Here is a 55,404-nt window from a genome sequence, read left to right as displayed (position 1 = left end):
AACGCGGTGGCCTCCCGGCGCCGGGCCGGCCGCCGGCGCCTGCTGTTCGGCCTGGCCGCCTCGGTCGTGTTCGCCGTGGCCGGCCCCGGGATCGCCATGTACGCCTCTCACCCGGGCGGCTCCGGCGACCCCGAGGTGCAGGTCATGGCGGCGACCGACGCGCACTCGGGCGTGTGGGCGCAGGTCACCACCAAGGACGACGAGCACGGCAGCGACCTGGTGCTGGAGATCAAGGACGGTGCCGGGCCCCGTTCCTGCCGTCTCGTCGCCATCGGCCGCGACGGCTCGGAACAGGTGGTGACCAGCTGGACCGTACGCGGCCACGACTCCGGCATGACCACCGTCGCGGGCGGCTCCTCGATGCACACGGACCAGGTCGTCCGGTACGAGGTCCGCACCGCGGCCGGCGAGCGGCTGGTCAGCCTCGACGCCGGCTAGGGGATGTTGCGGGATCTACTTCAGCAGCCGTGACATCCTCCGGTCCGCCAGTGGTCTGCCGCCCGTCTGGCAGGTGGGGCAGTACTGGAGCGACGAGTCGCTGAAGGAGACCTCGCGGATGGTGTCGCCGCAGACCGGGCAGGGCTCGCCGGTGCGGCCGTGGACCCTGAGGCCGCTCTTCTTCTCCGCCTTCAGCCGGCCGGCGGCCAGGCCCCGGGAGCGTTCGACCGCCTCGGTGAGGGTGGTGCGCAGGGCCGCGTGGAGGGTGCGGACCTCCTCCGGGGTGAGGGAGGCGGCCACCTTGAACGGGGACATCCGGGCCGCGTGCAGGATCTCGTCGCTGTAGGCGTTGCCCACGCCCGCGATCAGGCCCTGGTCGCGCAGGGCTCCCTTCAGCCGGCGCCGCTCGCCCTCGAGCAGTGCGGCGAGCCGGCCGGCGTCGAAGTCGTCGGCGAGCGGGTCCGGGCCCAGGCGGGCGATCCCGGGGACCTCCCGCGGATCGTGGACGACGTACACCGCGAGGCGCTTCTGTGTGCCCGCCTCGGTGAGGTCGAAGCCCTCGCCGGTCTCCAGGGCCACCCGCAGGGCGAGGGGACCCTTGCCGGGGCGGGGCAGGCCGTCGGGCAGCCGGTCCCTCCACTGCAGCCAGCCCGCGCGGGCCAGATGGGTGACCAGGCGCGGGCCGTCCCGCGTCACGATGTCGAGGAACTTGCCGTGCCGGTGCACGGCGGTGACCGCATGGCCCTCCAGGGCGGCCGGAGGGGGGTCGTACGTCTTCAGGACACTGACGGCCACGGGCAGCACCCGCACCACCTCGTGGCCGACCAGGTGCTCGGCCAGGAAGTCCTTCAGCGCCTCGACCTCGGGCAGTTCCGGCATACGTCCAGAGTGCCATCCCGGACCGGCACGGTCAGGTCCGCTCCGGCACCACGAACTCGCACCACACGCACTTGCCGCCGCCCCGCGCCTCCACCCCCCAGACGTCGGTGAGCCGGTCTACCAGGACCAGCCCCCGGCCGGACACGCCGGACACATCCACGTCCCGGCGGCGGGGCAGGGCGCTGGAGGAGTCCTCGACCTCGACGCGCAACCGGCGGTCCACGCCGCACAGGAACCTCAGGGTGACGACCGCGGAGCCCTCGGTGTGCAGCAGCACGTTGGTGATCAGCTCGTCGGCGACCAGCTCGATCTCGTCGGCGCGTTCGGTGGCGCCCCAGGCACGGACCGTGGCGCGGATCATGTGCCGGGCGAGCCGCAACGCCTCGGGGTCGCCGGGGGCCACGTGCTGCTGGAGCCGGCCGCCGGTGCGCGCGGCGTCCCAGCCGCGGCGGCGCAGCAGGAGCAGGGCCACGTCGTCGTCGCCACCGCGTTCCTCGGCCACGTCGATGAGCCGGTCGGCGAGGTCGCGCACGTCGTCCGGGCCCGACTCGATGAGCGCGGCCAGGGTGCGCAGCCCGTCGTCGAGGTCGGCGCCGGGCTGTTCGACGAGCCCGTCGGTGCACAGCACCAGTGTCTGGCCCGGATCGAGCTCGACGGTGGACACCGGGTACTCCAGACGGCCGAACTCGGCGGACAGGCCCAGCGGCAGGCCGCCCTCGACGGAGATCCGGCGGCACGACGCGTCGGTGTGCCGGATCAGCGGGTCTATGTGGCCGGCCCGGACCACCTGGACCACACCGGTGGTCAGGTCGGCCTCCGCGTACAGGCAGGTGGCGGAGCGGTCGGTGTCGAGTTCGTGCAGGAACACGGAGGACCGGGCCATCACGGTGGCCGGGGTGTGCCCCTCGGCGGCGTACGCGCGCAGCACGATGCGCAGCTGGCCCATGACGGCCGCCGCGTGCGTGTCGTGCCCCTGGACGTCGCCGATGACCGCGCCGACCCGGCCTCCGGGCAGCGGTATCAGGTCGTACCAGTCGCCGCCGATGTCCCGGCCGAGCGACGCCGAACGGTAGCGGACCGCCACGTCCGCCCCGGGCACGCTGGGGATGGTCCGGGGCAGCATCGCCTGCTGCAGGCCCTGGGCGAGGTCCTTCTCCTCCTCGTAGAGCATCGCCCGCTGCAGGCTCTGGGCGATGCTGCTGCCGAGGGCGACGAGGACGGTGCGCTCCTCGTCGGAGAAGCCGCGCCGGTCGTTGTAGAGCAGGCCCATGGCGCCGATCGGGCGGGCCTGGGCGATCAGGGGCAGATAGGCGGCGGAGGTGATCCTCAGGTCGGTGATGTGCGGCCAGAGGATCGGGTAGCCCTCGGCGAACTCCTCCGGTGACTCGATGAAACGCGGGAGGAGGGTCCGTACGACCTCGCTCATGGGGTACGGCTCGTCGATCCGGGTGATCCGGGTGCCGGGCACGATCCCGTCCTCCGGTCCCTCGGCGACCATCCGGATCCGGCCCGCCTCCACCAGCCCCATGACCACGCTCGTAGCGCCGAGGTGCCGGACGCCGTGGCTGTCCTTGAGGACGTCGATGACGTCCTGGACGCTGCGGGCGTGCGAGAGGGCCGCGGTGGTCACCTGCACCACGCCCGTCTGCCGCCGGACCGCCTCGTCCTGGGCGGCGCGCAGGCTGCGGGCCGCGCTCTCCTGGAGCTCCTGCGTCGCGTCCCGCACGATGCCGATGACCCGGCGCGGGCGGCCGGTCTCGTCGCGCCGGATGTAGCCCTGCGTGTGCGTCCAGCGGCGGGTGCCGTCACGGCAGCGGAGGCGGAAGTACGCGCCGTAGTTCTCGCTGCCGTCCTTGATGGCCTGGGACACCACGGCGTCCAGGCGGCTGGCCTCCGGCGGGGGCACCCGGACGGCGAGGGACTCGGGACGGCCGTCGTACTCCTCCGGGAGGAGGTCGAAGACCTCGTACGCCTGCGCGTCCATGTGGAACAGACCGGTGTCCAGGTCCCAGTCGAAGGTGCCCATGCGGTTGAGCGCCAGTACGGGATCCGGACGGGCGGTCCGTTCGTCCGGGAGCGACAGGGCGCCCGCGCCCCGATCTGCCATGGGGCCACCTTGCCAGGAATCGCCGGAATCTTCGAGTGGTGTCGCGCGGTCGGCTGCCGGAGAGGGGTTACCCGGCCGGAGGCATGCGGTACACGGAGTGACAGCATCCGAGGCGTCACGGGGCAGGGAGAGCACACGGCTGTGAACTGGTTCACCGCACCCGACTACTGGATGGGCCGGCTGGTCTTCCAGCGGGCCCTCGCCGCCCTGTACCTCGTCGCGTTCCTCGGGGCGGCCGTCCAGTTCCGGGCCCTGCTGGGCGAACGCGGCATGCTGCCCATCCCCCGGTTCGTCGAGCGGGTGCCGTTCCGGCGCGCGCCGAGCCTGTTCCAGCTGCGCTACTCGGACCGTCTGTTCGCCGGCTGCGCCTGGACGGGCTGTGCCGTCTCAGCGGCGCTGCTGGCGGGCGCGGACTCCTGGCTGCCGCTGTGGGCGGGGATGCTGCTGTGGCTTCTCCCGTGGGTGCTGTACCTGTCGATCGTCAACGTGGGCCAGACCTGGTACGCGTTCGGCTGGGAGTCGCTGCTGCTGGAGGCCGGTTTCCTCGCCGTGTTCCTCGGCAACGACGAGGTCGCCCCGCCGGTCGTGGTGCTGTTCCTGCTGCGCTGGGTGCTGTTCCGGGTGGAGTTCGGCGCCGGTCTGATCAAGATGCGCGGGGACGCGTGCTGGCGGAAGCTGACCTGCCTGGACTACCACCACGAGACCCAGCCGATGCCGGGCCCGCTGAGCTGGTTCTTCCACCACCTGCCTGCGCCGCTGCACCGGGTGGAGGTGGCCGCCAACCACTTCACCCAGCTCGTGGTCCCGGTGCTGCTGTTCGCCCCGCAGCCGGTCGCCACGGCCGCCGCCGCCCTGATGATCGTCACCCAGCTGTGGCTGGTCCTCTCCGGCAACTTCGCCTGGCTGAACTGGATCACCATCGTGGCGGCCCTGCCGGTGGTCCGCTTCCCCGCGCACGCCCCGGCCCTGCCCCCGGCGCCCCTGTGGTACGAGGTGGTGGTCCTCACCGTCGCCGCGCTGCTGCTGTTCCTGAGCTACCACCCGGTGGTGAACATGGTCTCCCGCAGCCAGGTGATGAACCGCTCCTTCGACCCGCTCCACCTGGTCAACACCTACGGCGCCTTCGGCAGCGTCAGCCGGATCCGGTACGAGGTGGTGGTGGAGGGCACGCTCGACGACGTACCGCGCGAGGACTCCGACTGGCGGGAGTACGAGTTCAAGGGCAAACCCGGTGACCCCCGGCGCTGGCCACGGCAGTTCGCGCCCTACCATCTGCGCCTCGACTGGCTGATGTGGTTCGCCGCGCTGTCGCCCGGCTACGCCGGCGCGTGGTTCGGCGGCCTGGTGGAACGCCTGCTGGAGAACGACCCGGACACCCTCAGGCTGCTGCGCCGCTCCCCCTTCCCGGCCGACGAGCCCCCGCGCCACGTCCGCGCCCGCCTCTTCCGCTACCGCTACACGACCTGGCGGGAGCTGCGGGAGACGGGCGCGTGCTGGGAGCGGACCCCGGTGCGGGAGTACCTGCCGCCGACGCGGCTGGCGGCATCCGGTGCCCGGCACACGACACCCGGACCATGAGTTCGTCGGCACCGGGGACGTCCTGGTGGAGCGACGCGGGTGGACGGGTGCCCCTCAGAGGCGGTACACGCGTGCCGCGGTCCGCTCGAACACCGCGCCCCGCTCCTCGTCGCCCAGTTCGCCCAGGAGCAGCCCCGCGGTCTCGGCGACCCGCGCGTACGAGGCGGCGAGGGTGCACACCGGCCAGTCCGAGCCGAACATCAGACGGTCGGGGCCGAACGCGGACAGGGCCTCGTCCGTGTACGGGCGAAGGTCCGCGATGGTCCAGGAGGCGAAGTCGGCCTCGGTGACCAGGCCGGAGAGTTTGGCGACGGTGTTGGGGAGCGCGGCGAGCGCCCTGAGGGCCGTCGCCCAGGGCACGCGGTCGCCGGAGGCGATGGGCGGCTTGCCCAGGTGGTCCAGTACGAAGGTGAGCCCGGGGAGGGACTCGGCCGCCTTGACGCAGGCCGGGAGCTGGTGGGCCTGGACGATCAGGTCGTACACCAGGCCGGCGTCGGCGACGGCCAGCAGACCGCGGCGCACGTCGGGGCGCAGCAGCCATTCCGGGTCGGGTTCCGACTGGACCTGGTGGCGGATGCCCTTCAGGTACCGGCCGCCGGGCAGTGCTCGCAGACGGGCCAGTTCCTCGGCCACGTCGGGACGGGTCAGGTCGGTCCAGCCGACGACGCCCGCGATCAACTCGTGCGTCTCGGCCAGCGCGAGGAATTCCGGGGTCTCCTCCGGGACGGTGATCGTCTGGACCAGGACGGTGCGGTCGACGCCCGCCGCCCGGGCCTGCGGTTCCAGGTCGGCCATGTGGAAGTCGCGGCGCAGCGGCCGGAGTGCGGGGCCGGTGATCCATTCCTGGTCGCGGACCGAGAGGTCCCACACATGGTGGTGGGCGTCCACCGTCATGGCAGCTCCCACACGACGGGCAGGCCGGCGTCCGCGCCGTCCCCCGAGTAGTCGTGCACGACGTCCAGCAGTTCGGCCATCCGGGCCTGCCAGGCGACGTTGACCGGCAGTTTCTCCAGTTCGGCGAGCAGGCGCGCGTAGTCCTCGCACTCCAGGACGTGGAAGAGTTCGGTGCCGCTGCGCCAGATCGTCCAGGAGGTGGCGCCGGCGGCGCGGATGGCGTTCGTGAGTTCGGCCGGCACCTCGCGGTGGGCGGCCTCGTACTCGGTGATGCGGTCGGCGCGGACCTTGGTGTGCAGGGCGACTCTCATGAGGGCTCCTCGGTGGGCGGCAGACCGGTGGGCAGCAGACCGGTGTCCCGTAGTTCCCGCCAGAAGGCGGCAGGGATCTGCGCGTCGAACTGCTCGGCGCAGTCGCGGGCCTCGTGCGCCGAGCGGGCGCCGACCAGGACGCTTCCGACGGCCGGGTGCGCGGCGCAGAAGGCGAGGGCGGCGGCCCGCAGGGTGGTGCCGTGCCGGTCCGCGACGGACTGCAGGCGCCGGGCGCGGTCCAGCAACTCCCCCGGGACGCGTGTGTAGTTGTACGTCGCGTCCGGTCGCGGATCCGCCAGCAGACCGGAGTTGAAGGCTCCGCCGACGACCACCGACACGCCTCGTTCGGCGGCGGCGGGCAGCAGTTCGGCGGCGGCGCTCTGGTCGAGGAGCGTGTACCGGCCCGCGCAGAGCACCACGTCGACGTCCGTCTCGCGGACGAACCGGGTGAGCATCTCGGCCTGGTTCATGCCGGCGCCGATCGCGCCGACCACGCCCTCGGAGCGGAGCTTCTCCAGCGCGGGGTAGCCCTCCCGGAAGGCCTGCTCGGCGTGGTCGTCGGGGTCGTGGAGGTACACGACGTCGACGCGGTCCAGGCCGAGCCGTTCCAGACTGGCCTCCAGGGTGCGCCGTACGCCGTCCGCGCTGAAGTCCCAGACGCGGCGGTGGGTGGCGGGGACGGCGAAGCCGTGCGCGAGGTCGTCGCCGCCCGCGTCCGTGGGCTCGAGGCGGCGGCCGACCTTCGTGGAGACCGTGTACTCGGCGCGCGGGTAGTCCCGCAGGACGTCGCCGAGGCGGCGTTCGGACAGGCCGAGGCCGTAGTGCGGGGCGGTGTCGAAGTAGCGGACGCCGTGCTGCCAGGCCGTGTGCACCGCGTCGTGCGCCTGCTCGTCGTCGATCCGGGTGTACAAGTTGCCGATCCCGGCGGCGCCGAAGGCCAGCGGGCTGACCCGGACTCCGCTGCGGCCGAGCGTTCTCACTGGCCCACCGGCCTGAGGCGCAGGCCCTGCATGCCGCCGTCGACGGCGAGGGAGGTACCGGTGGTGGCGCCGGACAGGGGGCTCGCCAGGTACGCGATGGCGCCCGCCACCTCGGCGGCCGACACCAGGCGGCCGGTGGGCTGGCGGGCCTCCAGGGCGGCCCGTTCGGTGGCCGGGTCGGGGGCGGCGTCGAGCAGGCGGCCGACCCATGGGGTGTCCGCGGTGCCGGGGTTGACGCAGTTGACGCGGATTCCCTCGCGGACGTGGTCGGCGGCCATCGCCAGGGTGAGGGAGTACACGGCGCCCTTGGTCGCGCTGTACAGGGCGCGTTGCGGCAGGCCGGCGGTGGCCGCGATGGAGCAGGTGTTGACGATCGCCGCGTGCCGGGAGCGCCTGAGGTACGGCAGGGCGGCGCGGGCGGTACGGACCATGCCGAGGACGTTGACGTCGAAGACACGGCGCCACTCCTCGTCGTCGTTGTCCTCGACGGTGCCCTGGGCGCCGATGCCGGCGTTGTTGACCAGGACGTCGATGACGCCGTGGCCGCCGAGGTCCTCGGCCGCCGCCGCGACGGCCGCGCGTACGGAGGCGTCGTCGGTGACGTCGGCGCGGAAGGCGAGCAGCGGCTTGTCGACCGACGAGGGGTCCAGGTCGAGCACCGCCACCCGGGCGCCGCGCTCGGAGAGGAGTTCGGCGGTGGCCCGTCCGATTCCGGAAGCACCGCCGGTCACCAGGGCCGTCAGGCCCTCGAAGTCGCTCATGCCGCCTTGCCTTTCCGCGTCTCGGGGTCGGCGGCCCAGAAGCCGCCGCCGGGGAACGTGAACCGCGCGATGGACTCGGGCCGCATGGTGGCGGAGAAGCCCGGCGCGGTGGGTGCCGTGTAGTGACCGTCGCGGATCACCACCGGGGCGAGGAAGTGTTCGTGCAGGTGGTCGACGTACTCGATGACCCGGTCCTCGGTGGTGCCGGAGAGGGCCAGGTAGTCGAACATCGACAGGTGCTGGACGAGTTCGCACAGGCCGACGCCGCCCGCGTGCGGACAGACGGGGACCCCGAACTTGGCCGCGAGCAGCAGGATGGCGAGGTTCTCGTTGACGCCGCCGACCCGGGCCGCGTCGATCTGCAGGATGTCGAGGGAGCCGGCCTGGAGCAGCTGCTTGAAGACGATCCGGTTCTGCACGTGCTCGCCGGTGGCGACCTTGACCGGGGCCACGGCGGCGCGGATCGCGGCGTGGCCGAGGACGTCGTCCGGGCTGGTGGGCTCCTCGATCCAGTACGGGTCGAAGTCGGCGAGGGCCTTGGTCCAGCGGATCGCCTCCGCCACGTCCCAGCGCTGGTTGGCGTCGATCGCGAGGCGGACGCCAGGTCCGACGACCGAGCGGGCGACCCGGCAGCGGCGGACGTCGTCCTCCAGGTCCGCGCCCACCTTGAGCTTGATCTGGGTGAAGCCGTCCGCGACCGCCTGGGCGGCGAGCCGGGTGAGCTTGTCGTCGTCGTAGCCGAGCCAGCCGGCGGAGGTGGTGTACGCCGGGTAGCCGCGCTCCAGGAGACGGGACCGGCGTTCGGCGGCGCCCTCGCGGCCCCGGCGCAGCAGGTCCAGGGCCTCCTCGGGGGTGAGGGCGTCGGTGATGTACCGGAAGTCGATCTGCGCGACGAGCCACTCCGGTTCGGCGTCGGCGAGCAGCTGCCACAGCGGCCGGCCGACACGTTTGGCGGCGAGGTCCCAGACGGCGTTGATCACCGCCCCGATGGCCATGTGCATCACGCCCTTCTCCGGCCCGAGCCAGCGCAGCTGACTGTCGCCGATCAGGTCCCTGAAGAGGGATCCGGGGTCGTCGCACATCTCCTGGACCGGGCGCCCGAGGACATGGTCCCGCAGCGCGTCGATCGCGGCGACCTGGACATCGTTGCCCCGCCCGATGGTGAAGGTGAACCCGTGTCCCTCGTGCCCGTCGGCCGCGTCGGTGCGCAGCACCACATAGGCCGCCGAGTAGTCCGGGTCGGGGTTCATCGCGTCGGAGCCGTCCAGCTGGCGCGAGGTGGGGAAGCGGATGTCGTAGGTGTCGACCGCGATGACGCGGGCGGGGCTCGGGGACACAGCAGACCTTTCCGTCAGGGGTGATGCGGACGCGTGAGTCAGTCCTGCGCCCGGCCCGTCGTCACGCGGGCGATCATGAGGGCGACGAGGATGATCCCGCCGTAGATGGCCTGGATCCAGAAGGACGGCACCTGGGCGAGGGTGAGCAGGTTCTGTACGACGCCCAGCAACAGCACACCGGTCAGCGCGCCGAACATGGTGCCCTTGCCGCCGTCCAGACTGATCCCGCCGATCACCGCGGCGGCGAACACGGTGAAGATCATGTTGTTGCCCTGGTTGGCGCTGATCGCGCCGACGTAGCCGGTCTGCATGATCCCGCCGACCGAGGCGAGGACCCCGGCGACGACGAACACGCCCAGCATCACGCGCTCCACCCGGATGCCTGCCGCGCGGGCCGCCTCCGCGTTGCCGCCGATGGCGTACAGGGCGCGGCCGACGCGGTGGTACTTCAGCAGGAACCCGGTGACCGCGAAGGCCGCGGCGGCCACCCACACCGACAGCGGGACGGTGAGGAAGGTGGTGGTGGCCAGGGAGTAGAAGCTGTCCGGCATGCCGAAGAGCGTCTTGCCCTTGGTCGCGCCGACCAGCAGGCCGCGCAGCACGATCAGCATCGCCAGCGTCACGATGAACGCGTTGAGTTTGAACTTGACGACGAGGACGCCGTTGAAGGCGCCGACCGCCGCGCCGACGACGAGCACCGCCAGCAGGGCGAGCGGGGCCGGGAGTTCGGTGCCCCAGCCGGACTGCGCGGACGGCAGCACGAGGAGCGCGCCCACGGCCGGCGCGATACCGACGACCGACTCCAGGGACAGGTCGAACTTGCCGGTGATCAGTACCAGGGACTCGGCGAGCACCACCATGGCCAGGGCGGCGGAGGCGCCGAGGATCGAGATCAGGTTGCGCTCGGTGAGGAACGAGTCGTTGACCACCGCGCCGAGCACCATGAGCAGCAACAGGGCGGGAACGAGGGCGAGTTCGCGGGCCCGGCGGAGCAGGACGGCCTTGGTGGCCCGCGGGTCGGGGGCCCTCAGGGGGGCGAGCGGCGGAGCTGCCTTGGTTTCAGCCATGGTCCACTCCTTCGATGGAGGCGATCAGCTCGTGGTCGCGCCAGCCGGCCGGGTGCTCGGCGACGACGCGGCCGTGGAAGAGGACGAGGACGCGGTCACAGCGGCGCAGGTCGTCGAGTTCGTCGGAGACGACGAGGACGGCGGTGCCGTCGTCCCGGGCGCCGTCCACCCGGGCCAGCAGGGACTCCTTGGACTTCACGTCGACGCCCGCGGTGGGGTTGATCAGGACGAGCAGCCGGGGGTCGCGGGCGAGGGCGCGGGCCATGACGACCTTCTGGGCGTTGCCGCCGGACAGGTCGGAGACCGGCTGGTCGGGGCCCTCGGCGTGGATGTCGAGGCGTTCGATGAGGTCGGTGGCGAACCCGCGTTTGCGGTCGGGGGCGACGAAGCCGTAGCGGCCGAGCCGGTCCAGTACGCCGAGGGTGGTGTTGTCGCCGATGGTCATGCCGGCCACCAGTCCCTGGTCGTGCCGGTCGCGGGGCACGCAGCCGACGCCCGCCTTCAGCGTGGCCCGTACGTCGCCGAAGGGCAGCTCCCGGTCCTCCAGCCGTGCGGTCCCGGCCGTCGGAGAGCGCAGTCCGGCGAGGGTTTCGGCGAGTTCGGTCTTGCCGCTGCCGCTGGAGCCGGCGAGCCCGACGACCTCCCCGCTGCGGACGGTGAGGTCGACGGCGTCGTACGCCTCGGAGGCGAGCCCGCGCACGTCGAGCACAACGGGCCCCTCGGCGGCCGCGGTGGCGTGCGGGGTCCGGCGGTCCTCCACCGACTCCCCCGCCATCGCCTCCACCAGCGCCGCCCTGGGCAGTTCGGCGACGGGCGCGGTGACGATCCAGCGGGCGTCGCGCAGCACCGTGACGGTCTGGCAGACCTCGTACACCTCCTGCAGGTGGTGGGAGATGAACAGGAAGGTGACACCGGAGTCCTGCAGGGCGCGCATGCGGGCGAACAGCCGCTCGATCTCGCGGTTGTCGAGCTGGGCGGTGGGTTCGTCGAGGACGATGAACCGGGCGCCGAAGCTCAGCGCGCGGGCGATCTCCACCATCTGGCGGTCCTCGACCTTGAGGTCGGCGGTGCGGACGTCGGGGTCGACGCGTACGTCCCAGGTGTCGAGGAGCTGTGCCGCCTCGGCCCTGAGTCTGCGCCAGCTGATGAACCGGCGGGTGAGCGGCTGCCGGTTGATGAAGAGGTTCTCGGCGACCGTCAGCTCCGGTACGACCGTGGGCTTCTGGTAGACACAGGCGACCTTGCGGCGCCAGGCGTCCCGGTCGGCGAGCGGGGGCGCCGGCTCGCCGTCGAAGTGGACCGTGCCCTCGTCCGGGGCCTGCAGTCCGGTGAGGACGCTGACCAGGGTGGACTTGCCGGCGCCGTTGCGGCCGACGAGGGCGTGGGACTCGCCGGGCAGCACCGTGAGCCGGCCGTCGGCGAGGGCGGTGGTGGGGCCGTACCGCTTGACGACGTCCCGTGCCTCAACAAGTGGCGTACTCATTTGACCGTGTTGCCCCACAGCTTGGGGTCGTCGACGTTGTCCTTGGTGACCAGCGGCGCGGGGAGCTGGTCCTCGAGGATGCCGCTCGGCAGCTTCACGATCGTGGAGTCGTGGTCGGTCGGGCCCGGCTTGAACGTCTTCCCCTCCATCGCGGCCTTGATGTAGTACATGCCGTACTTGGCGTAGGTGTCGGCCGGCTGGGAGACGGTGGCGTCTATCTGGCCCTTGCGGATGGCGTCGAACTCCTGCGGGATGCCGTCGTTGGAGACGATGACGATGTGGCCTTTCTGCCCGGCCGCCTTCAGCATGCTCTTGGACTTCAGGGTCTGCAGGGTGGGCGCGAGGTAGACGCCGCCGGCCTGCATGTAGATGCCCTTGATGTCGGGGTTGGCGTTGAGGAGCGTGTCGAGCTTCGACGCGGCGGTGTCCGACTCCCACTTGGCCGGGATCTCCAGGACCTTCAGCTTCGGGTACTTCTTCTTCACGCAGGAGCGGAACGCCTCGGAGCGGTCCCGGCCGTTGACCGAGGCGAGGTCGCCCATGATCTGCACGACCTTGCCGCTGGTGACGTGCGCGCCGAGGTATTCGCAGGCCTTTTCGCCGTAGGCGACGTTGTCGGCCCGTACGACCATGGCGACCTTGCCCTTGTCGGGCGCGACGTCCACGGCCACCACCGGTACGCCCTTGCGTTCGGCCTGGTCGAGGCCGGCCTGGATGGCGGCGCTGTCCAGCGGGGCGACCACCAGGCCCTTGACGCCCTGGTTGAGCTCGTTGTTGATGTCGGTGATCTGCTGCGAGGGGTCGCTGTTGGAGTTGACCGTCTTGAGCGCGTCGACGCCTTCGGACTTGGCCATCTTCGGCACGTAGTCGTTGTACGACTGCCAGAACGGCGAGGTCAGCAGGGGCAGGACCACCCCGACGTTGCCGGTGCCGCCGCCCCCGGTACTGGCCGCGCCGGTGTCCTTGGTGCTGCCGCACGCGGCGAGCGCGAGTGAGGCGCCGACGGCTGCGGCCACCACGCCGACGATCCGGGACCTGCTTCGTTTCCACACTGTTGTGCCGGGCATCCTGCGGCTCCTCGTTGAGCGACTTCGTACGAACTCCGAGCGACTTTCAAGCGACTTCGCTCGACTTTCGAGCGACTTCGAGGTTGAACGACTTCGAGCAGACGTCCGCATACTTATCAGACCACTTCCCCGGAGGAACACCCTTCGACGGCAGATTTTCCCGTTTCCGCGCTGTAGTGGTCCGACCAACCGGGTGGCTAGACTGCGGCGCATCCGGTGACTGGAGGAACGGCGTGGACGAGACGGCCCCGCAGAAGGGCACTGTGACGCAGCGCGCCATCGAGCAGATCAAGGTGATGATCGGCGAGGGCCGCCTGGAGCCGGGCCAGCGGCTGCCCACCGAACGCGACCTCGCGGCCCAGCTGGGCATCTCCCGCAGCTCGATGCGCGAGGCCATCCGCGCGCTGACGGTGCTCGGGGTGCTGGAGGCCCGGCACGGTTCCGGTATCTACGTCACGCAGCTCCAGGCCGGTGACCTGCTGGAGACCTTCGGGGTGGTCGCCGACCTGTCCCGGGGCCCGCGGCTGGTCGAGCTGCTGGAGGTGCGCCGGGTCCTGGAGTCCACGGCGACCGCCCTGGCGGCGGCCCGCATCACTGCGGACCAGCTGGCGGAGGTCGAGAAGCATCTGACGGCGATGAACGCCACCGACGACCCGGAGGAGATCCTCGCCCACGATCTGGCCTTCCACCGCGAGATCGCGATGGCCGCGGGCAACGAGACCATGGCCGCCATCCTGGACGGCCTGTCCTCCCGCACCTTCCGGGCCCGCGTCTGGCGCGGCTACCAGGAGGAGGGCGCCTTCGCCCGCACCCGCCGCGAGCACGCCGCCATCCACCGCGCCCTGGCCGCCCGTGACCCGGAGGCCGCGAGGGCGGCGGCGGCCGCGCACGTGGGCGAGGTGGAGGAGTGGCTGCGGGCGCAGCTGGGCCGGTGAGCGCGGTGTTCATGTCCCGGGGTGCCCGGGGGCGCGGGCGGGCGGACACTGGGAGGGACGGGCCCGGCACGCACGAGGGGGTGTGGCCATGGCCAGGAGCCGAAGCGACAGCCCGTGGACGTGGCGGTGGCGCCGCAACCCGCTGAGGCGCACCAGCGACGTCGTCGAGGCATGGATCGTGCTGGTCACGTGGCTGCTCGCCGTGGTGGGCAGTGTGCTCACCGGGCTGGCCACCGCGGACGCCGTGGCGCGGGGACTCGACCGGCAGTGGACCGAGCGGCGTCCGGTCGAGGCCGTGCTCGTGGGTCGGGTGCCCTCGGTCACGTCGGCGCGGGGCGACGACGGCCGGGTCTGGGCCGGCGTCCGCTGGACGACACCGGACGGCGCGGTCCACACGGGCCGGACCAAGGTACGTCCCGGCATGGCGTCGGGCACCCGGGTCACCGTGTGGACGGACCGGCAGGGGAAGGTCACCGCGAAGCCCCTGTCGCCCGGCGAGGCGGGGTTCCGGTCGGCGTGGACGGGCACCCTCGTCGCGACCGGCACGGCCGCCGCCGTGTTCGGCGGTGCCCAGCTGGCCCGTGCGGGTCTGGAACGGCGCCGGCTGCGGCAGTGGGACGAGGAGTGGGCGCGCGTGGACACCCGCCGGGGAGGCCTGACCGGCTGACGGCGTACGGCCGCGCGCCTCGGAACGCCGGCAGAGCTGCGCGGTTCTCGGCCCGGGAAACAGCCGTCCGCGGGCACCGCGCGGCGACATGGTTGCGGGCCCGGTGGACCGTGGTTCACCTCAGCCGCACGCCGACCACCGCCCGGCCCGGGGTCGGCGCGAAATCCCCTTGCCCAATGGTCAAGAATCGTTGACCATTACTCGAATGACTACCGATGATCTTCCAGAGACGTTTCACGTCACCACGGACGAGCAGCTGCGTGCCGTCTCCAATCTCACGCGCCACCGGATCATGGCCGTGCTCCGCTTCGAGCCGGCGACGATCACGCAGATCGCCGAGCGGGTCGGTCTTGCCAAGGGGAGTTCGAGCTATCACGTGCGGCTGCTGGAGCGGGCCGGCCTGGTGAAGGTGGTTCGGACACGGAAGGTGCGGGGGGTCACCGAGCGGTACTACGCGATGGCCGCACGGTCGATCGAGCTGCCGGACCCGGGGGTGGGGCAGCCCGATGTGCTGATGCGGCATGCGGTGGCGGACCTGGAGGCCTCGCCGGTGGATGGCGAGCGGCACGTACGGATGGCGCATCTGCGGCTCACCGAGGAGCAGTTCGCGCAGTTGGGGGCGCGGCTGCAGGCACTGGCGGACGAGTACCGGGAGCTGTCCGATCCGTCGCTGCCGGACGCGTCACTCGTCTTCGCACTGTTCCGCCCGGCGCCGCGCGAGCAGGCCGAGGGGGGTGCCAAGTGACCTCAGGTGTCCGGAAGTCGCCGATCGGGTTCGGACGGCTGTGGACCGCGCAGACGGTGTCCTCGCTCGGTGACGGGGTGTCGCACGCCGCGCTTCCGCTGATCGCGTTGACGTTGACACGGGATCCGATGGCGCTCGCAGTCGTCACGGCCGCCGGGACGCTGCCGTGGCTGCTCTTCGGAGTGCTCGGCGGTGCGCTGGTGGACCGCTGGGACCGTCGGCGCACGATGTGGGTCATGGACGCGGCGCGCGCGGTGCTGCTCGTCATACCGGCGGCAGCGGCCGCGCTCGACGGCTTGAGCATTCCGCTGCTCGCGTCCGTCGCCTTCCTGCTCGGGCTCGGCGGACTCTTCTTCGACACGGCCGCCACGGCCTATCTGCCGGAGTTGCTCGGCCGCGCCCCGGCCCTGCTGGAGCGAGCCAACGCTCGCTTACGCGGGGCCCAGACCGCCATGTCCGGCTTCGCGGGGCCGCCTGCGGGCAGTGCGCTGCTCGCGCTCGGACGGACGGTCCCGCTGCTCGCCGACGCGGTGTCGTTCCTGCTCTCCGCACTGCTCGTACGGTCGCTCCCCGCCATGCCCCGGCCCGTGCCGGAGATCCGCGAGTCGCTGCTTCAGCAGGCGCGGGCGGGGGCCTCGTACGTCTTCCGGGACCGATTGCTGCTCGGGCTCGCGCTGCGCCCGGCGGTCGGGAACATCGCCTTCCTCGCCGTGGAGACCGTCCTCGCCCTCTTCGCGCACGACCGCCTCGGTATCGACACCTACGGCTTCGGCCTGCTCCTCACGGCGGAGGCCACCGGCGGTCTGCTCGGCGCAGGCGTCGCCTCCCACCTCGGCCGACTGCTCGGCACCGGCACCGCACTGACCTGCACGGCCGCAGTCGAAGGGCTTGCCGTCCTGGGTCTTGCCGCCGCCCCGAACCCGTACGTGGCCGGGCTGGCGCTCGCCGTCTGCGGGGCCGGCATGGGCGCCACGATGGTGCTCGGGCCCTCCCTCCGGCAGGCGGTCGTCCCGGCCCGCCTCATGGGCCGGGTCGCCTCCACCTCCCGCATGCTGGCCATGTGCGCCGCCCCCGTCGGGGCCTTCCTCGGCGGCTGGCTGGCCACCACCTACGACATCCGCACCCCGCTCTACGCCGCCGCCGGCCTCCTCCTGACGATGACGGCCGTCACGAGATCCATGACCAGCAACCGCCGGGTCGAAGCCGCGCTGCGTGCCGCCGCCGCGGCCGGCGGTCCGGATCACCCGGCTTCCAGGGATAGCACCCAGGAGAGTGCACCCGGCTTGTTGTGACGCCTGCCGGGAAGCGGGCACCGGTTGCGTCAGCAGTGGCCCCAGGCCCCCCGTACCGAAGGCCTCACGCCTCGGCCGCCGGGAGGGTCACCTCGAAGCGGCAGCCGCCCGGGATGTTGTGGACGGTGGCCCGGCCCTGGTGGGCCTCGACGATGCCACGCACGATGGCGAGGCCGAGGCCCGCGCCGGCGGGGGGTGTGCGGGCGTGGGTGCCGCGCCAGCCGGTGTCGAAGACCCGGGTCAGGTCCTCCTCGGGGATGCCCCCGCAGCCGTCGGTGACGGAGAGCACCACGCCCTGGGGTGATCGTTCGGCGGCGACGGCCACGGTGCCGTCGGCCGGGGTCCTGCGGATCGCGTTCACCAGCAGGTTGCCGAGGACCCGGCTCATCTCCTTGCCGTCCACCTCGACCGGCACGGCCTCGACCCGGTCGCCGACGAGGCGTACGCCGTGTTCGCGCGCGAGCGGGTCGGCGCCGGCGAGGGCGTCGCCGACGAGATCGTACACGGAGATCCGGCTGGGGCTCAGCGCAAGCGCCCCCGCGTGGATGCGGGACAGTTCGAAGAGGTCGCCCACCATGTCGTTGAGCCGCTCGACCTCGGTGCGGATCTGCGTGAGGTAGCGGGCCGGGTCGGCGGCCACCCCGTCCTCCAGCGCCTCCGACATGGCCCGCAACCCGGCGAGCGGGGTGCGCAGGTCGTGCGAGATCCAGGCGACGAGCTCACGCCGGGACGACTCCAGGGCACGCTCCCGCTCCCGGGACTCGGCGAGCCGGGCGCTGGTGGCGGCCAGTTCACGGCTGAGCGCGTCCAGTTCGGCGGTGGCCGGGTGGGCGGGCGCCGCGAAGTCGCCGCGGTCGCCGAAGGAGCGGGCGGCGAGGGCGAGTTCACGGCTGCGCGCGACCACCCAGCGGCCCAGCAGCACGGCCGTGGCCAGGGACACGACGGCGGCCATCGCGACGACGGTCGTCACCACGCTCAGGTCGTGCGCGGACAGGAACATCGCCTGTGCCACGGCCATGGTGCCCGCGAGCATCGCGAACACGCCGACCGCCGCCACCACACCGAGCGAGGCGGTCAGCGACCGGCGCCGGATCAGCCGGAGCACGGCCGCGCCGAGCAGTCCGGTGGCGGCCGCGGCGAGGAAGGCGTACAGGGCGATGAGGAGGGTGTCGCGCATGGTCAGCCCACCTCCCGGCCACGGGGGTCGAAGCGGTAGCCCACGCCCCACACGGTCTGGATCAGACGGGGCCGCGCCGGGTCGTCCTCGACCTTGCCGCGCAGCCGGCGGACGTGGACGGTGACCGTCGACAGGTCACCGAAGTCCCAGCCCCACACCTCACGCATCAGGTCCTCCCGGGCGAACGCCCGGCCCGGATTCCGCAGGAGGAACGCCAGGAGGTCGAATTCGCGCAGGGTGAGGGCGAGTTCGGCCCCATCCTTGGTGGCCCGGCGGGCGGCGGGGTCGACGGTCAGACCGGCCGAGGTCAGCGTGTGCGGCTGGACGGCGGGCCGGGTGCGGCGCAGCACCGACTCCACCCGCAGGACGAGTTCGCGGGGGCTGAACGGCTTGGTGACGTAGTCGTCGGCGCCCACCTCGAGGCCGAGGATGCGGTCGTCCTCGTCACCGCGGGCAGTGAGCATGATGACCGGCACCGGCCCGCGGGCCCGCAGCCGGCGGCACACCTCCAGGCCGTCCATGCCGGGCAGCATCAGGTCCAGCACCACGAGGTCCGGGCGGTGCGCGGCGGCCCGGGTGAGCGCGGTGGGCCCGTCGTCGGCCCGGTCCACGGTGTACCCGGCGCGGCCGAGGTACCCGGCGACCACCTCGGCGACGGTGGGGTCGTCGTCGACGACCAGGACCCGGGCGGAGTCGGGCGGCGCGGGGTCGGCGGGGGTCCCCGCCTGCGTGAACTCGTACGGCTGCTGCATGCGTCCAGCCTCGCACCGCCTCCCCCGCCCGCGCCGCCGACGGACGCTGCGGGGGCCGTGACGTCCGCGTTTCGTAAGGAGCCGAAGCCCGATATGCCCGTTTCGCGTTCGTAGGGTGAGACCCGTGACGACCACTCCCACACCCACAGGGGTCGACGTGGTGCTCCCCTGTCTGAACGAGGCCGAAGCACTGCCCTGGGTCCTGGCCCGCATCCCGCCCGGCTGGCGCGCGCTCGTCGTGGACAACGGCTCCACCGACGGCTCCGCCGACGTCGCCCGCGCGCTCGGCGCGACCGTCGTGCACGAGCCGCGCCGCGGGTTCGGCGCCGCCTGCCATGCGGGGCTCGCCGCCGCCGACGCCGACATCGTGTGCTTCTGCGACTGCGACGCCTCGCTCGACCCGGCGCTGCTGGTGCCGTTCGTACGGGAGGTGCGCGACGGCCGGGCCGATCTGGTGCTGGGCCGGCGGCGTCCCGAGAGCCGGGGTGCCTGGCCCGCGCACGCCAGGGCCGGCAACCTCGCTCTCACCCGGATGCTGCGCCGCCGCACGGGGCTGCGTCTGAAGGATCTCGGTCCGCTGCGGGCCGCGCGCCGGGAGGCGCTGCTCGCGCTGGACCTCACCGACCGGCGCAGCGGCTACCCGCTGCAGATGATGGTGCGCGCCGCCGACGCGGGCTGGCGCATCACCGAGCACGACGTCCCCTACCGGCCGCGTACCGGCGCGTCGAAGGTGACCGGGACCTGGCGCGGTACCTGGCAGGCGGTACGGGACATGAGCCGCGTCCTGGCGGAGGCGCCCGCCCACCCACCCGTCCGAGGAGGCAGCCCCAGGTGATCACGCTGCTCGTCATCGCCAAGGAGCCGCGGCCGGGCCGGGTCACGACCCGGCTCACCCCGCCGTTCACCCCCCGGGAGGCGGCCGAGCTGGCCGAGGCGGCCCTCGCGGACACCCTGCACAGCGTGGCCACGGCGCCGGCCGGCCGCCGGATCCTCGTCCTCGACGGGAAGCCCGGCCCCTGGCTGCCGCCCGGTTTCGACGTCGTACCGCAGTGCCCGGGTGAGCTGGACGAGCGTCTGGCCGCGGCGTTCGCCGGGTGCGACGGGCCCGCCCTGCTCATCGGCATGGACACCCCTCAGGTGACGCCGGAGCTGCTCGACGTCGGCTTCGACGACTGCGACGCGTGGTTCGGGCCGGCCGAGGACGGCGGCTTCTGGGCCCTCGGCCTGGCGGAGCCCGATCCCCGGCTGCTGCGGGGCGTGCCCATGTCGACACCGGAGACGGGCGCCGTGCAGCGGGACCGGCTGGTCGCCGCGGGGCTCAGGGTGCGGGATCTGCCCCGGCTGCGGGACGTCGACACCGCCGCCGACGCGCACGCGGTCGCCGCCCGCGCGCCGCACGGCCGCTTCGCCGCCCGCCTCGCCCGGCTCACCCGGGCGGTGGGCCGATGAGCACCGCCCAGGAGCTCGCCCGCCCGGCCCCGCGCCCGGTCGGCGTGCGGCGGTCCCTGGCCCCGCCGGGCCGGACGGCGGTCCCCCTGTCCCCGCCCCGGCCTGGTCCACCGACGACTCCTACGCCGCCGCCCTGCGCTCCGGCCGCCGCCCCCTTTTCCTGCGGCGCGCGGACGGCCGGCCGCTGCCGCTGGAGGTGGAGCGCTGGTGTGCCCGGGCCGACGCCGCGGATCTGGAGGTGCTGTCCCGGTGCGAGGGCGCCGTCCTCGACGTGGGATGCGGTCCGGGACGGCTGGTCGCAGCCCTCGCGGCACAGGGGTGGCACGCCCTCGGCATCGACGTCAGCGAGGCGGCCGTGGCCGGCACGGTCCGGCGGGGCGGGGCGGCGCTGTGCCGCTCGGTCTTCGAGCCGCTGCCGGGCGAGGGCGGCTGGGGCACCGCGCTGCTGCTCGACGGCAATATCGGCATCGGCGGGGATCCGGCCGCGTTGCTGGACCGGCCGGCCCGGCTCCCCGTGCCCGGCGGGCTGCTGGTCGCCGAGACCGCGCCGGTCGACGTGGACGAACGCACCCGGGCCCAGGTCGTGGACGCGACGGTCGTGCCCGGCCCGGCCGCCCGCCCTTTCCCCTGGGCGCCGCACCCCAGCCCGCCCTGCCGCGGCACGCGGCCCGGGCGGGCTGGGGTGCCGAGGATCAGTGGACGGCGGGTTCCCGCCGCTTCGTCGCCCTGCGCGACCGCGCCAGCCGCAGGGCCAGCAGCAGCGCCGAGCCGCCGAACAGCACGGCGGTGATCAGCAGCCAGCGGGCCGCGAAGCCGCTCGCCGAGAGCCCCGCGGCCGACCGGTAGCGCTCGTTCACCTGGCCGCTGATCAGCGGGAACCACACCAGGAGCAGCAGCCCGGACAGCGCGGCGGGCACCCGGACGTACAGTGTCCAGCCGCGCCGTCCGGCCGCGCCGAGCGTGCGTACGAGAGCGCGGTCGGCCGCCGCGTACAGCGGCAGCAGCACCAGGTCGTGCAGCAGGGCCGCCCCCACGAACCACAGCGCCACGCCGAACCAGTCGCCCGCGAGGAGCCGCAGGCCCGCGTATCCGGCGAGCGCGAAGGAACAGCCGAGCAGCACCAGTTGCAGGGGGCTGCCGAGCGGGATCCGGCGGGGCGTCACAGGTCTCCGCATCACAGGTCTCCGAAGGTCATCCGGGCCACCCATTTGGTGTTGAGCACGCCGGGCGCCGCGGGCACGATGATCCGCGCGGGGTAGCCGTGGTCGGGGGTGAGGTCCTCGCCGTTGACGTACAGGGCGAGCAGGGAGCGCGGGTCGGCGACCTGGTTGGCGCGCAGGGCGGCCCGGCGGAAGGCTCCGTGCCGCTGGAGGGACTCGACGAGGACGTCGGGCGGGTCGTCGTGGCCGACCCGGGCGGCGAGGTCACGCAGGCGCACACCCCGCCACCACTGGTCGGAGGTGGACCACCCCTCGACGCAGGCGATCGGCAGCGCGGAGCTGTGCAGCGGCATGCGCAGCAGGTCGGCGCGGCTCAGCCGGACGGTTCCGGTACGGCCGGTGACGGTCAGCCGCCACGCCTCCTCGCCGGTCTCCGCCGCGTCGATACCCGCGTAGGCCGCCGTCTTGTTGATCTGGAAGCCGCCGGGACCGCCGCCGGGTTCCGCACCGCCGTGCGGGGTGAGCAGTGCGGTCCGGCGCAGCGGTCCGTCGAAGCTGCGGCCGACGGTCGTCAGGAACAGCAGCAGGGAGCCGCCACCGACCAGCCACAGCGCGCCGCGTCTGGAAACGGTGGCGGAGTCCGGCCGCGGCGCGACCAGGTCCCCCTCCTCCCGCGCGCGGCGCACGTTCCGCACCGCCGTGGGCAGCTTCAGCACGGCGTGCGCGACGAACGCGGCGAAGAAGACCCAGGCGCCGTAGAAGTGCAGCGGGTAGAAGGAGCCGGGGAAGACGTAGTCGAGCTGGACGTTGAGCACGCCGGTGGTGAACTCGAAAAGGCCGCCGCCGACCAGCAGCAGCAGTGAGATCCGCTCCAGTGCGTGGGTGAGCGAGCGGGCCGGCGGGAGGGTGAAGAGCCTCGGCACGACCGACCACAGCTTGGCCAGCAGCACCGGGATCAGGGTGATGCCCAGCGTGACGTGGACGCCCTGGGTGAGCCGGTACAGCCAGTACGGGTTCGTCGGCCAGGCGAACAGGTAGAAGCCGAGGATCCCCTTGTCCGGGGTCTTGTCGTTGACCGGCGAGAGTCCCGGGTTGTAGGCGGCGTACGACACCAGGCCCGTCACGAACAGCACGGTGATGCCGACGAGGAGGACGAGGCCGAGCACCGAGGTGAACCAGGGACCGCGCAGCGGGCTGCGCCAGAAGCCGGGTGAGGTGGGGAGCCGTGGATCGCTCATGTTCCGACCGTAGGCCGGTGGGGCCCCGGTGCAGGGCCCGTGACCGGTGACGAAACGCTGACGTCCGCCGCGCGCACCGGCCCGCCGCCCGCCGTGCGCCCTAGCGTTCCGGTGTGACCCGCCCTTTCCCGCGCGACGGGTACGCCGTCGCTGCCGCCGTCCTGCTCGTGCTGACCGCCGTCCTGGTCGGCCGCCGCATCCAGGACAGCCGCCACACGCTGTTCGTCCACTGGCCCCCGCTGTACGCCTCCTGGAACCCGCACATCGGACCGGGCACTCCGGCCGCCGTCGTGGTGGCGGTCGCCGTGGTGGTGTACGGGCCGCGGCTCGCGGCACGGCTGCGCCCGGGGGCGCTGCTCGCCGCGGCCTGGGGGGCGGCCATGGCCTGGATCTGGTCCCTCGCACTGGTCGACGGCTGGCACCGGGGTGTCGCGGGCCGGCTGGCCACCCGCACCGAGTACCTCCGGGCTGTCGGCCGCTTCCAGGACGTCCCGGCGGCCCTGCGTGACTTCACCCGCCACATCGTCTGGGGCACCCCCGACCCCTGGCCCGCCCATGTCGCGGGGCATCCGCCGGCCGCGACGCTCACGTTCGTCCTGCTCGACCGGATCGGGCTGGGCGGGGGCGGTTGGGCGGGGGCCTGGTGCGTCACCGTCGGCGCCACGGCCTGCGTGGCCGTCCTGGTCGCGGTGCGCGCCCTCGCCGGGGACGGCGTGGCGCGGCGGGCGGCGCCGTTCCTGGTGCTGGCCCCGGCCGCGGTGTGGATGGGTGCCTCGGCCGACGCCTACTTCGCGGCCGTCGCCTCCTGGGCCGTCGCCCTGCTCGCCCTGGCGGTGACCGGACGGTCGGTGTGGTGGGCGGCGGGCTCCGGGCTCCTGTTCGGGCTCACCTGCTACCTGTCCTACGGGCTCACGCTCCTCGCGGTGATCGCGGCGGCGGTGCTGTTCCTCGGCCGGCACCGGGTCCGCGAGCGTCCTGTGCTGCCCGTGGCTCTGCTCGCCGGCCTGGTGGTGGTGCCCGCCGCCTTCACCCTCGCCGGTTTCGACTGGTGGGAGGCCTACCACCTGCTGGTCACGCGCTACTACCAGGGGGTGGGCGGCACCCGGCCCTACGGCTACTGGGTCTGGGCGAACCTCGCCTGCACGGTGGTGATCACCGGCCTCGCCACGGTGGCCGGCCTGCGCCGGGCCGGCGGCACGCTCGCCCGCGCGCCCCGCCCTCTCCTCGGGCCTCCCGGGAAGGTCCCGCCGGCGGGCACTCCCCCGGTGGCCGGCGCCGAGACGCGCCTGGCCCTGCTCGTCTTCGCCGCCCTGCCGGCCCTCCTCGTCGCCGATCTGTCCGGCATGAGCAAGGCGGAGACGGAACGTATCTGGCTGCCGTTCGCGATGTGGCTCCTGCCGGCCTGCGCGCTCCTCGCCCGGCCCCGGGCGTGGCTCGCCGCCCAGGCGGTCCTGGCCCTGCTGGTCAACCATCTGCTGCTGACCGGCTGGTGACCGCGGCCGGGGCCTCTCGACGCGGGGCGGGCGAACGGGCACAGTTCTGCCTACGTACCGTACGTACCGACCGGTACGCGCCCGTGTGTCTTTCCCGTCCCCCTTTCAGGAGCGCCCGTGACCAGCTGGGTCGGCCGGACCGCCGCCGAGATCGCCGCCGCCGTACGTGAGAAGCGGGCCACGCCCCGCGAGGTGGTGGCCGAGCACCTCGCCCGGATCGAGCGGCTCGACGCCCGCACCGGCGCGTTCCGGACGGTGCGGGCCGAGGCGGCGCTCGCCGAGGCGGACGAGGTGGCGGGCCGTGCCGGTCTGGCGGACCTGCCGCTCGCCGGTGTTCCGGTGGCGGTCAAGGACAACCTGGCCGTACGCGGCGAGGCGAACCGGAACGGCTCCGCCGCGACCTCTTCGGCGCCCGCGCCCGACGACCATGTCACCGTGGCGCGGCTGCGGGCGGCGGGCGCGGTGATCGTGGGGCTGACGAACGTTCCGGAGCTGTGCGTCTTCGGTACCACGGATGGTGTGCACGGCACCGCGCGCAACCCGTGGGACCTCTCGCGCACCGCAGGGGGTTCCTCGGGCGGCAGCGCGGCCGCGGTGGCCGCCGGCCTGGTACCGGTCGCCCTCGGCAACGACGGCATGGGCAGTCTGCGCATCCCGGCGGCGAACTGCGGCCTGGTGACGCTGAAGCCCGGGCACGGGGTGGTGCCGGCGGGCATCGGCAACGGCGACTGGTTCGGCATGTCGGAGAACGGGCCGCTGGCGACCACGGTCGAGGACCTGCGGCTGGTGCTGTCGGTCCTTGCGGACGCGGAGTTCGGCCGCCGGGTGGACCCCGCCCCGCTCGCTGTCGCCGTCTCGCTGCGCAGCCCGCTGCTCGGCGTGCGCGTCGGCAGGCCGTACACGAGCGCGGTCCGGGAGGCGGCGGGGCTGCTGGCCGGGGCGGGGCACCGGCTCCGGCGTGCCGAGCCGCCGTATCCGGCGTCGCTGGGCGTCACCGCGCTGCGGCACTGGACGGCGGGCACCGCGGTGGACGCCGAGGGCCTGGACCCGGCGCGGCTGGCCCGGCGGACCCGGGTGCACGCGGCGGTGGGCCGACGCTTCGTCGGCGCGGTCCGCACCGGCGAACCGCGGGAGCTGCTGCGCCGCCGCCTGAAGCCGTTCTTCGCCGAGCACGACGTGCTGCTCATGCCCGCCCTCGCCCGCCGCTCGCCCGAGGCCGGGCCCTGGCACGAACGGGGCTGGCTGCGCAATCTCCTGGTCAACACGAACTACTCGCCGATGACCCCGCCGTGGAACCTCACGGGCTGGCCCGCCATGTCCGTCCCCTTCGGCACTCTGCCCTCCGGTGCACCGTGCGCCGTGCAACTGGCAGCCCGTCCGGGGTCGGAGGCGGTGCTGCTGGAGGTCGCGGAGCAGTTGGAGGAACTGCGCCCGTGGCGGCGGACGGCGCCGCTCGACTAGCACGCCGCAACGCCTCGGGCACCGCGCCGAGGAGCGTACGACGATGCGGCGCAGGAAAGTCGGATGCCTAACCGGCCGTCGGCCACGGCTTGTCCGATCGGCATGGGCGTGAGCCGGCACGCCCATGCCTGCGGCGATCGCGACGGTCCGACCCGCGAGGGTCAGTCCACGCTCGGCAGGATGTGGTCCTCGGCGAGGTCGTCCTCGTAGCCCGCGAGGCGGATCGGGGCGGACCGGGCCCACACGTCGAGGCTGCCGAGCTGCGTGGGCCCGCGGCCCGCACGCTCCATGCGTTCCTTGGGGCGCTGATCGCGATTCGTCTTCTCCGGTGTCACCGCGCACTCCTTATGTGTCGGGTCACCCTCGGGGGCGTACCGGTCAGTCTGCGATCCGCCGCCTGACGCCCGCTCGGGATGGAATAGAAGGCCAGTTCGGACGCGGTGGCGCCGGTAACTCGTATGTGAGCAGGCCGATGTGCACCGGCTCGCCCCGGGACGGACCGTGGGTGTGGGTTGGGACCCCGTGCTGCTGTCCGTCCACCTCAGGTTAACCAAATGAGCGGAGACCCGCTCGATAGGGAGTGCAAACAAGCTGTAACTTTCGCGCGTCATTCTGCGACTCACCGGCCGTTATATCCCCAAATGCCCTATAAGCGCATTGCTGGATACACCCGATCGGCCCACGTCGGCGAATGCAGTTTCGACCCCCCTTTCCCTCCCGGCCGGGAAGCTTCGCAGTTCAAGTGCCGTTGGCCGAGTCGAAAGCCGGCCATGATCTGCTGGCGGACGGCAACGGCTGTCTCGCGGGAGGACTGACGCATGGAGCTGCGCAGCGTCGAGGAGCTGATGGATCTGCTGTACGCCTGCCCTTACGACCCAGCGCTGCGCACCGCCGCTCTGTTGCGCCGCGCCCGGCCGGCCGACAAGGAACTCCAGGTGGCCGGGCTGGTCTCGGGCATCGGACGCCTGCTCGGCCCCGCCGACCGGGCCGGGCAGGCGCAGGCCGCGGCACGTGCGGTGCGGCCGCTGCTGGGCGAACGCGTCCACCGGCTCGTGCGCGGACAGCCGGGCGACGACGGTCCCACCGCCGACGACGATCTGCTGCGCCTGCACCAGGCCGCCGAGGAGGGGGCGCTCGTCGCTTTCGACGCCGGCGTCCTGGAGGACTGGCGCACGGTCCTGGAGCTGGTGGCGGCACGCAACTCCCGCCTGGGGGCGGTCGACTGACGGCCCCGCGGGCCCGGTGGAAGGCACCGGGTGCCCGAGGTCGGGTCGGTGGCGCGTTGATTACCCCCCGGAGGGGCCACAGGCCCGAGTGGTGGACCTGTGTGGAGTCGAACCACGAAGAACGCGTCACCGGCGCACCGGGCACTTCGGTGCTTCGCGGTCCACGGTAGGCGCCGCCGGCCGAACAGGCCAGCGGTCAAGGCCCGTTGCTGCCTGTTCGGGGTCCTCTTCGGGGGCGTCTCACCACTTGCCGGGCGCGTAGTCCTTCAGAAAGACGCCGTACAGGTCCTCGCCCGCCTCGCCGCGCACGATCGGGTCGTAGACGCGCGCCGCGCCGTCGACGAGGTCGAGGGGGGCGTGGAAGCCGGCCTCGGCGAGGCGGAGCTTGTCGTAGTGCGGACGCTCGTCGGTGATCCAGCCGGTGTCGACGGAAGTCATGAGGATGCCGTCGGTCTCGAACATCTCCTGGGCGCTTGTCCTCGTGACCATGTTCATGGCCGCCTTGGCGGCATTGGTGTTCGGGTGCCCGGCGCCCTTGTAGCCGCGGCCGAAGACGCCCTCCATCGCAGAGACGTTGACGACGTACGCACGGCCGCTGGCGGCCTTCTTCGCGGCGTCCGCCATCGCCGGGCGCAGGGCGCTGATCAGGATGAACGGCGACGTGTAGTTGCACAGCTGGGTCTCCAGCAACTCGACCGGCGAGATCTGGTCGATGGTCTGCACCCAGGTGTTGCTCTCGACGACGTCGGGGACTAGGCCGCCCGCGTCGATGGCGGTGCCGTCGAGGTGCCGGGCGACGCTGGCGTTGCCCGCGACGAGCGCGAGGTCGGCGACCTTCTGTGCGTCCAGACCGCTGGTGCCGAGGGGCAGTGCGGCGATGCCGTCGACGGCGCCGGAGCCGAAGGCGCCGATGACGTGGTGGGCGGGGAGCTCCCCGGCGGGCAGCGGGGCGCTCTCGCCCTCGACCAGGGCCGCGTACGCGGAGGGCAGGCGGCGCACGGTCTGCGTCGCGTTGTTGATCAGGATGTCGAGCGGACCCGCCCCGGCGACCTGCTCGGCGAGGGCCACGGCCTGGGCCGGGTCGCGCAGATCGATGCCGACGACCTCCAGCCGGTGCATCCAGTCCGCCGAGTCGTCCATGGCCTTGAAGCGGCGGATGGCGTCCTTGGGGAAGCGGGTCGTGATCGTGGTGTGGGCGCCGTCTCGCAGCAGCCGCAGCGCGATGTACATGCCGATCTTGGCACGGCCGCCGGTGAGCAGCGCGCGCTTGCCGGTGAGGTCGGCCCGGACGTCACGCTTGACCCGGTTCGTCCGGGCGCAGTCCGGGCAGAGCTGGTGGTAGAAGTAGTCGACCTCGACGTAGCGGGCCTTGCAGGTGTAGCAGGAGCGGGGGCGCTGGAGTATCCCCGCGATCTTGCCCTCCTCGGTGATCGACGACGGCAGGATGCCCTCGGTCTCGTCGTCGATGCGCTGGGCGGAGCCGGTCGCGGTGGCCTCGGTGACCGCCTTGTCGTGCGCGGTCTTGGCGGCCCGGCGCTCCTGGCGGCGGCGCTGCTTGACCGTGCGGTAGATGCCGGCCGTGGCCCGGCGCACCGCGATGGCGTCGGGGTGGTCGACCTCCAGCTGGTCGAGCTCCTCTAGCACGCTGAGGCACACGGCGAGCCGCTCGGGGTCGATCCCGGGTCCGTAGACCACCTCGTCCATGTCCATGGACGCCGAGCCGTCCTCAGTCACCGTCATCGCGCTGCCGTTTCCCTGGTCACCCGCGTAGCGCTCCGACTCGCGCCCGCTTTCGAACGGGGGATTTTACGGCAGCGCGACCCCCCACCGCCAAACCGCTCCGTTCGGGTGGAGCGGATCCGGCTCAGCGCCCCGCACCTACCCCCCCGGACGGCCCACGCAGCCCCACCCCCGGGGCCGGCCGGACGAGCGGCAGCCCACACCTCGGCGCCCACCGGCCGGACCAGCCTCCGGCAAGCGGGAACAAACACACCGGCGCCCGCCCCGCCACCGAGACGGGTCCGGCCCCGGCAGGGCGGACCGACACCGCGGCGGGCACGGGCGCGCAGGACGGCGGGCGGCCCCGGCCGCCACCCGGGTCAGGGGTCGCAGACCGAGATCAGCGTCTCCACCTCGTCCGTCACCGCCCGGGCGAGGCGGTCCAGGTCCGGTACGGCTTCCGCGTCGGCCACGAGCCCGTAGTGGACCCGGCCCCGGTAGGTCGACACCGCCACCGCGAGGGACTGGCCGGGGGCGAGCGGGGCGAAGGGGTAGACCGCGGCCAGCGGATGACCGCCGAGCCGGAGGCCGAGGCCGGGCAGCGGCACGCTGGTGACCAGGATGTCGAACCACAGCCGGGCGGCCTGGCCGACCAGTGGCCCGCCGAGCCGGTGGCCGAGCGCGGGCACGTGGTCGGCGAGCAGCGCGACGGCGCCCGCGCCCCGGTTGGGGCCGGCGTCCTTGTTGCGGTCCATCGCCGTACGGACCCGGGCGAGGCGGGCGAGCGGGTCGGGGTCGCCGACCGGAAGCCGTATCAGGTAACCGGAGAGCCGGTTGCCCTGTGGGTGCGAGGTGCGCGGGCGGCGCCGGGACACCGGGATCAGCGCACGGGGCGCCACGCCCTCGCTGCCGTCGCCGCGCTCGTCGAGCCAGCGGCGCAGGGCGCCCGCGACGACGGCGATGAGGACGTCGTTGACGGTGCCGCCGACGGCCTTGCGCACCCGGTGCACGTCGTCGATGTCCAGGACGACCCCCGCGGTGCGCCGGGTGCCACTGGAGCCGGCGGCCAGCGCGGCCGAGGAGCTCACCCCCAGCGCGGACAGGGCGACGGAGGCACCGATGTCCAGGGCCCGGCCCACATCGGACAGCGCACCGCGCAACACCCCGGGCAGCCGGACGGGTAGCCGGCGCAGGTCGGCCAGCAGTCCGCGCGGCGGCTCCACGGGGCGGGGGCGGCGTTCCGGCATGTCCATCGGGTCGAGCACGGCGGCGGCCAGCGTGAGCGCCCTGAGGCCGTCGGCCAGCGCGTGGTGGAACTTGAACAGCACCGCGAAGGAGACCCCGTCCTCACCGGGCAGCACATGGGCCTCCCACGGTGCCCGGGAGCGCTCCAGCGGGCGCTCCATGAGCCGGCCGGCGACGGCGTGGAAGTCGCCGGTGGGGGCGTGCAGCCGGACGTGGTTGAGCGGGTCGAAGCCGGGGTCCGCCTCCCGGGTCGCGCCGCCGAACGAGCCGAGCGGCTGCCACACGTCCCGGATCCGCATCCTGAGGCCGGGCACGGCGGCGGCGCGCGCGGCGAGCAGGTCCGCCGCATGGGCGCCGGCGGTGGGCGAGTGCGCCGAGAAGACGCCGAGTGCGCCCAGGTGCATCGGGTGCCGGTCGGACTCGATGTTCCAGAACGCCAGATCGAGAGGAGCGAGCGGGTCGGAAGTCAATGGCTTGCCTCTCATCGACGACGGACGGGGTGAGTCTGAGTCAATCCCTGACTGACGATTACGGTCAAGTACGATCAGGCTACGCTCAGTTAACAGCAGATTAAGTCCCGCCCCTCCGAAAGGGGCGGGACACGTGTGACAGGCGAGGTCACTTCAGGGCCGGTGGCGCCGCTGCGGGCGACGTGCCCCACTCCGACGGGCGCGGGCCGACCGTGAACGCGAGCGAGCGCAGGGACCGCAGCTCACGGGTCGTCAGGTAGGTCCGGTCGTGGGTCACCGTATCCCTGCGGACCGCCTGTACGTAGCGGTCGGTGGCCGAGGTGCCCGGCGCGGTGACCGTCAGGGTGCCGCCGGGCCAGTACCGGCGGTCCAGGTGGAGGTCGACCCGGTCGAAGACGGGCGTCGACAGGCCCCATGTGCCGTAACCGGGCTGCACCGGGAAGATCCCGATCGACGACAGCACGTGCCAGGCCGACATCGTGCCGAGGTCGTCGTTGCCGGTCATACCGGTCGGCGCGTCCGTGAACAGGGTCAGCGCGGCGTGCACCACGTCGGTGGTCTTCCAGGGCTGCCCGGTCGACAGGTACGTGTACGGGGCGATGAGGTCGGGCTCGTTCTGCGGGTTGTAGACGGCCGCGTTGTAGTAGGCGTACGGATCGCCGTGCACCCAGACCTGGCGGGCGGTGCCGGCCGGATCGCCCAGCAGCCTGTCGTAGGCGAAGAACAGGTCGAGCCGCTCGTTCGCCACGCGCTCGCCGCCGATCAGGCCGATCATGCCGGGCAGGTCCTGCGGCACCAGCCACTGGTACTGCCAGGCGGTGCCCTCGTGGAAGCCCACGCTGCGGGCCGGGTCGGCCGGGCCGGTGAAGGCGCCGGAGGCGTCCCGGGCACGGAAGAAGCCGGTCGAGGGGTCGAGGACGTTGCGGTAGTTGCGGGACCGGGCTGCGTAGCGGGCCGCGTCCTCGTCGTGGCCGAGCCCCCGCGCCATCTGGGCGAGCATCGCGTCGGACAGAGCGTACTCCAGGGTGACGGAGGCGCCCTGGTGGTAGTCCGAGTCGCCCGCCTTCGTGCGCGGGCGGTCCTTGATGTACGGCGCGAACCCGCCTCGGATGTACTCCGCGTTGGCCTCCCGGCCGACGCCCGGGTAGTCGGCGGGCGGCACCCCGTCGGCGTTCTTGCGCAGCGCCCGGTAGGCGCGTTCCTCGTGCCCCCGGAGCAGGCCCAACTGGTAGGCGGTGGTCAGGAACGGGGTCACCGGGTCACCGGTCATGATGTTGGTCTCGATCGGACCGTAGCCCCATTTGGGCAGCCAGCCGCCGTCCTCGTCGACCCTGATCACCGAGAGCGCCATGTCCCGGGCCTCCCGGGGCGCCAGCAGGGCGAGGAGCTGGCACTGGGTGCGGTAGGTGTCCCACAGCGACCAGTTCTGGTAGTACGTGAAGCCCCTGGCCCGGTGGATCCGCCGGTCCCAGCCGGTGTAGCGGCCGTCGGCGTCGCTGCCGACGCTGGGCGCCAGGAACGAGCGGTACAGCGACGAGTAGAAGGTGCGGCGCAGGGTCGCGTCACCGCCCCGCACCCGGGCGGCGTCCAGCCGGCGCTCCCAGGCCCGCCGGGCCCGCTCGCGGACGGTGTCGAAGGAACGTCCTCCCTCGTCGCGCAGGTTGACCTCGGCGCCGCGCGCGTCGACGTACGACAGGGCGGTGGTCGCCTCGACGGTGCGGTCCCGGGTGGTGTCGAAGCGTACGTAGGCGCCGCCGCGCCCGGTCCGCGATCCCGCGGTGACCTCGGCACCGTCCCAGGTGCCGTAGGCGGTGAAGGGGCGGGAGAAGCGGGTGACGGTGTACACGGTGTACGGGCCGGTGTCCCGGCAGAAGCCGTGGCCGGTGATGGTGGTGCGCACGGTCCGGTCGTCGAGGACCTCCACCGTGCTGGTGACCGGCTTGTGCAGCGCCTGCGCCGCGTTGAGCAGGACGTTGGCGTGATCGGTGGCGGGGAACGTGTAGCGCTGCACACCGGTGCGCGCGGTGGCCGTGAGCTCGGCCTCGATCCCGGAGTCCAGGCCGACCCGGTAGTACCCCGGGCTCGCCGACTCCTCCTGGTGGCGGAAACGGGCCGCGTACCGCGCGTAGTCGGTCCGGGTGACCTCACCCGTGGTCGGCAGTACGGGCAGGTCGCCGCCGATCCGGCAGCCGACGCCCGAGAGGTGGACCAGGGAGAAGCCGCGGATGCGGTCCTGGGAGTAGTCGTAACCGGTGCTGTGCCCGGTGTCGGGCGAGAGCTGCACCATGCCGAAGGGCACGGCCGCGCCGGGGAAGGTGTTGCCCTCGTTCTGGGTCCCGATGAAGGGGTTGACCAGGTCGGTGAGGTGGCCGTCGGACGGCTCTGCGGCCCGTGCGGCGGGAGCGGTGAGCAGCGCGGACGCCACCATCACCCCGGCCAGGCACAGCCGCGGGCGCCGGGTCCCTCTCATGTGGGATGGCCTTTCGGAGTCGGACATCGTTGTCCGCATCCTGCTGGTCGAAGGCCGCGAAGCCGGGGAAGCCGCGCGGATCGCGCGAAACGCGTCGCGCGCGAACAATGGAGGCGGCACCCCTCGGCGGAGGGAGAACGGCCGCCTCAGCGACGAAAGGGGGCGGGGACGATGCCGAAGGTTTCCCGGCACACGGCCACCCAGGGCGGCGACTACGGCTCCGTGGTCGACCACTCCGAGGACCTCGAGCCCTACACCGTGGACTTCCTGACGTTCCGCGCGGACGTCGACCACACGCCCTTGCTCAAGGGGCTCCCCGACGACCGCTGCCAGTGCCCGCACTGGGGTTACGTCTTCAAGGGCGAGCTCGTCTTCCGCTATCCGGACCACGACGAGGTCTACCGCGGCGGTGAGGCCTTCTACGCCCCGCCCGGCCACGTGCCCGTGCACACCGAGCCGGGCAGCGAGTACCTCCAGTTCAGCCCGGCCGACGACCTGCGCCGCACCAGCGAGGTGACCATGACCCACTTTCCGCCGCTGACCGGCTGAGGACCGGCGGCGCGGTGCCTGGCGCCGCAGCAGGCACTAGGACACGATCTGGCCCTTGCCGAGCGCGATCACCCCGCCCTTGGACACGGTGTACAGCTCCGCGTCCCGCTCCGGGTTGACGCCGATCGTCGCGCCGGGCGGCACCTCCACGTTCTTGTCGAGCACGGCCCCCCGCACGACCGCGCCCCGGCCTATGTGGACGTTGTCGTGCAGTACGGATCCCTGGACGACCGCACCGGGATCGACCCGGACGCCCGGTGACAGCACGGACCGGCTCACCTGGCCGCGGATCAGGCAGCCCGCGCTGATGATGGACTCGCTCGCGATGCCGCCGGCGTTGAAGCGGGCGGGCGAGAGCTGGTACGAGTGGGTGTAGAGGGGCCAGTCGCGGTTGTAGAGGTTGAAGGCGGGGCGCTCGGCGATCAGGTCCATGTGGGCGTCGTAGTACGCGTCGAGGGTGCCGACGTCCCGCCAGTAGCCCTGGTCCCGGACGGTCTCGCCGGGTACGTGGTTCTCGCTGAAGTCGTAGAGCTGGGCCTCGCCGCGTTCGGTGAGCTGGGGCAGGATCGAGCCGCCCATGTCGTGCACCGAGTTCGGGTCCTCGGCGTCCCGCTGGAGGGCCTCGATCAGCGCCTTGGTGGTGAAGATGTAGTTGCCCATCGAGGCGAAGACGCACTCCGGGTCGTCCGCGAGGCCCGGAGGATCGGCGGGCTTCTCCAGGAAACGCTCCACGAGCCGGCCGTCGGACCCTGGAGTGATCACACCGAAGGAGGAGGACTCCGAGCGCGGGACGCGGATCCCGGCCACCGTGACGCCCGCGCCGCCCTCGATGTGCTGCCGGAGCATCTGGCGGGGGTCCATGCGGTAGACGTGGTCGGCGCCGAAGACCGCCACGTAGTCGGGCTGTTCGTCGTGCACGAGGTTGAGCGACTGCAGGATGGCGTCCGCGCTGCCCAGGTACCAGCGCGGGCCGAGCCGCTGCTGTGCCGGGACCGGGGTGACGTAGTTGCCGAGCAGGCTGGACATCCGCCAGGTCGTGGTGATGTGCCGGTCCAGCGAGTGCGACTTGTACTGGGTCAGGACGCAGATGCGCAGGATGTCGCCGTTGACGAGGTTGGACAGTACGAAGTCGACGAGCCGGTAGGCGCCGCCGAAGGTGACCGCGGGTTTCGCGCGGTCGGCGGTCAGCGGCATCAGGCGTTTGCCCTCTCCGCCCGCCAGTACGATTCCGAGCACCGAAGGTCCGCCACGACGCATGGTCGCTCCCCTCACCGTGGTTGACACCATGCCTGCCCCGGGGCGGGACGGCTAAGCCTGCTTGACGATCTCCTCGTAGAGCCGGACCGTCCGCCGGGCCACCGCGTCCCAGCCGAACTCACCGACCGCGCGCTCCCGTCCGGCCCCTCCCATCCGCCGGGCCGCCTCCGGGTCGCCGAGGACCGTGTCCAGGGCGTGGGCGAGGCCCGCCTCGAAGTCGTCGTCGGCCGTCACGAGGAGGCCGGTCACCCCGTCCTCCACCACCTCGGGGATGCCGCCGACCCGGGAGGCCACGACGGGGGTGCCGCAGGCCATCGCCTCCAGGTTGACGATGCCGAGGGGTTCGTACACCGACGGGCAGACGAAGACGGCGGCGTGCGTGAGGAGTTGGATCACCTCCGCGCGCGGCAGCATCTGCGGGATCCAGTGCACGCCCGCGCGGACCCGGCTCAGCTCCTCGAACAGGTCGCGGAACTCGCGGTCGATCTCCGGAGTGTCCGGCGCGCCGGCGCACAGCACGACCTGCGCGGCCGGGTCGATGTCGCGCACCGCGCGCAGCAGGTGGGGCACGCCCTTCTGGCGGGTGATGCGGCCGACGAACAGCACGTAGGGCCGGTCGGGGTCGAGGCCGACGCGGCGCAGCACGTCGGTGCCGGGATCCGGCCGGTAGAGCCTGGTGTCGATGCCGTTGTGCACGACGTGCACCCGGTCCGGGTCCAGGGCCGGGTAGCAGCCGAGGATGTCCTCGCGCATGGCGCCCGACACGGCGATCACCGCGTCCGCGGCCTCGAGCGCGGTGCGCTCCGCCCACCCCGAAAGCGCGTACCCGCCGCCGAGTTGCTCGGCCTTCCAGGGGCGCAGCGGCTCCAGCGAGTGGGCGGTCACCACGTGCGGGACGCCGTACAGCAGCTTGGCCACGTGGCCCGCGAGGTTGGCGTACCAGGTGTGGGAGTGGACGAGTTCGCGGCCCTCGAGGCCGGCGGCGATGGCGAGGTCCACGGAGAAGGTGCGCAGCGCGTCGTTGGCCCCGTCGAGCGCGGACCACGGCCGGTGGCGTACGACGCCGGCCCCGCGGCCCTCGCCCCAGCAGTGCACCTCGAGGTCCACCAGGGGGCGCAGCTCCCGGGCAAGGAACTCGACGTGGACCCCCGCTCCGCCGTACACGTCCGGGGGGTACTCCCGGGTCAGCAGTCCCACTCGCACCGGCAACTCCCTGGTCTCACACGGCCGGGCCACCATGGTCACCCAGATGTGGCTCTTGGGGAAGGGCGCGGCGGTCGTGGGAAACAACAGTCCCCGCAGACACCGCCGCCCGGGACGCGGTAGTAGAGGCAGCAGCTGCGGCGCAGGAAGGCGGTCCCGGTGAGGGTGCCGGTGGCGCTCAGCAGGGGGTGGGTGAAGAGGGCCGAGGTGAGGGTGCGGCACCGCTCGGACACGTCGTCACGGCCGTGCGCCCGTGCCCACCGGTCGAGTTCACGGGCCGCACCGGCCAGCGCGGAGCCCGCGTTGCCCCACAGCAGGCCGGTCGCGACCCCGTAGCGGGCCCTCAGGGTGGCCCCTAGGGGTGCGAGGTGGCCGTGCAGCACCGTGTCCGCGACGGTGCCGGGGTCCGCGGGCAAGGGGCGTACCTCGGTCAGCCACAGGTCGTCGGGGGCGGTGGCGTCGCAGTCCCAGAGCAGCAGGGCGGGATCCAGGTCGGGCAGGCGGCCGTACAGGGCGGCGCAGCCGAGGGCCGCGGACCACAGGCGTGCCGCGAGTCCCTGGTGTGCGATCGACGCGGAGACCCGCTGCTCGTGGCTGCCGAGACGGCGGGCGACGGTCTCGATCCGGGCGGTGAGGGCGTCCCGTCGGGCGTCCGGTGGCGTGCCCGCGTAGGTCTGCGCGAGCGTCGGCAGCGGGCCGGGCGGGGCCACGTCCACCGGGCTCACCGCCGTGCGCAGGACGAAGAAACCGCCGAGCGGGCGGAGCGCGGCGAGGCCGGCGTCGAGGTCCATGAAGGAGAGTGGTACCAGGCCCGGTTCGGTCCCGGCTGAGGGGGCCCTACGCTCGTCGTCGCCCACCTTGGGGAGGATGGCGGCCCCCTTGTACTCCATCGGCAGTAGGACCCATTGAGTGCTCAGGGACGACGACGGGAACACCTGGGCCGGGGCAGAGTGTTGTGCATGGAAGCCGACCGTTCGCCGCGCCGGGCCACGGGCCCCCGCCCCACGCAGAAGAGCCGCTGATGAACGCCCTCGCGTTGTCCGTGCTGCTGTCGTTCGTCTCCGCCGTCGCGTACGCGGGCGGGGCGATCGTGCAGGAGCAGGTCGCGCTGTCCTCCCCCGACGGGCATTACGCGCCGCTGCGCCGGCCGAGCTGGTGGGCTTCGCTCGCGCTGAACGGTCTCGGCGGGGTGCTGCACGTGGTGGCGCTGGCCTACGGCCCCCTCAGCCTGGTGCAGCCGCTGGGCGCGCTGACCATCGTGTGCGCACTGCCCATGGCCGCCCTGTTCGTCGGACGCAGGGCCGGGGCGACCGCCTGGCGCGGCGCCGTCATGGCCACGGCGGGCCTGGCCGGTCTGCTCTCTCTCGTCGGCACCTCCGACGGCCCGCCGCTCGACCCGGCCCACCGGGTCGGTGTCGCACTGGTCACCGGTGCGGCGGTCGTCGCGCTGATGATCGCGGGCCGGGCCGCGCACCGGCACCCCGCGGTGCGCGCGGTGCTGCTGGCCACCGGGTCCGGCATAGCCTTCGGCATGTCGTCCGTGTTCACCAAGACCGTGGCGGTCGACTGGGCCGGCGGGGTCTCGATGGCGGACCTGCCCTCCCTCGGGGCGATCGCCGTCTTCGCCGTCGCCGGGGTGCTGCTCTCGCAGGCCTCCTACCGGGGCGCCGGCCTGGCGGCGCCGCTCGCCACGCTGACGGTGGTCAACCCGGTGCTCGCCGCCGCGGTCGGCATCACGATGTTCGGCGAGACCTTCCGGTACGGCACCACGGGCACCGTCCTCGCCCTGAGCTGCGGCGTGGTGGCGGCCGGCGGTCTGATCCTGCTGACGACGGAGCGGTTGGAGCGCGCGCCGGCCACCGCGGAGACGGCGCCGCGGACCGCGACCGAACCGGAGTCGTCGTCCGGGGCGCCGGCCGGGGCGGCCGAGCAGGTGCCGTCCGTCGGGGAGCGGCCCGTCGCGTTGCCCCGACAGCGCGCCGCGTCGGCACTGGCCGAGGAGACCCTGGGCGAGGCGGCCGCGGACACGGCGGCCCTGCACGGGGCGGCCGTGGCCCGCCAGGCCGAAGCGGACGCCGTGCGGGCGGACGTGGCTCTCGCGGAGTCCGTCCTGGAGGAAGCGGCCCGCGCGGACACCGTCCTGACGGAGGCGGACCTGGCCGGCACCGTCCCGGACGACATCGAGATCCTGGTCAGGGACGCCTGCACGGGCCTGGTCATGCTCCCGGCCCTGGAGGGGCACCCGTCGCGGGTCAGATCCTGACGCCGCCGGCCCGGAGGTAGGCGACCGGGTCGATGTCCGAGCCGAAACCGGGCCCCGTCCGCACCTCGAAGTGCAGATGCGGGCCCGTGACGTTTCCGGTGGCGCCGGAGCGCCCTATGCGCTGCCCCTCGCCGACCGTCTGCCCGGCTCTCACGGAGATCGCCGACAGGTGGGCGTACTGGGTGTAGCGGCCGTCGGCGTGCCGGATCACCACCTGGTAGCCGAACGAGCCGCCCCAGCCGGCGGCGACCACATGACCGGCCGCGACCGCCCTGACGGAGGTGCCGGTGGGCACGGGGAAGTCGACGCCGGTGTGGTAGCCCTTCGACCAGTGCGAGCCCGCGGCGTGGTAGGGCTCGCCCGTGGCCGCGTTGACGGGAGCGACGAGCGAGTGGCCGCTCGTGGAGGTGGAGTGGCTGTGGTGCGTGGGCGCCTTCTTCTGCGCGGGCTTGGCCGGAGTACGGGTGTCGGTGGCCGGGGACACCGTGGCGTGCAGGTTCAGCCGCTGTCCCGGGACGATCAGGTCGGGATCGGCTCCGATCGTCGCGCGGTTGCCCGCGTAGAGCCGGTGCCAGCCGCCCTGGACGTGCCGTTCCTCGGCGATCCCGGAGAGCGTGTCGCCGTGCACCACCGTGTACATTTCGGCCCGGCCCGCCCGGGACTGGGGCGTCGTGTGCGGCTGGACGTCCCGGACGGAGGGCCTGGCCGCGGTCTCGGCGGAGCTTTTGGCGGAGCTCTTGGCGGGCCGGGTGGCCGTGCTCGCCGTGTGGACTTCCGGACCGGCGCCGCCCCGGGTGAGCCCCGCGTGCACCGAGCACACCGGCCAGGCCCCCGGGCCCTGCCCGTCGAGCACCTTCTCGGCGACGGCCATCTGCTGGTGCGGGGTGGCGAGGTCGGCGCGGGCCGCGTACGCGGTGCCTCCGTAGGCCTCCCAGGTGGACTGGGTGAACTGCAGTCCGCCGTAGTAGCCGTTGCCCGTGTTGATGCTCCAGTTGCCGCTGGACTCGCAGGCGGCGACCTTGTTCCAGGTGGCCGCGTCGGCCGCGTCGGCGCTGCCTGCGGCGACGAGGGGGAGCGCGAGGCCTGCGCCGCCCGCCGTGACGGTGAGCGATGCGCGGTTGATCCTGTTCGGCTGATACCGGCGGTGCCGGCCGCGTACGGCCATGTCTCAAGCCCCCTAGCCATGCGTCAGGAGCGGCAAAAGTAAGCGCTGCGAACAGGCCATGACAAGGCGGCAATCGGCCGCCTCGCGTACCCAAGTGGCCGGGAATAAACCTTCCTTGGCCCGCCTCCGCGTGATCGGCCGGATCTTTGCTGAGGCGTCAGGCGTCTTCCGTGCGTAATCAAGCCTGGCGGGTCGGATGTGCGCTCGCCGTAGCGGCACGTCAGGATGGGCGCAGCACCACTGCCGGGCAATACTGGCGGGGCCGTACTCACGACGCAGTTAGGAAGCAGGCGGTATGAGCACTTCAGCCCAGATCGGCGTGACGGGACTGGCGGTCATGGGCCGCAACCTCGCCCGGAACTTCGCGCGCAACGGCTACACGGTCGCACTGCACAACCGGACGGCGTCACGCACGCACGCCCTGGTGGAGGAGTTCGGACACGAAGGCGACTTCATCGCGGCCGAGACCGCCAAGGAGTTCGTGGCGGCACTGGAACGACCGCGCCGGCTGGTCATCATGGTCAAGGCCGGCGGTCCCACGGACGCCGTGATCGAGGAGTTCGCCCCGCTCCTGGAGCCCGGCGACATGATCATCGACGGTGGCAACGCGCACTTCGCGGACACCCGCCGCCGGGAGAAGGCGCTGCGCGAGCAGGGCATCCACTTCGTCGGCATGGGCGTCTCCGGCGGGGAGGAGGGCGCGCTGAACGGGCCGAGCATCATGCCGGGCGGCCCGAAGGAGTCGTACGACTCGCTGGGCCCGATGCTGGAGAAGATCTCGGCGAAGGCGGCGGACGGCGCGCCCTGCGTCACGCACGTCGGCCCCGACGGCGCCGGCCACTTCGTGAAGATGGTGCACAACGGCATCGAGTACGCCGACATGCAGTTGATCGGCGAGGCATACCAGCTGCTGCGTGATGTCGCCGGCTACTCCCCCGCGCAGATCGCGGAGATCTTCCGCACCTGGAACACGGGACGTCTGGACTCGTACCTGATCGAGATCACGGCCGAGGTGCTGTCCCACGTGGACGCGGCCACCGGCAAGCCGTTCGTGGACGTGGTGGTCGACCAGGCCGAGCAGAAGGGCACCGGCCGCTGGACCGTGCAGATCGCGCTCGACCTCGGTGTCCCGGTCTCCGGCATCGCGGAGGCGGTCTTCGCCCGTTCCCTCTCCGGTCACGCTGCCCTGCGGGAGGCCTCGCGGGGTCTGGCCGGTCCGACGGCGACCCCGCTGTCCGAGTCCGAGGCGGCGGCCTTCGCGGACCGCGTGGAGCAGGCGCTGTACGCGTCGAAGATCGTGTCGTACACGCAGGGCTTCCACGAGATCGACGCGGCGCGCGCGGAGTACGGCTGGGACATCGACCTCGGCGCGGTCTCCGCGATCTGGCGCGGTGGCTGCATCATCCGCGCGGCGTTCCTCGACCGTATCCGCGCCGCGTACGACGCCCGGCCGGACCTGCCGAGCCTGCTGTCGGACGAGACGTTCGCGCAGGAGATCGCGGCGGCCCAGGACGACTGGCGCGAGGTGCTCGTCGCCGCGACCCGGCAGGGCGTGCCGACGCCGGGCTTCGCCGCGGCCCTCGCCTACTACGACGCGCTGCGCGCCGAGCGTCTGCCCGCCGCGCTCACCCAGGGGCAGCGGGACTTCTTCGGCGCGCACACCTACCGGCGGGTCGACCGGGACGGCGCGTTCCACACGCTGTGGGGCGGGGACCGGTCCGAGGTGTCCGCGTAGGTCTCCCGGCAGGAGGACGTACGCAGCGGTGGGCGGCCCGGGTGGCCGCCCACCGGCGTTTCGTGCTCCGCCGGATCAGGTCAGCGGCGGTCCGGGCTCGGGGTTCGGGACCGGCTCCGGGCCCGGCGGGATCGGCGACGGCGAGGGCTCCGGCGGGCCGTCCGGCTCGGGCGGCGGCTGCGGAACCGGGTTCGGCCCCGGGGCAGGGGGCGGCCCGGGCGCGGGCGGCGGCTCGGGGGGCGGGACCGGGTTCGGGGTCGGCTCGGGGTGCTGCGGGTCCGGGCCGGGCGTCGGTCCGGGCGGGACCGGGTCGGGGTACGGGTTCGTCATCGTGTCCTCCGGCCAGTCACTCGACGTGGGCTCTGGACTACTCCCCCACCTACCCGACGGCCGCCCCGCCACTCACCCGCCGGGGGGACGGCGCGCCGCCGGGTGGGTGCCCGTCCCTCAGAACCGGCCCGGATGCGCCACCAGCCAGGCCTTCGCCGCGTCCAGCAGTCGCGGGTCGGGCGCCGGGGCGACGTCGGGGTGCCGCTCGGCCCACTTGACGACGTACGGGCAGAGCGGCGCCACCGTGACACCCTCGCGCTCGGCGCTCGCGTACAGCTCCCGGGCGAGGGAGCCGGCGATGCCCTTCCCCTCGTGGGCCGGTTCCACGATCGTGTGCACGGGCACGAGCGCCCGCTCCGGGGCGTCGAGGACGAAGTACTCGACGTGCCCGACGACTTCCCCGCCGGCCACCGCCTCGAGGCGCCCCGCCGTCCGGTCGTCGCGGATCTCGATGTCGCTCATGGCCACGCTCCTGATGGCGTCGGTCAGGCCGGCACGGCCTGCGGGCTGCGCTGCTGGTCCGACCCCGGCACCGGCTCGGACGGGTCGGCACCGAGGGCCACGATCCGGTTGTCGCGGTCGACGTGCACGACCCGCGGCTCCAGCGCCCGCGCCTCGGCGTCGGTGACCTGAGCGTAACTGATGATGATCACCAGATCACCGGGCTGGACGAGATGCGCGGCGGCCCCGTTGATCCCGACGACCCCCGACCCGCGCTCGCCCTCGATGACGTACGTCTCCAGACGGGCACCGTTGGTGATGTCCACGATGTGCACGAGTTCGCCGGGCAGCAGGTCCGCGGCATCGAGCAGGTCGGCGTCGATCGTCACCGATCCGACGTAGTGCAGGTCGGCCTGGGTGACGGTGGCGCGGTGGATCTTGGACTTGAATACGGTACGAATCATTCAGCACTCCCGGTATTCGCTCCCTGCCTGCTTTGTGCAGGTCAAGGGCTGTTCTCTCACCCTACAACGGCCCGCCACCAACGCGCTTCCGACGCCCGTTGCGGGCTTTGTGCTGACCGCTTGCTGACTTGGCTGACACTTCGCCAGCCACATACGGAAGGCTCTTCATGAGCCTTACATCTCACTTTCGGCCAACAAACGGGAACAGACTATAGACCCGTCTACCGGAGCCACATCGAGATCTGTGTCACGTCAGCGTCGACGCAGAGGACTCGGCCTCCAGTCGAGCGTCGTGGCACGCGACATCCGCGTCGGCGAGCAAATCAGAGACGCCCCCGAAAATGGATGCTGTCTCAGCTCAGTAGCAGAGAAGGCGTCGAGCGTGCCACGTACGCCAGTCCGTCGTACTCGCGCATGAGCACCGTCTCTGTCACGGTGAAGCGGTACGTCACGCGTGGCACACCGGCGCCGAAGGCCCGCACGAGCTGTGGGCTCTCCAGCCACCGGGCAACGGCGGGCTGGGTTCGGCCGGCGCAGAGGTCGATCAAGTGGTCCTCGGGGGTGGCCGAGGCCAGCGGGGCCTGGACGGAGCGTGGACCCCCCGCGCTGGTGGACCACGGCGGCAGGCATCATGAGCACAGCCAGCCCGGCAGCGGCAGCCACGCCGAGCGGAGCCAAGGCCAGGCCGAGCAGCAGACCGGCGGCTCCGGCGATCTGAAGGAGAAGAAGATCGCTGAGAGTGCGACGGCGAGGGTGAGCTGTGCGGTCGTCATGCCGATCGGTCCTGGCGCTCGGCGCCCAGTTGGGCGTAGTAGTCGATGAGGTGGGGGATGTCCACGGCGGCCAGGTTGACGACCTGCTCGACCGGGGCGCCCTGAAGGATGCGCTTGACGGGGACCTCGAGCTTCTTGCCGGTGCGGGTGTGCGGGATCCCGGGCACTTCGAGGATCTCGTCGGGGACATGACGGGGTGAGGCACCGCTGCGGATGGCTTCACGGATGCGGTCGCGGAGAGTGTCGTTCAGTTCGGCTCCGGCGGCCAGCACCACGAACAGCGGCATCCAGTAGCCGCCGTCGGGTTCCTCCGCGCCGATGACGAGGGCCTCGGAGATTTCCGGGAGGCGTTCGACCACGTCGTGGATGTCGGCGCTGCCGAGCCGGACACCGTTGCGGTTGAGCGTGCTGTCGGAGCGGCCGTGGACGATCACCGAGCCGTGACCGGTGACCGTGATCCAGTCGCCGTGCCGCCACACGCCGGGATACGAGGAGAAGTAGGCGTCGCGGTAGCGGGTGCCGTCGGGGTCGTTCCAGAAGCACAGCGGCATCGACGGCATCGGGCGGGTGACAACCAGTTCGCCGACCTGGCCCACCACCGGAAAGCCCTCGCTGTCGTACGCAGCCAGCGCCACTCCCAGGTGCGGTGCGGACAACTCACCGGCCCACACCGGGGTGTTGGGCGCGCTGCCCGCGAAGCCGGAGACGACGTCCGTGCCGCCGCTGATAGAGGCCAGCAGCACGCGGTCGCCGACGTGCTCGCGGACCCAGGGGTAGGCGGAAGCCGGCAGGGCGGAGCCTGTGCAGCCGACCACGCGGATGGACGACAGGTCGTGCACCGAGGGGTCGATGCCGAACTTGGCCATGCTCAGCAGGTACTGGGGGCTGGTCCCGAAGACGGTCACGCGATGGCGGGCGGCAAGCTTCCACAGGGTGTCGGTCTGGGCGGGGGGTGCCGGGCTGCCGTCGTAGGTACAGGTCGCAGCGCCCGTCAGCAGCGTCGAGGCGACAAGGTTCCACATCATCCAATGGGTGGTGGTGTACCACAGGAAGCGGTCGCCGGGGCCTAGGTCACAGTGCAGGCCGAGAGTCTTGAGGTGCTCCAGCAGGACGCCACCGTGGCCGTGGACGATCCCTTTGGGCAGGCCGGTGGTGCCAGAGGAGAACACGATCCACAAGGGGTGGTCGAACGGTACCGGCGTGCAGGCGAGTGCCTCGGTGCGCGTCGAGGCATCGTCCCACGGAATCACCAGCGAGGGGTACGTCCGTGATGGCCACGGCAGGCCCACGTGGTGCACCAGCAGGGTCGCTTTCAAGGTGGGCAACGCATGGGCGAGTTCGAGGGTGGCTTCGCGGCGGTCATGGGTGGTGCCGTTGAAGAGGTAGCCGTCGGCGGCGACCAGGACCGTGGGTTCCAGCTGGGCGAAGCGGTCGGCGGCGGCCTTGGGCGCGTAATCCTGACCGCAAACCGACCACACGGCGCCCAGGCTCGCGGCGGCCAGGAACGCGATGATCGCGTGCGGGGTGTTGGGCAGATAGCCGACGACCCGGTCACCCATGCCGACGCCCAGGTCGCACAAGGTCGCGGCGACGGAGGCGACCTCGGCGCGCAGCCGACTGGCGGTCACCTCGTAACAGGAGCCCGTCTCGTCCAGCGCGATGATGGCCACGGCATCGTCGGCGAGGTTGCGCAGGGCGTGGTGGGCGTAGTTGAGAGTGGCGCCGGGGAACCAACGGGCACCCGGCATCGTGTCCTCTGCCAGGACCTGCTCGTACGGGGTGTCCGCGTCGATGTCGAAGTACTCCCACACCGCTTTCCAAAAGCCCTCGAGGTCGGAAACCGACCGGCGGTGCAAGGTGGCGTAATCGGCGCCGGGCATCCCGATGTGGCGGGCGAAATCCATGATGTTGCTGTCCGCGACGGCCCGCGGATCAGGCGTCGTGAAAGGGGCGGGCACGGTCATCGACTGGCACTCCCTGAGCAGGCTTTCTTCAGTGGTCCGGCGGGGTCATAGGGGTTTCGCGTGGTGTGCAGGAGGGACGCCCAGGCAGCGGTGTCGGTGAAGTAACGGCCTCCGACGGGGATGGCGTCCAGGACGACACGGTCGGGACGCAGCAGGACAGCGTCCGCCCGGCCGGCGCGCATCCAGGCGGCGAGTGTTCCGCCGTCGTCGAGGTCGGTCACAGAGATCACGCGGGCACCGAGTCCGTGGGCGAGGGAATCGAGTGAGGGCCACGTCTCGGTGGTGGTGAGCACGGTGAAGGAAGCGCCGAGCACCTCGTCGAGGCGGGTGCGCCGTCCGTCCGCGGTGATCCACGGTTGCGGGCAGTGGGTACCCACCAGTGCCCTGCGGGGGCGGCGTCGGACGAGAGGGCCTGCGGTCAGAGGCGGGTTTAGGTCGTGGCCGACCGCCTCGGTCAGGCCAGGGATGCGGCAGGCCGCGGCCAGGATCCTGCGGCGCAGTGCGGCGGCGCGGTCCTGGCCGCCGGTCATGGCCCAGCCCATGGCGACCGCGAGCCGGATCACATGGCGGGCGTGCGGTTTGCGTTCGCTCTCGTAGGTATCCAGGATCCGTTCGTCGGCGCCCTGCTGGAGGACGTGCGCGAGCTTCCAGGTGAGGTTGCAGGCGTCGCGCAGGCCCGAGCACAGGCCCTGTCCGATGAACGGCGGGGTGAGATGGGCGGCGTCCCCGAGCAGGAAGACCCGCCCGCCGCGCCAGCGGTCGGCTATGCGCGCCCGGAAGGTGTACTCCGCCTTGCGGACGATCTCGAAGTCGCCCTGGTACGAAGGCGGCAACCACGGGGTGACCAACTCGCGGACCGGCTGCATCGCCCCCTCACGCAACCGGAATTCCCAGCGGTAGCGGTCTTCGCCGACTCGCATGAAGGTCGCCGGCCGGTCCGGGTCGCAGACCTGATCGACTCCTTCCCAGCAGCGGACGTCGGCCGTCGTGCGGACGTCGATGACGCTCCAGCGTTCCTCGAAGCGCAGGTCCTCCCAGACGGCTCCGATGGCTGCGCGGGTGAGACTGTTCGCACCGTCGCAGCCGAGCACCGCGTCGGCCCACAGCTCGTGTTCGCCGCTCGCGTCGCGGTAAGTCATTCGAACTGGGCCGTCGCCGTCCTGTTCGATGCCGACGGCCTCAGCCCCACCGCGCAGTTCACACTCCGGGTGCCTCGCCAGGGCGCGGCGCAGCAGTTGTTCCAGCTCGGGCTGGTCGAACATGCTGGTCTGCGGGTAGCCGTGCGGGCCGTGTCCGGAGCGGCGGAACTCGGCCATCACCCGGTGTCGGGCGTCCAGCAGGCGCAGCCCGCTCGCCGGTCGGGCGATCGCCGCGAACTCGTCCCCCACCCCTGCGGCCTGAAGGATTCTGCATACCTCGTCGTCGGTGGCGACGGCCCGCGGGAGCGGGTACGCGTCCTGATGTCGTTCGACGATGACACTGCGGACTCCGCGCCGGGCGAGGAGGAGGGCAGCGGTCACGCCCACCGGGCCGGCCCCGATGATCACGACGGGCACGCGTGCGGCTTCATCGACGGTCATGTGCGGCTCACCTCGGGGTGTCACTCGGCGTCCGTGACGGGCGTGCGCTGCTCGCCGAGGTCGATGTGGCGGTCCGGGGTCGCGATCGTCGCCGTGATCACATCACCCGCGTGCAGGTAGTGCGGATTCCTGGCCTGGGACTTGAAGAACGCCTTCCACTTCAGGGCGGGCGGGAGCAGGGCACCGATCTTCTCGACCGGCTTCGGCGGGGCTTTGAGGGCCGTGCCGCCGGGGGTGCCGGTCAGCAGCAGGTCGCCGGGGTCGAGGGTCTGGAAGCGGGCCAGCAGGGTCAGGGCCCGCGCCGGATGGACGATCATGTTGGCGAGGGTGCGGTCCTGACGCAGCTCTCCGTTGACGGACAACTGCAGCCGCAGGTCGAGGAGACGGGCGAAGTCCTCCGGCTCCAGCAGCGCGAGGTAGGGCCCGGTCGGTGTGAAGGTGGGGTACGACTTGCTCTCGTAGAACTGTGTCTTGGTCAGCTGCACCTCGCGGGCGCTGACGTCGTTGGTGATCACGAGTCCGGCGATGTATGACGGCAGGTCCTGCTCCTCGACGGTGGTGCCGACGGGCAGCGGCGCACCCATGACCAGGCCGAGCTCGATCTCGTAGTCGAGGAACCTCACATGCGCGGGTCGGACGACGGCCTCGCCAGGGCCACTGACCGAGCCGGACGCCTTGCGGAAGAAGGCGGGCGGAATTTCTCCGGTGAAGCCCGAATCACGGGCGTGGCTGCGGTAATTGACCATCTGCGCGACCACCCGGCAGGGAGTGGTAACCGGCGAAAGTGCGACCAGGTCGGCCAAGGGAGTGCCGGGCTCGCCGGAGGCGGCGGCTTCGCGGACGGCGGCCCGGTCCGCGATGAGTTCTGCGGTTGTGTCGGCTTTGGTCTCGACAGGGACAGCCCGGTTCCCGCGGACGACCCACCAGCCGTCAGCGGTGCGCAGGACATTGGTGCTCATGACATGGCTCTCTGTGAAGGGGGTCAGGAGTGGGCGGCCCTGAGCAGGCCGAAGAGGCGTGCCGGGTCCAGCTCGTTGTCGCCGCGCAGGGCCTGGATGACGTCGCGGACCCGCTGTGGGGAAGGGCTGGCGCCGAGGAAGTCGCGAGTGGCCGGCGGGCCCCACTGGGCCAGGCCGCTGGTCGACATGGGCGCCCAGCCTGGCTCGACGTCACAGGTGAAGAGGTCGCCGTCGGCGAAGTGCTCCAGCATGAAGTGGTCGGGGTCGCGCCAGTAGTCGAAGAGCTGGCTGCCCTGAATGTGCCGGCCGATGCCCCAACTGCGCTTGTAGCCACGCTCCTTGAGGTACTCGCCGCCGACGGCTATGGAGTCGAGGTCGGTGACCTGGTAGGCGGAGTGGACGTAGCCCGTGCCGGGACCCAGGTGCATGGCCAGCGTGTGATGGTCGGCCGGCACGCTGCCCAGATCGCAGCGGATGAACGCCATCGTCGGGCCGCGCTCGCGTTGGCCATCCAGGAACAGGAAGTCCGACACGATCATGCCGAGAGTGTCCAGGTACCACTCCAGTGCCTGACCGAAGACGCGAGTCTCCAGGACCAGATGCCCAAGACGCTGGATGCGCGACGGTTCGCGGGGCGGGCGCTGCATGGCGTTCGTACGACGGTGAGTGGTGCCGGCGTTGAGGAGCAGTGGCCGCTGCTCCGGCAGCGCGGGCAGTTGTTCACGGCGGTGCACCACTCGCACCGGAAATCCGGAGGGGTCGAGCAGGTCGACCACTTTGCCGCCGCCGGGTACGTCCGCATCCCGTACGGTCGCCCCGGTCGCCCGTGACACCCGGTCCAGGTCGGCCCGCTCGGTGGCCCGGAACGCCGGGCCGATGAAACGGGAGGTGCGTCCCTTACGGATCACCATGCAGGGCGAGCCGGCGAAAGTGCCGCGCAGCCACAGCTCCTGCTCGGTACGGGCGGCGATACCGAACCCGAAGTCCCGGGCGAAGACCTCGGCGCGGTCCAGGTCAGGCTTCTCGAACTCCAGCCATGCCAGGTCGGCCACCTTGATCAACGGATTTCGGGAGCGGCCGGGGTGTTCGCCGCGCAGAGCACCCTGCTCGCTGTGGAGGTCCTGGTGGGCCGTGATGACGTCGGCTCCCCTGACATGGGTTTCAAACACGGTGCCCTCCGAGCAACATCTACGATGAGGAAATCATCAGTTGTGACAGTTTCCTCGTCAAGACGCTCACGACAGAAAATGATGAATTCATCAGGACTGCGATCTCCATCGCCCGGCAGTTACACTCGGCGCATGTCTACGTCAGCCCGACCCAGCAACCGGTTCGAGCGGCGCCGCGCCGAAACCCGCAGGGCTCTCGTGCGAGCGGCCCGGCAGATACTCGCCGAGACCGGGGACACCAGCGCCAGCATCCAGGCGATCGCCGAGCGCGCCGACGTGGGCTTCGGCTCCTTCTACAACCACTTCGACTCCAAGACGGATCTGTTCGAGGCGGCGGTGGTGGACGCCATGGAAGAGTTCGGCCAGAACTTCGACGAGCGCCTTGCGGGCGTCGACGACCCCGCGGAACTCGTCGCGGCAGGCTTCCGGCTCAGCGCCCTCATGGCCGACTCGCACCCAGAGCTGATGCAGGTCCTGCGCCGCCGCGGCCTCGGCCACATCCACTCGGACAACGGCCTGGTCCGGCGAGCCCTGCGCGACATCGAGGCCGGCCTCACCTCCGGCCGCTTCAACCCCCTCGATCCGGTGGTCGCCCTGACCGCACTGGGCGGAACCCTGCTGTCTCTGGTGGAAATGAGATTCGCCCGCCCCGACCTGGACGGTGACAAGGCCGCGGTGCACCTCGCCGAGATGGTCCTGCGCATGCTGGGCGTCCCACCGGACGACGCCCATGAGGTCGCCCGGCGCCCCCTCCCCGCACCCACCTCACCGGCCACCCCCGCGCGGCCCGCCGGAAGGTGACCGACCGGCCAGGGAAGGCGCCCGAGGCGGCGGAAGCCGTGGAGCCATGCGATCGTGCGCTCGACTACGTCACCTACTTCATCGACCGCTCCGGCCGAGGCCGTCCCGGCATGGGGTATGGCGACCTGCCCGGCGGGCCCAGGCTGATCCTGCGCGGAGACATCGAAGCAGCCCCCTACGACGCCATCGCTCCCTACACCGAGATCTGTTACGCCACCACACCGACCGTCATCGACGAACACCCTGGCTGAGTGGACGCCACGTTTCGCACCACCCGGGTGACGAGACCATCGAGGTCACTGAGCGCTTCGACCTCGTGGTGGGCGCCGACGGCCTGCGCTCACCGTGCGCCGCCTGGTCTTCGGCCCGGACTCGCGGTTCATGCGGCCGCTCGGCCACATCATCGGCGCCACGATCAGCAAGGAGCCCGTGGCCGGCTATCGCCTTCAGGACGGCGTCGTCCTGGCCGAGCCGGGCCGCTCTGTATGGACTTTCCCCCTCACCGACAAGCAGCCCGGAGTGCTGTTCAACTGTCACACAAACGATGAGGACGCCCACTTCCGCCGTCCGCCCATCGAGTCGCTGCGGCCTCGCCTTCGGCCCCGCACCGACCGGGCCCGTGCTGGAACACCTCCTCGAGCAGTTCGAGCAGGCCGACGACTACCTCTTCGACTCTCCCCCAGGTGGAGATGTCGGCCTGGCACACCGACCGCGTCGTCCTGCTCGGCGGCTCAGCCTGGTGTCTGACCCTCTACTCCGGCATGGGCGCCTCAACCGCCCTGGTCGGCGCGGACCTCCTGGGCACCCTGCTGCAGCGCAACGGGAGCAACACCTGCCGGGCCCTGCGTGGATGGGACCAGCGGCCACGCCCCTTCATAGCCCTCCAGCAGCGCAGCGGCCGCACACAGGCCTGACTGTGTTCGTCCTCCCAAAGCCGCCGGCACAAGGCCGTGCGAACCTTCACCCAGAGGCTCGCCGGCCGTCCGGTCGGCAAGCGCGTGATGGAGAACCTTGCCGCCCGGCGGACCAAGGCAAAGTCCATCGACATCGCCGTTGTCTGACGACGGCCTTGTCCGACGTCGGCGCCGTCCGACTTGATCGATGGCGCACGCTCGGGAGCACACGATTCGCCGGGGCCACAGCTAAGGCAGCAGCTGGGCCCCGGCGGGTCACCGCGTCAACGGATCACGACAGCGGCGGGTAGGCGTTCTGCATCAGCTGCTGGAACTGGGCGGAGAACCAGTGCCCGGCGAGCGGTGCGTTGGGCAGCGCCCCGGTGGGGTTGTTGCCGTTTCGGGCGTTGCCGCCGTAGGTGGGATCGCACATGCGGTCGAAGCCCTTGCCCTCATCGTTCGGGATGGCGGCGCTGTTGCCGTCGGACTCTCCCGGCGGCTTGACCCACACGTAGGCGTCGACGCCGGTGGCGGGGGCGGCGGTGGGCCGCTGGCCGATTCCGGCGCCGCTCTGGTTGCACCAGTTGCCGGCGTGGATGCGTCGGTCGATGCGGCCGCCGTTGACGTAGTCGTCGACGGAGGTCATCGGTCCGGGGCCGGTGGGCCTGGCGGAGCCGCCCCAGCCGTTGCGGGAGGTGTCGATCAGCATGCCGAGGCCGGAGTCGAACCCGGCGGCTACCAGCTTGTCCCGCAGTCCGAGCGCGAACGACTGCTCGTCCACGTACTGGTTCCAGTCGACCCACTTGGACTGGCGTATGGTCTGCCCGTTCACCATGTCGGTGACCTTGAAGTTGGGCTCCTTGACGGGGCTGTAGTTGGCGGTGTTGACGATGAAGCCGGCCACGTCGCCCACCCTCGCGCCGTTGGTCGTGGCGACCTTGTAGAACTCCTGCACCGCCGGGCCGAGGTTGCTGTCCCAGCCCAGCCAGCCGTGGTGGCCGGCGTCGATGTAGTTGTAGACGTTGGAGAGGGCGCCGAGCTTGTCGAGGGCGTAGGAGACGCCTTTCTCGTAGTTGCCGTTGCTCTTCATGGTCACGCACGCGTCGGTGGTGGTGTTGGTGCCTCCGGCGTTGGTGACCAGGTTGGGCAGCGAGTCGGGTTCGATGACGGTGGCGATCCGCAGGCCCGCGTACTTCGACTCGGACAGGATCGAGGTGATCGGGTCTATGTACTGGCTCTTGTACTTGTCGAGGTCGTTCGGTCCCAGCTCGCCGTTGGAGGCGAGGGCGGCGCAGTCGCGGCCCGGCAGGTCGTAGATGACCAGCTGGACGACGAGTTCTCCGCTGCCCTTCTGCTTCAGCGCCTCGTCCAGGTGGGCGCGCAGGCCCATGCCGCCGTTGACGCCGTTGATGGCGGCGATGCGGTCCAGCCACACGGCGGTGGGCTGGTTGGAGATGCGGCTGCCGCCCGGTTCGGCGGCCGCCTTCGCGGACCACTCCGGGTTCACGTAGACCTTGGCGCCGACATAGGGGTTGGCGGCCTTCGGCCCGTCCGGGCCGGGGCCGGTCGGCCCCGGGTCGGTCGGTCCCGGATCCGTCGGTCCCGGATCCGTCGGCCCGCCGTCGACGTTGCAGGTCACGCCGTCGAGCGTGAACGTGGCCGGGACGTCGTTGGTCCCGCTGTAGGACGCCTGGAAACCGAAGCTCGCCGAACCCCCGGTGGGAAGCGTGCCGTTGTAGCTCTCGTTGGCGGCCGTCACGGACGAACCGCTCTGGCTGAGCTTCGCGTTCCAGCCATTGCTGATCCTCTGGTTTCCGGCGTACGACCACTTCAGCGACCAACTCGACTTGGCCGGGCCGTTGTTGGTGATCGTGACGGCGGTGGTGAAGCCGGTGTCCCACTGGTTCACCTTGTAGTCCACGGTGCAGGGCGCGGCCCCGGCGACGGCGCCGGCCGGCGCCGCGACGAGTGCGGCCGCTGAGGTCCCGCTGAGCAGCGCGAGCGCTGCGAGCAATGAGGTTTTGGTGCGACTCATGAGGACGGGGCCCTTCTGGTTAGAGGATTTCTCCGCTGTTGGAGCACGCGCAGGTGATCGCGCACCTTGATCCGTAATGGGTCGGCATGGCGTCGTGGCCGAAGGGCAAGGACGTTTTGGAGCAGCGATCCGCCCCCACGACCGGCGCTCCGGGCACGGGTACGGAACACACAGGAGACTTGGTCTGGGAGCGCTCCCCACTCGACGGTCAACGGGCGGGGGCTGCCGGCGTCCCTGTGTTCGAGCATCGCCGGAGGAGTGGAGGCATTCGCTCATGGGGCAGGGGAGCGTGAGCCGACCCTCGCGTCGGTTGTAGCGAGACTCGTCCGGCTTTCGTTCGGTGCGCAGCCGTCGGCAAGAACCGACGGCGCGCCGCCAACTACCGGGTTCGAGCTGGGTGTTGCTCATCGACACGGCTCCTTCAGCCGTGGTCCCACTGCCCGGCGGACGGCGCTTTCCGCCCTGCGGCGGTGCGTTGCTCCCGGAGCCGGATCATGGGAACCACCGCTGTGGCGACGAGCGTGTCGGCGCGTGCGGTGACGAGGAGAAAGGAACGTGGAGGGTGTCGCATGAGCGACTCCTCGCAGTGTGGCGCGCCGTGTCCGGCACGTCGACTGACGGGAACCGCTCCCACTGGTGCGAAGGAAGGTAGCGCCAAGTGGCGCGGTTGCCCAGAGGAAGGGCTGAACTTCCTTTGAACTAAACCCTTTCGTGTGTTCGATTCTTCAAGCTCCTTGACCGTTGCCGTCCCCATCCCCATCATGGGAGCGCTCCCACTGGCCAAGACTTGTGCTTCTCCGTGCTTTGAGCCGCTTGGAGGAAACCAGTTCATGGATCCCGGACACAAACGCAGAACTGTTCGGCGGGCGTTGACCGCCGCGGCAGCCGTCTTGACCCTGCCCCTGTCGATGCTGGCCACGGGTGCGACGACCGCGCGTGCGGCGGGCGTTCAATGCAGCGTGGACTACAAGACGAACGACTGGGGCTCCGGCTTCACCACGGACGTGACCATCACCAACCGCGGTACGGACACCATCGACGGCTGGACGCTGACGTACGGCTACACGGGCAACCAGAAGCTGATGAACGGCTGGAACGGCACCTGGTCCCAGTCCGGCCAGAACATCAGCGTCAAGGACGCCGGCTACAACGGCAAGATCGCCGCGGGCGCGTCCGCCTCTACCGGCGCCCAGTTCACCTACAGCGGCGCCAACGCGGCGCCCACGTCCCTTTCGGTCAACGGCACCGTCTGCAACGGGGCCCACCAGCCGCCGATCACCGTGCTGACCAGCCCCGCCGCGGGCGCCGTCTACACCCAGGGCGAGGCGGTACCGCTCGCGGCCACGGCCGCCGCCGCGGACAACGCGTCGATCAGCAAGGTGGAGTTCTACGACGACACCAAACTGCTGGGCACGGACACGACAGCGCCGTACACGCTCTCCGCCTCAAGCTTGACCGTGGGCAGTCATTCCCTGCTGGCGAAGGCGTACGACAGCCTGGGCGCCTCCGCGGAGTCCACACCGGTCGGCATCATGGTCGCCTCGGGCCCCTCTGTGGTCGCCACACCCTCCCAACTGGGGGTCCAGCAGGGCCAAGACGGGCACGTACGAAGTGAAGCTGTCGAAGCAGCCGAGCGCGAACGTGACGGTGACGACAGCTCGCGCGAGCGGGAACTCAGGCCTGTCGGTGACCGGTGGCGCTTCGCTCACCTTCACGCCGTCGAACTGGAACACCGCCCAGAAGGTGACCATCACCGCCGACTCCTCCGGAACCGGGGCGGCGACCTTCGAATCGACGGCCCCCGGGCAGGCCAAGGCCTCGGTCACCGTGACGCAGCTGGGAGCGACGAAGGCGTACGACGCCCGTTTCCTGGAGCTGTACGGCAAGATCACGAACCCGGCGAACGGCTATTTCTCCCCCGAGGGCATCCCCTACCACTCGGTGGAGACGCTGATCGTCGAGGCGCCGGACCAGGGCCACGAGACCACGTCGGAGGCGTACAGCTATCTCCTGTGGCTGCAGGCGATGTACGGCAAGGTGACGGGTGACTGGTCGAAGTTCAACGGCGCCTGGGATCTGATGGAGAAGTACATGATCCCGACGCACGCCGACCAGCCGACCAACTCCTTCTACAACGCCTCCAAGCCGGCTACCTACGCGCCCGAGCTGGACACCCCCAACGAGTACCCGGCGAAACTCGACTCGTCGGTCGCGTCCGGTTCGGACCCGATCGCCGGCGAGCTGAAGTCGGCGTACGGCACGGACGACATCTACGGCATGCACTGGCTTGAGGATGTCGACAACGTCTACGGCTTCGGCAACGCGCCGGGCAAGTGCGAGGCCGGGCCGACGGACACGGGGCCGTCGTACATCAACACCTTCCAACGCGGTGTGCAGGAGTCGGTGTGGGAGACGGTGCCGCAGCCGACCTGTGACGCCTTCAAGTACGGCGGGAAGAACGGGTACCTGGACCTGTTCACCGGTGACGCGTCGTACGCCAAGCAGTGGAAGTTCACGGACGCCCCGGACGCCGACGCGCGTGCGGTGCAGGCCGCGTACTGGGCCGACGTCTGGGCCAAGCAGCAGGGCAAGGGCTCCGAGGTCTCCACGACCGTGGGCAAGGCCGCGAAGATGGGCGACTACCTGCGCTACGCCATGTACGACAAGTACTTCAAGAAGATCGGCAACTGCGTCGGCTCATCGGCGTGCCCGGCGGGTACCGGCAAGGACGCCTCGCACTACCTGCTGTCCTGGTACTACGCCTGGGGCGGCGCGACCGACACCTCGGCGGGCTGGGCCTGGCGCATCGGCTCCAGCCACGCGCACGGCGGTTACCAGAACCCTCTCGCGGCCTACGCGCTGAGCTCCTACGCGGATCTGAAGCCGAAGTCGGCGACGGGACAGGCGGACTGGGCCAAGTCCCTCGGCCGGCAGCTGGAGTTCTACCGCTGGCTCCAGTCAGACGAAGGTGCGATCGCGGGCGGTGCGACGAACAGCTGGGCGGGCCGCTACGCCACTCCCCCGGCCGGCACGTCGACCTTCTACGGCATGTACTACGACCAGCAGCCCGTCTACCACGACCCGCCGTCCAACCAGTGGTTCGGCTTCCAGGCGTGGTCGATGGAGCGGGTGGCCGAGCTGTATCAGCAGACGGGGAACGCGCAGGCCAAGGCGGTCCTCGACAAGTGGGTGAAGTGGGCGCTGTCCAAGACCACGATCAACCCGGACGGCACCTACCAGATCCCGTCGACCCTTCAGTGGTCGGGCCAGCCCGACACCTGGAACGCGTCAAGTCCCGGCGCCAACAGCGGACTTCACGTCACCGTCGCCGACTACACCAACGACGTCGGCGTGGCCGCCGCGTACGCCAAGACGCTGAGCTACTACGCCGCCAAGTCGGGCGACACGGCGGCGAAGACGAC

At 71.9% G+C, this 55,404-nt stretch carries 51 protein-coding genes and 1 pseudogene (2 of these 52 only partly in view); 19 read left to right on the top strand and 33 right to left on the bottom strand.

Annotated features, from left to right (window positions below; all coding sequences use genetic code 11):
• Positions 1-438: the 3' portion of a zf-HC2 domain-containing protein gene (locus ACFYZQ_RS27700; RefSeq protein WP_389153059.1), read on the top strand. 228 nt of this gene lie to the left of the window's left edge; 438 of the gene's 666 nt are visible here — the last part of the coding sequence; the start codon falls outside the window, past its left edge; the stop codon is at positions 436-438.
• Between the two features lie 15 nt (positions 439-453).
• On the opposite strand, the gene ACFYZQ_RS27695 is transcribed toward ACFYZQ_RS27700, so the two are convergent.
• Together ACFYZQ_RS27695 and ACFYZQ_RS27690 are read right to left on the bottom strand one after the other, a co-directional pair.
• Positions 454-1,317 carry an Fpg/Nei family DNA glycosylase gene (locus tag ACFYZQ_RS27695; protein ID WP_389153056.1) on the bottom strand — a complete coding sequence of 288 codons (864 nt, stop codon included), beginning with the start codon at positions 1,315-1,317 and terminating at the stop codon, positions 454-456.
• Positions 1,318-1,348: 31 nt separating this feature from the next.
• Complete coding sequence (locus tag ACFYZQ_RS27690; RefSeq protein ID WP_389153053.1) at positions 1,349-3,424, bottom strand: SpoIIE family protein phosphatase; 2,076 nt, start codon at positions 3,422-3,424, stop codon at positions 1,349-1,351.
• A 141-nt stretch (positions 3,425-3,565) separates the two neighbouring features.
• On the opposite strand from ACFYZQ_RS27690, the gene ACFYZQ_RS27685 reads away from it, so the two are divergent.
• The gene (locus ACFYZQ_RS27685) at positions 3,566-5,002 is read left to right on the top strand and encodes a lipase maturation factor family protein (protein WP_389153050.1); all 1,437 of its coding nucleotides are present in this window, start codon (positions 3,566-3,568) and stop codon (positions 5,000-5,002) included.
• A gap of 54 nt (positions 5,003-5,056) precedes the next feature.
• On the opposite strand, the gene ACFYZQ_RS27680 is transcribed toward ACFYZQ_RS27685, so the two are convergent.
• From ACFYZQ_RS27680 to ACFYZQ_RS27645, 8 genes are read right to left on the bottom strand one after another with little or no spacing between them, the layout of a single operon-like run.
• Positions 5,057-5,896 (bottom strand): amidohydrolase family protein, encoded by an 840-nt coding sequence (locus ACFYZQ_RS27680; RefSeq protein ID WP_389153047.1) that lies wholly within the window; start codon positions 5,894-5,896, stop codon positions 5,057-5,059.
• Positions 5,893-6,207 (bottom strand): L-rhamnose mutarotase, encoded by a 315-nt coding sequence (locus ACFYZQ_RS27675; RefSeq protein ID WP_389153044.1) that lies wholly within the window; start codon positions 6,205-6,207, stop codon positions 5,893-5,895. Before ACFYZQ_RS27675 ends, ACFYZQ_RS27680 begins: the two co-directional genes overlap by 4 nt.
• Entirely contained in the window at positions 6,204-7,187 is a 984-nt protein-coding gene (locus ACFYZQ_RS27670) for an aldo/keto reductase (protein ID WP_389153041.1), read from the bottom strand. Before ACFYZQ_RS27670 ends, ACFYZQ_RS27675 begins: the two co-directional genes overlap by 4 nt.
• Positions 7,184-7,948, bottom strand: a complete 765-nt coding sequence (locus ACFYZQ_RS27665) for an SDR family NAD(P)-dependent oxidoreductase (RefSeq protein WP_389153038.1) — start codon at positions 7,946-7,948, stop codon at positions 7,184-7,186. Before ACFYZQ_RS27665 ends, ACFYZQ_RS27670 begins: the two co-directional genes overlap by 4 nt.
• Positions 7,945-9,285, bottom strand: a complete 1,341-nt coding sequence (locus ACFYZQ_RS27660; RefSeq protein WP_389153035.1) for an L-fuconate dehydratase — start codon at positions 9,283-9,285, stop codon at positions 7,945-7,947. Before ACFYZQ_RS27660 ends, ACFYZQ_RS27665 begins: the two co-directional genes overlap by 4 nt.
• Positions 9,286-9,323: 38 nt before the next feature.
• Positions 9,324-10,352: an ABC transporter permease gene (locus tag ACFYZQ_RS27655; protein WP_389153032.1), complete on the bottom strand. Its 1,029-nt coding sequence runs from the start codon at positions 10,350-10,352 to the stop codon at positions 9,324-9,326.
• Positions 10,345-11,835: a sugar ABC transporter ATP-binding protein gene (locus ACFYZQ_RS27650; protein ID WP_389153030.1), complete on the bottom strand. Its 1,491-nt coding sequence runs from the start codon at positions 11,833-11,835 to the stop codon at positions 10,345-10,347. Before ACFYZQ_RS27650 ends, ACFYZQ_RS27655 begins: the two co-directional genes overlap by 8 nt.
• Positions 11,832-12,902, bottom strand: coding sequence for a sugar ABC transporter substrate-binding protein (locus ACFYZQ_RS27645; protein ID WP_389153027.1), 1,071 nt, complete (start codon positions 12,900-12,902; stop codon positions 11,832-11,834). The genes ACFYZQ_RS27650 and ACFYZQ_RS27645 overlap by 4 nt, the downstream gene beginning before the upstream one ends.
• 233 nt (positions 12,903-13,135) lie before the next feature.
• On the opposite strand from ACFYZQ_RS27645, the gene ACFYZQ_RS27640 reads away from it, so the two are divergent.
• The 4 genes from ACFYZQ_RS27640 (at position 13,136) to ACFYZQ_RS27625 (ending at position 16,541) form a co-directional block, all read left to right on the top strand.
• On the top strand, positions 13,136-13,837 hold the full coding sequence (locus ACFYZQ_RS27640; RefSeq protein WP_389153024.1) for a FadR/GntR family transcriptional regulator: 702 nt from the start codon (positions 13,136-13,138) through the stop codon (positions 13,835-13,837).
• Between the two features lie 88 nt (positions 13,838-13,925).
• Positions 13,926-14,504 (top strand): hypothetical protein, encoded by a 579-nt coding sequence (locus ACFYZQ_RS27635; RefSeq protein ID WP_389153022.1) that lies wholly within the window; start codon positions 13,926-13,928, stop codon positions 14,502-14,504.
• Positions 14,505-14,709: 205 nt separating this feature from the next.
• A complete protein-coding gene (locus ACFYZQ_RS27630) occupies positions 14,710-15,249 on the top strand; it encodes an ArsR/SmtB family transcription factor (RefSeq protein WP_389153020.1) in 540 nt (179 codons plus the stop codon).
• Positions 15,246-16,541 (top strand): MFS transporter, encoded by a 1,296-nt coding sequence (locus tag ACFYZQ_RS27625; protein ID WP_389153018.1) that lies wholly within the window; start codon positions 15,246-15,248, stop codon positions 16,539-16,541. Before ACFYZQ_RS27630 ends, ACFYZQ_RS27625 begins: the two co-directional genes overlap by 4 nt.
• Before the next feature lie 64 nt (positions 16,542-16,605).
• On the opposite strand, the gene ACFYZQ_RS27620 is transcribed toward ACFYZQ_RS27625, so the two are convergent.
• Positions 16,606-17,718: a sensor histidine kinase gene (locus tag ACFYZQ_RS27620; protein WP_389153015.1), complete on the bottom strand. Its 1,113-nt coding sequence runs from the start codon at positions 17,716-17,718 to the stop codon at positions 16,606-16,608.
• Positions 17,719-17,720: 2 nt separating this feature from the next.
• Positions 17,721-18,470, bottom strand: a complete 750-nt coding sequence (locus ACFYZQ_RS27615; RefSeq protein WP_389153013.1) for a response regulator transcription factor — start codon at positions 18,468-18,470, stop codon at positions 17,721-17,723.
• A gap of 115 nt (positions 18,471-18,585) precedes the next feature.
• On the opposite strand from ACFYZQ_RS27615, the gene ACFYZQ_RS27610 reads away from it, so the two are divergent.
• The 3 genes from ACFYZQ_RS27610 (at position 18,586) to ACFYZQ_RS27600 (ending at position 20,709) form a co-directional block, all read left to right on the top strand.
• Positions 18,586-19,305, top strand: a complete 720-nt coding sequence (locus ACFYZQ_RS27610) for a glycosyltransferase family 2 protein (RefSeq protein ID WP_389153010.1) — start codon at positions 18,586-18,588, stop codon at positions 19,303-19,305.
• Complete coding sequence (locus ACFYZQ_RS27605; protein ID WP_389153007.1) at positions 19,302-19,919, top strand: DUF2064 domain-containing protein; 618 nt, start codon at positions 19,302-19,304, stop codon at positions 19,917-19,919. Before ACFYZQ_RS27610 ends, ACFYZQ_RS27605 begins: the two co-directional genes overlap by 4 nt.
• A gap of 196 nt (positions 19,920-20,115) precedes the next feature.
• Entirely contained in the window at positions 20,116-20,709 is a 594-nt protein-coding gene (locus tag ACFYZQ_RS27600) for a class I SAM-dependent methyltransferase (RefSeq protein ID WP_389153004.1), read from the top strand.
• Here the strand turns inward: ACFYZQ_RS27600 and ACFYZQ_RS27595 are convergent.
• Both ACFYZQ_RS27595 and ACFYZQ_RS27590 read right to left on the bottom strand, forming a co-directional pair.
• Positions 20,612-21,094: a hypothetical protein gene (locus ACFYZQ_RS27595; protein WP_389153001.1), complete on the bottom strand. Its 483-nt coding sequence runs from the start codon at positions 21,092-21,094 to the stop codon at positions 20,612-20,614. The two genes, ACFYZQ_RS27600 and ACFYZQ_RS27595, sit on opposite strands and share 98 nt — an antisense overlap.
• Entirely contained in the window at positions 21,094-22,317 is a 1,224-nt protein-coding gene (locus ACFYZQ_RS27590) for a molybdopterin-dependent oxidoreductase (RefSeq protein ID WP_389152998.1), read from the bottom strand. Before ACFYZQ_RS27590 ends, ACFYZQ_RS27595 begins: the two co-directional genes overlap by 1 nt.
• A gap of 113 nt (positions 22,318-22,430) precedes the next feature.
• Here ACFYZQ_RS27590 and ACFYZQ_RS27585 point away from each other — a divergent pair, with 113 nt between their 5' ends.
• Both ACFYZQ_RS27585 and ACFYZQ_RS27580 read left to right on the top strand, forming a co-directional pair.
• Complete coding sequence (locus ACFYZQ_RS27585; protein WP_389152996.1) at positions 22,431-23,810, top strand: hypothetical protein; 1,380 nt, start codon at positions 22,431-22,433, stop codon at positions 23,808-23,810.
• A 117-nt stretch (positions 23,811-23,927) separates the two neighbouring features.
• The gene (locus tag ACFYZQ_RS27580; protein ID WP_389152993.1) at positions 23,928-25,271 is read left to right on the top strand and encodes an amidase; all 1,344 of its coding nucleotides are present in this window, start codon (positions 23,928-23,930) and stop codon (positions 25,269-25,271) included.
• A 161-nt stretch (positions 25,272-25,432) separates the two neighbouring features.
• On the opposite strand, the gene ACFYZQ_RS27575 is transcribed toward ACFYZQ_RS27580, so the two are convergent.
• Complete coding sequence (locus ACFYZQ_RS27575) at positions 25,433-25,606, bottom strand: hypothetical protein (RefSeq protein WP_388789553.1); 174 nt, start codon at positions 25,604-25,606, stop codon at positions 25,433-25,435.
• A 483-nt stretch (positions 25,607-26,089) separates the two neighbouring features.
• Between ACFYZQ_RS27575 and ACFYZQ_RS27570 the strand changes: the two genes are divergently transcribed.
• Positions 26,090-26,497, top strand: coding sequence for a hypothetical protein (locus ACFYZQ_RS27570; RefSeq protein ID WP_389152990.1), 408 nt, complete (start codon positions 26,090-26,092; stop codon positions 26,495-26,497).
• Positions 26,498-26,737: 240 nt separating this feature from the next.
• On the opposite strand, the gene ACFYZQ_RS27565 is transcribed toward ACFYZQ_RS27570, so the two are convergent.
• From ACFYZQ_RS27565 to ACFYZQ_RS27555, 3 genes are all read right to left on the bottom strand, one after another.
• Positions 26,738-28,237, bottom strand: coding sequence for an SDR family NAD(P)-dependent oxidoreductase (locus tag ACFYZQ_RS27565; protein ID WP_389152987.1), 1,500 nt, complete (start codon positions 28,235-28,237; stop codon positions 26,738-26,740).
• Between the two features lie 359 nt (positions 28,238-28,596).
• On the bottom strand, positions 28,597-29,931 hold the full coding sequence (locus ACFYZQ_RS27560) for a wax ester/triacylglycerol synthase family O-acyltransferase (protein WP_389152984.1): 1,335 nt from the start codon (positions 29,929-29,931) through the stop codon (positions 28,597-28,599).
• A 148-nt stretch (positions 29,932-30,079) separates the two neighbouring features.
• Positions 30,080-32,401, bottom strand: a complete 2,322-nt coding sequence (locus ACFYZQ_RS27555) for a GH92 family glycosyl hydrolase (RefSeq protein WP_389152981.1) — start codon at positions 32,399-32,401, stop codon at positions 30,080-30,082.
• Between the two features lie 171 nt (positions 32,402-32,572).
• Between ACFYZQ_RS27555 and ACFYZQ_RS27550 the strand changes: the two genes are divergently transcribed.
• Positions 32,573-32,950: a hypothetical protein gene (locus ACFYZQ_RS27550; RefSeq protein ID WP_389152979.1), complete on the top strand. Its 378-nt coding sequence runs from the start codon at positions 32,573-32,575 to the stop codon at positions 32,948-32,950.
• Between the two features lie 36 nt (positions 32,951-32,986).
• Here the strand turns inward: ACFYZQ_RS27550 and glgC are convergent, their stop codons facing one another.
• The 3 genes from glgC to ACFYZQ_RS27535 are packed head-to-tail and all read right to left on the bottom strand — an operon-like array spanning position 32,987 to position 36,201.
• On the bottom strand, positions 32,987-34,207 hold the full coding sequence (gene glgC / locus ACFYZQ_RS27545) for a glucose-1-phosphate adenylyltransferase (RefSeq protein ID WP_389152976.1): 1,221 nt from the start codon (positions 34,205-34,207) through the stop codon (positions 32,987-32,989).
• A 51-nt stretch (positions 34,208-34,258) separates the two neighbouring features.
• Positions 34,259-35,410: a glycogen synthase gene (gene glgA / locus ACFYZQ_RS27540; protein ID WP_389152974.1), complete on the bottom strand. Its 1,152-nt coding sequence runs from the start codon at positions 35,408-35,410 to the stop codon at positions 34,259-34,261.
• Positions 35,411-35,448: 38 nt separating this feature from the next.
• On the bottom strand, positions 35,449-36,201 hold the full coding sequence (locus tag ACFYZQ_RS27535; protein WP_389152971.1) for a (2Fe-2S)-binding protein: 753 nt from the start codon (positions 36,199-36,201) through the stop codon (positions 35,449-35,451).
• Between the two features lie 230 nt (positions 36,202-36,431).
• Between ACFYZQ_RS27535 and ACFYZQ_RS27530 the strand changes: the two genes are divergently transcribed.
• Positions 36,432-37,673: a DMT family transporter gene (locus ACFYZQ_RS27530; protein ID WP_389152968.1), complete on the top strand. Its 1,242-nt coding sequence runs from the start codon at positions 36,432-36,434 to the stop codon at positions 37,671-37,673.
• On the opposite strand, the gene ACFYZQ_RS27525 is transcribed toward ACFYZQ_RS27530, so the two are convergent.
• Positions 37,663-38,838, bottom strand: coding sequence for a transglycosylase family protein (locus tag ACFYZQ_RS27525; protein ID WP_389152966.1), 1,176 nt, complete (start codon positions 38,836-38,838; stop codon positions 37,663-37,665). The two genes, ACFYZQ_RS27530 and ACFYZQ_RS27525, sit on opposite strands and share 11 nt — an antisense overlap.
• Before the next feature lie 295 nt (positions 38,839-39,133).
• On the opposite strand from ACFYZQ_RS27525, the gene gndA reads away from it, so the two are divergent.
• Entirely contained in the window at positions 39,134-40,573 is a 1,440-nt protein-coding gene (gene gndA, locus ACFYZQ_RS27520) for an NADP-dependent phosphogluconate dehydrogenase (RefSeq protein WP_389152963.1), read from the top strand.
• A 75-nt stretch (positions 40,574-40,648) separates the two neighbouring features.
• Here gndA and ACFYZQ_RS27515 read toward each other — a convergent pair whose 3' ends face one another.
• The 9 genes from ACFYZQ_RS27515 to ACFYZQ_RS27475 form a co-directional block, all read right to left on the bottom strand.
• Positions 40,649-40,903 (bottom strand): hypothetical protein, encoded by a 255-nt coding sequence (locus ACFYZQ_RS27515; protein ID WP_389152960.1) that lies wholly within the window; start codon positions 40,901-40,903, stop codon positions 40,649-40,651.
• 117 nt (positions 40,904-41,020) lie between these two features.
• Positions 41,021-41,365 (bottom strand): GNAT family N-acetyltransferase, encoded by a 345-nt coding sequence (locus tag ACFYZQ_RS27510; RefSeq protein WP_389152958.1) that lies wholly within the window; start codon positions 41,363-41,365, stop codon positions 41,021-41,023.
• Between the two features lie 23 nt (positions 41,366-41,388).
• Entirely contained in the window at positions 41,389-41,808 is a 420-nt protein-coding gene (panD, locus tag ACFYZQ_RS27505) for an aspartate 1-decarboxylase (RefSeq protein ID WP_389152955.1), read from the bottom strand.
• A 252-nt stretch (positions 41,809-42,060) separates the two neighbouring features.
• Positions 42,061-42,471: a hypothetical protein gene (locus ACFYZQ_RS27500; RefSeq protein WP_389152952.1), complete on the bottom strand. Its 411-nt coding sequence runs from the start codon at positions 42,469-42,471 to the stop codon at positions 42,061-42,063.
• A complete protein-coding gene (locus ACFYZQ_RS27495) occupies positions 42,438-42,581 on the bottom strand; it encodes a hypothetical protein (RefSeq protein WP_389153116.1) in 144 nt (47 codons plus the stop codon). The genes ACFYZQ_RS27500 and ACFYZQ_RS27495 overlap by 34 nt, the downstream gene beginning before the upstream one ends.
• Positions 42,578-44,545, bottom strand: a complete 1,968-nt coding sequence (locus tag ACFYZQ_RS27490) for an acetoacetate--CoA ligase (RefSeq protein ID WP_389152949.1) — start codon at positions 44,543-44,545, stop codon at positions 42,578-42,580. Before ACFYZQ_RS27490 ends, ACFYZQ_RS27495 begins: the two co-directional genes overlap by 4 nt.
• Positions 44,542-46,125: a bifunctional 3-(3-hydroxy-phenyl)propionate/3-hydroxycinnamic acid hydroxylase gene (locus ACFYZQ_RS27485; RefSeq protein ID WP_389152946.1), complete on the bottom strand. Its 1,584-nt coding sequence runs from the start codon at positions 46,123-46,125 to the stop codon at positions 44,542-44,544. The genes ACFYZQ_RS27490 and ACFYZQ_RS27485 overlap by 4 nt, the downstream gene beginning before the upstream one ends.
• Before the next feature lie 20 nt (positions 46,126-46,145).
• On the bottom strand, positions 46,146-47,084 hold the full coding sequence (locus ACFYZQ_RS27480; RefSeq protein ID WP_389152944.1) for a fumarylacetoacetate hydrolase family protein: 939 nt from the start codon (positions 47,082-47,084) through the stop codon (positions 46,146-46,148).
• Positions 47,085-47,107: 23 nt separating this feature from the next.
• On the bottom strand, positions 47,108-48,253 hold the full coding sequence (locus ACFYZQ_RS27475; protein WP_389152941.1) for a VOC family protein: 1,146 nt from the start codon (positions 48,251-48,253) through the stop codon (positions 47,108-47,110).
• A 132-nt stretch (positions 48,254-48,385) separates the two neighbouring features.
• On the opposite strand from ACFYZQ_RS27475, the gene ACFYZQ_RS27470 reads away from it, so the two are divergent.
• The 3 genes from ACFYZQ_RS27470 to ACFYZQ_RS27460 all read left to right on the top strand — a co-directional run bounded on the left by ACFYZQ_RS27470 (position 48,386) and on the right by ACFYZQ_RS27460 (position 49,968).
• Positions 48,386-49,054: a TetR/AcrR family transcriptional regulator gene (locus ACFYZQ_RS27470; RefSeq protein WP_389152939.1), complete on the top strand. Its 669-nt coding sequence runs from the start codon at positions 48,386-48,388 to the stop codon at positions 49,052-49,054.
• Between the two features lie 38 nt (positions 49,055-49,092).
• Positions 49,093-49,305, top strand: a complete 213-nt coding sequence (locus ACFYZQ_RS27465; RefSeq protein WP_389152936.1) for a hypothetical protein — start codon at positions 49,093-49,095, stop codon at positions 49,303-49,305.
• Positions 49,306-49,737: 432 nt separating this feature from the next.
• A complete protein-coding gene (locus ACFYZQ_RS27460; RefSeq protein WP_389152933.1) occupies positions 49,738-49,968 on the top strand; it encodes a hypothetical protein in 231 nt (76 codons plus the stop codon).
• Positions 49,969-50,239: 271 nt separating this feature from the next.
• Here the strand turns inward: ACFYZQ_RS27460 and ACFYZQ_RS27455 are convergent, their stop codons facing one another.
• Complete coding sequence (locus ACFYZQ_RS27455; protein ID WP_389152930.1) at positions 50,240-51,982, bottom strand: glycoside hydrolase family 6 protein; 1,743 nt, start codon at positions 51,980-51,982, stop codon at positions 50,240-50,242.
• A gap of 421 nt (positions 51,983-52,403) precedes the next feature.
• Positions 52,404-52,553, bottom strand: coding sequence for a hypothetical protein (locus ACFYZQ_RS27450; RefSeq protein ID WP_389152928.1), 150 nt, complete (start codon positions 52,551-52,553; stop codon positions 52,404-52,406).
• Between the two features lie 259 nt (positions 52,554-52,812).
• Here ACFYZQ_RS27450 and ACFYZQ_RS27445 point away from each other — a divergent pair.
• Positions 52,813-55,404: pseudogene (locus ACFYZQ_RS27445) on the top strand (glycoside hydrolase family 48 protein) (it continues 325 nt past the right edge of the window).

Source organism: Streptomyces sp. NPDC001843 (genome assembly GCF_042891955.1).
Taxonomy (GTDB): domain Bacteria; phylum Actinomycetota; class Actinomycetes; order Streptomycetales; family Streptomycetaceae; genus Streptomyces.
The sequence above is the reverse complement of the archived record's forward strand: the minus strand, read 5'-3'. Positions and strand labels throughout refer to the sequence as shown.

What these genes read in the sequence shown, in the direction of transcription:
- ACFYZQ_RS27620 (WP_389153015.1), bottom strand. Translation starts at nt 17,718, where the DNA reads ATGCGCGACACCCTCCTCATCGCCCTGTACGCCTTCCTCGCCGCGGCC.
- ACFYZQ_RS27650 (WP_389153030.1), bottom strand. Translation starts at nt 11,835, where the DNA reads ATGAGTACGCCACTTGTTGAGGCACGGGACGTCGTCAAGCGGTACGGC.
- ACFYZQ_RS27675 (WP_389153044.1), bottom strand. Translation starts at nt 6,207, where the DNA reads ATGAGAGTCGCCCTGCACACCAAGGTCCGCGCCGACCGCATCACCGAG.
- gndA (WP_389152963.1), top strand. Translation starts at nt 39,134, where the DNA reads ATGAGCACTTCAGCCCAGATCGGCGTGACGGGACTGGCGGTCATGGGC.
- ACFYZQ_RS27485 (WP_389152946.1), bottom strand. Translation starts at nt 46,125, where the DNA reads ATGACCGTCGATGAAGCCGCACGCGTGCCCGTCGTGATCATCGGGGCC.
- panD (WP_389152955.1), bottom strand. Translation starts at nt 41,808, where the DNA reads ATGATTCGTACCGTATTCAAGTCCAAGATCCACCGCGCCACCGTCACC.
- ACFYZQ_RS27480 (WP_389152944.1), bottom strand. Translation starts at nt 47,084, where the DNA reads ATGAGCACCAATGTCCTGCGCACCGCTGACGGCTGGTGGGTCGTCCGC.
- ACFYZQ_RS27550 (WP_389152979.1), top strand. Translation starts at nt 32,573, where the DNA reads ATGCCGAAGGTTTCCCGGCACACGGCCACCCAGGGCGGCGACTACGGC.
- ACFYZQ_RS27565 (WP_389152987.1), bottom strand. Translation starts at nt 28,237, where the DNA reads ATGACGGTGACTGAGGACGGCTCGGCGTCCATGGACATGGACGAGGTG.
- ACFYZQ_RS27680 (WP_389153047.1), bottom strand. Translation starts at nt 5,896, where the DNA reads ATGACGGTGGACGCCCACCACCATGTGTGGGACCTCTCGGTCCGCGAC.
- ACFYZQ_RS27535 (WP_389152971.1), bottom strand. Translation starts at nt 36,201, where the DNA reads ATGGACCTCGACGCCGGCCTCGCCGCGCTCCGCCCGCTCGGCGGTTTC.
- ACFYZQ_RS27495 (WP_389153116.1), bottom strand. Translation starts at nt 42,581, where the DNA reads ATGACGACCGCACAGCTCACCCTCGCCGTCGCACTCTCAGCGATCTTC.
- ACFYZQ_RS27645 (WP_389153027.1), bottom strand. Translation starts at nt 12,902, where the DNA reads ATGCCCGGCACAACAGTGTGGAAACGAAGCAGGTCCCGGATCGTCGGC.
- glgC (WP_389152976.1), bottom strand. Translation starts at nt 34,207, where the DNA reads ATGCGTCGTGGCGGACCTTCGGTGCTCGGAATCGTACTGGCGGGCGGA.
- ACFYZQ_RS27655 (WP_389153032.1), bottom strand. Translation starts at nt 10,352, where the DNA reads ATGGCTGAAACCAAGGCAGCTCCGCCGCTCGCCCCCCTGAGGGCCCCC.
- ACFYZQ_RS27695 (WP_389153056.1), bottom strand. Translation starts at nt 1,317, where the DNA reads ATGCCGGAACTGCCCGAGGTCGAGGCGCTGAAGGACTTCCTGGCCGAG.
- ACFYZQ_RS27525 (WP_389152966.1), bottom strand. Translation starts at nt 38,838, where the DNA reads ATGGCCGTACGCGGCCGGCACCGCCGGTATCAGCCGAACAGGATCAAC.
- ACFYZQ_RS27470 (WP_389152939.1), top strand. Translation starts at nt 48,386, where the DNA reads ATGTCTACGTCAGCCCGACCCAGCAACCGGTTCGAGCGGCGCCGCGCC.
- ACFYZQ_RS27510 (WP_389152958.1), bottom strand. Translation starts at nt 41,365, where the DNA reads ATGAGCGACATCGAGATCCGCGACGACCGGACGGCGGGGCGCCTCGAG.
- ACFYZQ_RS27450 (WP_389152928.1), bottom strand. Translation starts at nt 52,553, where the DNA reads ATGCGACACCCTCCACGTTCCTTTCTCCTCGTCACCGCACGCGCCGAC.
- ACFYZQ_RS27635 (WP_389153022.1), top strand. Translation starts at nt 13,926, where the DNA reads ATGGCCAGGAGCCGAAGCGACAGCCCGTGGACGTGGCGGTGGCGCCGC.
- ACFYZQ_RS27630 (WP_389153020.1), top strand. Translation starts at nt 14,710, where the DNA reads ATGACTACCGATGATCTTCCAGAGACGTTTCACGTCACCACGGACGAG.
- ACFYZQ_RS27515 (WP_389152960.1), bottom strand. Translation starts at nt 40,903, where the DNA reads ATGACGAACCCGTACCCCGACCCGGTCCCGCCCGGACCGACGCCCGGC.
- ACFYZQ_RS27490 (WP_389152949.1), bottom strand. Translation starts at nt 44,545, where the DNA reads ATGACCGTGCCCGCCCCTTTCACGACGCCTGATCCGCGGGCCGTCGCG.
- ACFYZQ_RS27455 (WP_389152930.1), bottom strand. Translation starts at nt 51,982, where the DNA reads ATGAGTCGCACCAAAACCTCATTGCTCGCAGCGCTCGCGCTGCTCAGC.
- ACFYZQ_RS27570 (WP_389152990.1), top strand. Translation starts at nt 26,090, where the DNA reads ATGGAGCTGCGCAGCGTCGAGGAGCTGATGGATCTGCTGTACGCCTGC.
- ACFYZQ_RS27555 (WP_389152981.1), bottom strand. Translation starts at nt 32,401, where the DNA reads ATGAGAGGGACCCGGCGCCCGCGGCTGTGCCTGGCCGGGGTGATGGTG.
- ACFYZQ_RS27595 (WP_389153001.1), bottom strand. Translation starts at nt 21,094, where the DNA reads ATGCGGAGACCTGTGACGCCCCGCCGGATCCCGCTCGGCAGCCCCCTG.
- ACFYZQ_RS27530 (WP_389152968.1), top strand. Translation starts at nt 36,432, where the DNA reads ATGAACGCCCTCGCGTTGTCCGTGCTGCTGTCGTTCGTCTCCGCCGTC.
- ACFYZQ_RS27665 (WP_389153038.1), bottom strand. Translation starts at nt 7,948, where the DNA reads ATGAGCGACTTCGAGGGCCTGACGGCCCTGGTGACCGGCGGTGCTTCC.
- ACFYZQ_RS27690 (WP_389153053.1), bottom strand. Translation starts at nt 3,424, where the DNA reads ATGGCAGATCGGGGCGCGGGCGCCCTGTCGCTCCCGGACGAACGGACC.
- ACFYZQ_RS27615 (WP_389153013.1), bottom strand. Translation starts at nt 18,470, where the DNA reads ATGCAGCAGCCGTACGAGTTCACGCAGGCGGGGACCCCCGCCGACCCC.
- ACFYZQ_RS27590 (WP_389152998.1), bottom strand. Translation starts at nt 22,317, where the DNA reads ATGAGCGATCCACGGCTCCCCACCTCACCCGGCTTCTGGCGCAGCCCG.